This is a genomic window from Mycobacterium sp. NPDC003323 (assembly GCF_053589535.1).
The window spans coordinates 336,021-392,536 of sequence record NZ_JBSFSB010000003.1 but is presented as its reverse complement, the minus strand read 5'-3'; the positions used below and the strand labels follow the sequence as shown (position 1 = coordinate 392,536).

Annotated in this window: 53 protein-coding genes and 2 tRNA genes (2 of these 55 cut by a window edge); 26 read left to right on the top strand and 29 right to left on the bottom strand. The window is 69.5% G+C overall.

Features of this window, described 5'->3' with window-relative positions; genetic code table 11:
- Window positions 1-329 carry the final stretch of a stage II sporulation protein M gene (locus ACWDUN_RS11510; protein WP_449928553.1) on the top strand. The gene continues 664 nt to the left of window position 1, outside the view, so 329 of the gene's 993 nt are visible here — the last part of the coding sequence; its start codon lies off the left edge, out of view; its stop codon occupies window positions 327-329.
- On the opposite strand, the gene ACWDUN_RS11505 is transcribed toward ACWDUN_RS11510, so the two are convergent.
- The 11 genes from ACWDUN_RS11505 to ponA2 all read right to left on the bottom strand — a co-directional run bounded on the left by ACWDUN_RS11505 (window position 326) and on the right by ponA2 (window position 11,420).
- Window positions 326-1,648 (bottom strand): DUF58 domain-containing protein, encoded by a 1,323-nt coding sequence (locus ACWDUN_RS11505; protein ID WP_449928551.1) that lies wholly within the window; start codon window positions 1,646-1,648, stop codon window positions 326-328. The two genes, ACWDUN_RS11510 and ACWDUN_RS11505, sit on opposite strands and share 4 nt — an antisense overlap.
- Complete coding sequence (locus ACWDUN_RS11500) at window positions 1,648-2,601, bottom strand: AAA family ATPase (RefSeq protein WP_449928549.1); 954 nt, start codon at window positions 2,599-2,601, stop codon at window positions 1,648-1,650. The genes ACWDUN_RS11505 and ACWDUN_RS11500 overlap by 1 nt, the downstream gene beginning before the upstream one ends.
- Window positions 2,598-3,710 (bottom strand): DUF4350 domain-containing protein, encoded by a 1,113-nt coding sequence (locus ACWDUN_RS11495; protein WP_449928547.1) that lies wholly within the window; start codon window positions 3,708-3,710, stop codon window positions 2,598-2,600. Before ACWDUN_RS11495 ends, ACWDUN_RS11500 begins: the two co-directional genes overlap by 4 nt.
- Complete coding sequence (locus tag ACWDUN_RS11490; protein ID WP_449928545.1) at window positions 3,707-4,306, bottom strand: DUF4129 domain-containing protein; 600 nt, start codon at window positions 4,304-4,306, stop codon at window positions 3,707-3,709. The genes ACWDUN_RS11495 and ACWDUN_RS11490 overlap by 4 nt, the downstream gene beginning before the upstream one ends.
- A 1-nt stretch (window position 4,307) precedes the next feature.
- Window positions 4,308-5,372 (bottom strand): hypothetical protein, encoded by a 1,065-nt coding sequence (locus ACWDUN_RS11485; protein ID WP_449928543.1) that lies wholly within the window; start codon window positions 5,370-5,372, stop codon window positions 4,308-4,310.
- A gap of 61 nt (window positions 5,373-5,433) precedes the next feature.
- Window positions 5,434-5,640, bottom strand: coding sequence for a three-helix bundle dimerization domain-containing protein (locus tag ACWDUN_RS11480; protein WP_449928541.1), 207 nt, complete (start codon window positions 5,638-5,640; stop codon window positions 5,434-5,436).
- Between the two features lie 58 nt (window positions 5,641-5,698).
- On the bottom strand, window positions 5,699-6,484 hold the full coding sequence (locus tag ACWDUN_RS11475; protein WP_449928539.1) for an acyl-CoA thioesterase: 786 nt from the start codon (window positions 6,482-6,484) through the stop codon (window positions 5,699-5,701).
- A gap of 131 nt (window positions 6,485-6,615) precedes the next feature.
- Window positions 6,616-6,689 (bottom strand) — tRNA-Pro (locus ACWDUN_RS11470).
- Window positions 6,690-6,934: 245 nt separating this feature from the next.
- Window positions 6,935-8,011 carry a PLP-dependent cysteine synthase family protein gene (locus ACWDUN_RS11465; RefSeq protein WP_449928537.1) on the bottom strand — a complete coding sequence of 359 codons (1,077 nt, stop codon included), beginning with the start codon at window positions 8,009-8,011 and terminating at the stop codon, window positions 6,935-6,937.
- Complete coding sequence (locus tag ACWDUN_RS11460; RefSeq protein WP_449928535.1) at window positions 8,008-8,955, bottom strand: metallophosphoesterase; 948 nt, start codon at window positions 8,953-8,955, stop codon at window positions 8,008-8,010. The genes ACWDUN_RS11465 and ACWDUN_RS11460 overlap by 4 nt, the downstream gene beginning before the upstream one ends.
- A 20-nt stretch (window positions 8,956-8,975) precedes the next feature.
- Window positions 8,976-11,420, bottom strand: a complete 2,445-nt coding sequence (gene ponA2 / locus ACWDUN_RS11455) for a transglycosylase/D,D-transpeptidase PonA2 (protein ID WP_449928533.1) — start codon at window positions 11,418-11,420, stop codon at window positions 8,976-8,978.
- Window positions 11,421-11,641: 221 nt separating this feature from the next.
- Between ponA2 and ACWDUN_RS11450 the strand changes: the two genes are divergently transcribed.
- Window positions 11,642-12,001, top strand: coding sequence for a WhiB family transcriptional regulator (locus tag ACWDUN_RS11450; protein ID WP_449928531.1), 360 nt, complete (start codon window positions 11,642-11,644; stop codon window positions 11,999-12,001).
- Window positions 12,002-12,014: 13 nt separating this feature from the next.
- Here the strand turns inward: ACWDUN_RS11450 and ACWDUN_RS11445 are convergent, their stop codons facing one another.
- Together ACWDUN_RS11445 and ACWDUN_RS11440 are read right to left on the bottom strand one after the other, a co-directional pair.
- Window positions 12,015-13,148, bottom strand: a complete 1,134-nt coding sequence (locus tag ACWDUN_RS11445; RefSeq protein ID WP_449928529.1) for an ArsA family ATPase — start codon at window positions 13,146-13,148, stop codon at window positions 12,015-12,017.
- Window positions 13,148-14,176 carry an ArsA-related P-loop ATPase gene (locus tag ACWDUN_RS11440; protein WP_449928527.1) on the bottom strand — a complete coding sequence of 343 codons (1,029 nt, stop codon included), beginning with the start codon at window positions 14,174-14,176 and terminating at the stop codon, window positions 13,148-13,150. The genes ACWDUN_RS11445 and ACWDUN_RS11440 overlap by 1 nt, the downstream gene beginning before the upstream one ends.
- Window positions 14,177-14,224: 48 nt before the next feature.
- On the opposite strand from ACWDUN_RS11440, the gene ACWDUN_RS11435 reads away from it, so the two are divergent.
- The 3 genes from ACWDUN_RS11435 to ACWDUN_RS11425 are packed head-to-tail and all read left to right on the top strand — an operon-like array spanning window position 14,225 to window position 15,634.
- Window positions 14,225-14,386 carry a hypothetical protein gene (locus ACWDUN_RS11435; protein WP_449928525.1) on the top strand — a complete coding sequence of 54 codons (162 nt, stop codon included), beginning with the start codon at window positions 14,225-14,227 and terminating at the stop codon, window positions 14,384-14,386.
- Window positions 14,383-14,838, top strand: a complete 456-nt coding sequence (locus ACWDUN_RS11430) for a RidA family protein (protein ID WP_449928524.1) — start codon at window positions 14,383-14,385, stop codon at window positions 14,836-14,838. Before ACWDUN_RS11435 ends, ACWDUN_RS11430 begins: the two co-directional genes overlap by 4 nt.
- Window positions 14,839-14,860: 22 nt before the next feature.
- The gene (locus ACWDUN_RS11425; RefSeq protein ID WP_449928522.1) at window positions 14,861-15,634 is read left to right on the top strand and encodes an MBL fold metallo-hydrolase; all 774 of its coding nucleotides are present in this window, start codon (window positions 14,861-14,863) and stop codon (window positions 15,632-15,634) included.
- Between the two features lie 53 nt (window positions 15,635-15,687).
- Here the strand turns inward: ACWDUN_RS11425 and crp are convergent, their stop codons facing one another.
- Together crp and ACWDUN_RS11415 are read right to left on the bottom strand one after the other, a co-directional pair.
- A complete protein-coding gene (gene crp, locus ACWDUN_RS11420; RefSeq protein WP_019510750.1) occupies window positions 15,688-16,362 on the bottom strand; it encodes a cAMP-activated global transcriptional regulator CRP in 675 nt (224 codons plus the stop codon).
- 103 nt (window positions 16,363-16,465) lie between these two features.
- On the bottom strand, window positions 16,466-16,741 hold the full coding sequence (locus tag ACWDUN_RS11415; protein WP_449928518.1) for a hypothetical protein: 276 nt from the start codon (window positions 16,739-16,741) through the stop codon (window positions 16,466-16,468).
- A 154-nt stretch (window positions 16,742-16,895) separates the two neighbouring features.
- Here ACWDUN_RS11415 and nth point away from each other — a divergent pair, with 154 nt between their 5' ends.
- The 4 genes from nth to marP are packed head-to-tail and all read left to right on the top strand — an operon-like array spanning window position 16,896 to window position 20,176.
- Complete coding sequence (gene nth, locus ACWDUN_RS11410) at window positions 16,896-17,576, top strand: endonuclease III (protein WP_449928833.1); 681 nt, start codon at window positions 16,896-16,898, stop codon at window positions 17,574-17,576.
- A complete protein-coding gene (locus ACWDUN_RS11405) occupies window positions 17,573-18,232 on the top strand; it encodes a TlpA family protein disulfide reductase (RefSeq protein WP_449928516.1) in 660 nt (219 codons plus the stop codon). Before nth ends, ACWDUN_RS11405 begins: the two co-directional genes overlap by 4 nt.
- Entirely contained in the window at window positions 18,225-18,989 is a 765-nt protein-coding gene (locus tag ACWDUN_RS11400; protein WP_449928514.1) for an NUDIX hydrolase, read from the top strand. Before ACWDUN_RS11405 ends, ACWDUN_RS11400 begins: the two co-directional genes overlap by 8 nt.
- Complete coding sequence (gene marP / locus ACWDUN_RS11395; RefSeq protein WP_449928512.1) at window positions 18,986-20,176, top strand: acid resistance serine protease MarP; 1,191 nt, start codon at window positions 18,986-18,988, stop codon at window positions 20,174-20,176. Before ACWDUN_RS11400 ends, marP begins: the two co-directional genes overlap by 4 nt.
- Here marP and ACWDUN_RS11390 read toward each other — a convergent pair.
- Both ACWDUN_RS11390 and ACWDUN_RS11385 read right to left on the bottom strand, forming a co-directional pair.
- A complete protein-coding gene (locus tag ACWDUN_RS11390; protein ID WP_449928510.1) occupies window positions 20,164-21,165 on the bottom strand; it encodes an alpha/beta fold hydrolase in 1,002 nt (333 codons plus the stop codon). The genes marP and ACWDUN_RS11390 overlap by 13 nt on opposite strands.
- Window positions 21,166-21,176: 11 nt before the next feature.
- Window positions 21,177-21,677, bottom strand: coding sequence for a phage holin family protein (locus ACWDUN_RS11385; RefSeq protein ID WP_449928508.1), 501 nt, complete (start codon window positions 21,675-21,677; stop codon window positions 21,177-21,179).
- Between the two features lie 102 nt (window positions 21,678-21,779).
- Between ACWDUN_RS11385 and ACWDUN_RS11380 the strand changes: the two genes are divergently transcribed.
- Window positions 21,780-22,457 carry a S1 family peptidase gene (locus ACWDUN_RS11380; protein WP_449928831.1) on the top strand — a complete coding sequence of 226 codons (678 nt, stop codon included), beginning with the start codon at window positions 21,780-21,782 and terminating at the stop codon, window positions 22,455-22,457.
- A 13-nt stretch (window positions 22,458-22,470) separates the two neighbouring features.
- Here ACWDUN_RS11380 and acs read toward each other — a convergent pair whose 3' ends face one another.
- Window positions 22,471-24,444, bottom strand: a complete 1,974-nt coding sequence (gene acs, locus ACWDUN_RS11375; protein WP_449928506.1) for an acetate--CoA ligase — start codon at window positions 24,442-24,444, stop codon at window positions 22,471-22,473.
- A 124-nt stretch (window positions 24,445-24,568) separates the two neighbouring features.
- On the opposite strand from acs, the gene ACWDUN_RS11370 reads away from it, so the two are divergent.
- On the top strand, window positions 24,569-25,321 hold the full coding sequence (locus ACWDUN_RS11370; protein WP_449928504.1) for an oxidoreductase: 753 nt from the start codon (window positions 24,569-24,571) through the stop codon (window positions 25,319-25,321).
- Window positions 25,322-25,711: 390 nt separating this feature from the next.
- Here the strand turns inward: ACWDUN_RS11370 and ACWDUN_RS11365 are convergent, their stop codons facing one another.
- Window positions 25,712-26,587, bottom strand: a complete 876-nt coding sequence (locus ACWDUN_RS11365) for an HAD-IB family hydrolase (RefSeq protein ID WP_449928829.1) — start codon at window positions 26,585-26,587, stop codon at window positions 25,712-25,714.
- A 409-nt stretch (window positions 26,588-26,996) separates the two neighbouring features.
- Here ACWDUN_RS11365 and ssd point away from each other — a divergent pair, with 409 nt between their 5' ends.
- The 7 genes from ssd to ACWDUN_RS11330 are packed head-to-tail and all read left to right on the top strand — an operon-like array spanning window position 26,997 to window position 31,452.
- Entirely contained in the window at window positions 26,997-28,052 is a 1,056-nt protein-coding gene (ssd, locus tag ACWDUN_RS11360; RefSeq protein WP_449928502.1) for a septum site-determining protein Ssd, read from the top strand.
- A 24-nt stretch (window positions 28,053-28,076) separates the two neighbouring features.
- On the top strand, window positions 28,077-29,237 hold the full coding sequence (locus ACWDUN_RS11355; RefSeq protein ID WP_449928500.1) for a TadA family conjugal transfer-associated ATPase: 1,161 nt from the start codon (window positions 28,077-28,079) through the stop codon (window positions 29,235-29,237).
- On the top strand, window positions 29,234-30,013 hold the full coding sequence (locus ACWDUN_RS11350) for a type II secretion system F family protein (protein WP_449928498.1): 780 nt from the start codon (window positions 29,234-29,236) through the stop codon (window positions 30,011-30,013). The genes ACWDUN_RS11355 and ACWDUN_RS11350 overlap by 4 nt, the downstream gene beginning before the upstream one ends.
- On the top strand, window positions 30,010-30,570 hold the full coding sequence (locus ACWDUN_RS11345) for a type II secretion system F family protein (protein WP_449928496.1): 561 nt from the start codon (window positions 30,010-30,012) through the stop codon (window positions 30,568-30,570). Before ACWDUN_RS11350 ends, ACWDUN_RS11345 begins: the two co-directional genes overlap by 4 nt.
- Before the next feature lie 9 nt (window positions 30,571-30,579).
- Complete coding sequence (locus ACWDUN_RS11340) at window positions 30,580-30,786, top strand: DUF4244 domain-containing protein (protein WP_449928494.1); 207 nt, start codon at window positions 30,580-30,582, stop codon at window positions 30,784-30,786.
- Window positions 30,783-31,106, top strand: a complete 324-nt coding sequence (locus ACWDUN_RS11335) for a TadE family type IV pilus minor pilin (protein ID WP_449928827.1) — start codon at window positions 30,783-30,785, stop codon at window positions 31,104-31,106. The genes ACWDUN_RS11340 and ACWDUN_RS11335 overlap by 4 nt, the downstream gene beginning before the upstream one ends.
- 19 nt (window positions 31,107-31,125) lie before the next feature.
- Window positions 31,126-31,452: an Rv3654c family TadE-like protein gene (locus ACWDUN_RS11330; RefSeq protein ID WP_449928825.1), complete on the top strand. Its 327-nt coding sequence runs from the start codon at window positions 31,126-31,128 to the stop codon at window positions 31,450-31,452.
- On the opposite strand, the gene ACWDUN_RS11325 is transcribed toward ACWDUN_RS11330, so the two are convergent.
- Window positions 31,432-32,535, bottom strand: coding sequence for a PAS domain-containing protein (locus tag ACWDUN_RS11325; RefSeq protein WP_449928492.1), 1,104 nt, complete (start codon window positions 32,533-32,535; stop codon window positions 31,432-31,434). The two genes, ACWDUN_RS11330 and ACWDUN_RS11325, sit on opposite strands and share 21 nt — an antisense overlap.
- Before the next feature lie 304 nt (window positions 32,536-32,839).
- A complete protein-coding gene (locus ACWDUN_RS11320) occupies window positions 32,840-35,176 on the bottom strand; it encodes a DEAD/DEAH box helicase (protein ID WP_449928490.1) in 2,337 nt (778 codons plus the stop codon).
- 283 nt (window positions 35,177-35,459) lie between these two features.
- On the opposite strand from ACWDUN_RS11320, the gene ACWDUN_RS11315 reads away from it, so the two are divergent.
- From ACWDUN_RS11315 to topA, 3 genes are all read left to right on the top strand, one after another.
- Entirely contained in the window at window positions 35,460-35,663 is a 204-nt protein-coding gene (locus ACWDUN_RS11315; protein ID WP_006243848.1) for a cold-shock protein, read from the top strand.
- 73 nt (window positions 35,664-35,736) lie between these two features.
- Complete coding sequence (locus ACWDUN_RS11310; protein ID WP_449928462.1) at window positions 35,737-36,315, top strand: hypothetical protein; 579 nt, start codon at window positions 35,737-35,739, stop codon at window positions 36,313-36,315.
- Between the two features lie 109 nt (window positions 36,316-36,424).
- A complete protein-coding gene (gene topA, locus ACWDUN_RS11305) occupies window positions 36,425-39,250 on the top strand; it encodes a type I DNA topoisomerase (protein WP_449928460.1) in 2,826 nt (941 codons plus the stop codon).
- Here topA and ACWDUN_RS11300 read toward each other — a convergent pair.
- Window positions 39,247-40,905, bottom strand: coding sequence for an adenylate/guanylate cyclase domain-containing protein (locus ACWDUN_RS11300; protein ID WP_449928823.1), 1,659 nt, complete (start codon window positions 40,903-40,905; stop codon window positions 39,247-39,249). The genes topA and ACWDUN_RS11300 overlap by 4 nt on opposite strands.
- 2 nt (window positions 40,906-40,907) lie before the next feature.
- Here ACWDUN_RS11300 and ACWDUN_RS11295 point away from each other — a divergent pair, with 2 nt between their 5' ends.
- Both ACWDUN_RS11295 and ACWDUN_RS11290 read left to right on the top strand, forming a co-directional pair.
- Window positions 40,908-42,119 carry a DNA polymerase III subunit delta' gene (locus ACWDUN_RS11295; RefSeq protein WP_449928458.1) on the top strand — a complete coding sequence of 404 codons (1,212 nt, stop codon included), beginning with the start codon at window positions 40,908-40,910 and terminating at the stop codon, window positions 42,117-42,119.
- A 53-nt stretch (window positions 42,120-42,172) separates the two neighbouring features.
- A tRNA-Thr gene (locus ACWDUN_RS11290) sits at window positions 42,173-42,245 on the top strand.
- Window positions 42,246-42,252: 7 nt separating this feature from the next.
- On the opposite strand, the gene ACWDUN_RS11285 is transcribed toward ACWDUN_RS11290, so the two are convergent.
- The 3 genes from ACWDUN_RS11285 to galE are packed head-to-tail and all read right to left on the bottom strand — an operon-like array spanning window position 42,253 to window position 45,434.
- Window positions 42,253-42,621 carry a hypothetical protein gene (locus ACWDUN_RS11285; RefSeq protein WP_449928456.1) on the bottom strand — a complete coding sequence of 123 codons (369 nt, stop codon included), beginning with the start codon at window positions 42,619-42,621 and terminating at the stop codon, window positions 42,253-42,255.
- Window positions 42,622-42,672: 51 nt separating this feature from the next.
- Entirely contained in the window at window positions 42,673-44,427 is a 1,755-nt protein-coding gene (locus ACWDUN_RS11280; protein WP_449928455.1) for a hypothetical protein, read from the bottom strand.
- Window positions 44,428-44,450: 23 nt separating this feature from the next.
- A complete protein-coding gene (galE, locus tag ACWDUN_RS11275; protein WP_449928453.1) occupies window positions 44,451-45,434 on the bottom strand; it encodes a UDP-glucose 4-epimerase GalE in 984 nt (327 codons plus the stop codon).
- Window positions 45,435-45,545: 111 nt separating this feature from the next.
- On the opposite strand from galE, the gene ACWDUN_RS11270 reads away from it, so the two are divergent.
- Window positions 45,546-47,351: an N-acyl-D-amino-acid deacylase family protein gene (locus ACWDUN_RS11270; RefSeq protein ID WP_449928451.1), complete on the top strand. Its 1,806-nt coding sequence runs from the start codon at window positions 45,546-45,548 to the stop codon at window positions 47,349-47,351.
- Window position 47,352: 1 nt separating this feature from the next.
- Window positions 47,353-47,937 (top strand): TetR/AcrR family transcriptional regulator, encoded by a 585-nt coding sequence (locus ACWDUN_RS11265; protein WP_449928449.1) that lies wholly within the window; start codon window positions 47,353-47,355, stop codon window positions 47,935-47,937.
- On the opposite strand, the gene ACWDUN_RS11260 is transcribed toward ACWDUN_RS11265, so the two are convergent.
- From ACWDUN_RS11260 to ACWDUN_RS11250, 3 genes are read right to left on the bottom strand one after another with little or no spacing between them, the layout of a single operon-like run.
- On the bottom strand, window positions 47,931-49,184 hold the full coding sequence (locus ACWDUN_RS11260; RefSeq protein ID WP_449928448.1) for a hypothetical protein: 1,254 nt from the start codon (window positions 49,182-49,184) through the stop codon (window positions 47,931-47,933). The genes ACWDUN_RS11265 and ACWDUN_RS11260 overlap by 7 nt on opposite strands.
- On the bottom strand, window positions 49,181-50,521 hold the full coding sequence (locus ACWDUN_RS11255) for a M1 family metallopeptidase (protein ID WP_449928447.1): 1,341 nt from the start codon (window positions 50,519-50,521) through the stop codon (window positions 49,181-49,183). Before ACWDUN_RS11255 ends, ACWDUN_RS11260 begins: the two co-directional genes overlap by 4 nt.
- Entirely contained in the window at window positions 50,518-54,402 is a 3,885-nt protein-coding gene (locus tag ACWDUN_RS11250; protein ID WP_449928445.1) for a Pls/PosA family non-ribosomal peptide synthetase, read from the bottom strand. The genes ACWDUN_RS11255 and ACWDUN_RS11250 overlap by 4 nt, the downstream gene beginning before the upstream one ends.
- 123 nt (window positions 54,403-54,525) lie before the next feature.
- On the opposite strand from ACWDUN_RS11250, the gene ACWDUN_RS11245 reads away from it, so the two are divergent.
- Window positions 54,526-54,909 (top strand): hypothetical protein, encoded by a 384-nt coding sequence (locus ACWDUN_RS11245; protein ID WP_449928443.1) that lies wholly within the window; start codon window positions 54,526-54,528, stop codon window positions 54,907-54,909.
- A gap of 8 nt (window positions 54,910-54,917) precedes the next feature.
- Here ACWDUN_RS11245 and ACWDUN_RS11240 read toward each other — a convergent pair whose 3' ends face one another.
- Window positions 54,918-56,516 carry the 3' portion of an ATP-binding protein gene (locus ACWDUN_RS11240; RefSeq protein WP_449928441.1) on the bottom strand. The gene runs 1,419 nt beyond the window's last position, so 1,599 of the gene's 3,018 nt are visible here — the last part of the coding sequence; its start codon lies beyond the right edge, outside the window; its stop codon occupies window positions 54,918-54,920.

Below are 56,516 nucleotides of genomic sequence, written 5' to 3'. Positions count from 1 at the left end.
TCACCGCGGTGTTCCTGGCCGCGGCCGCGGGCATGCGGCTGGGCTGGTCGGTGATCGCTCCGGGCGATCGTCCTCGTGGACAGGTCCTCGCCGAACGCGGCCGGGCGGTCGTCTCGGTGGCCGGCGGCCTGGTGGTGGTGCTGGGGATCTCCGGTCTGATCGAGGCGCTGGTGACACCGTCGCCGTTGCCGACGTGGGCGCGTATCAGCATCGGCGTCACCGCCGAAATCGCCTTTCTGGCATACGTATTGCACTACGGGCGCAAGGCGTCACGAGCCGGTGAGACCGGTGACGTCGAGGACGCGCCGGATGTCGTCCCGACGAGCTAGAGCCGCCCGGCCGCCTTCATGGCCAGGTACCGGTCGGCCACGGCGGGAGCAAGGTCGTGCGGTGCGGCGTCGATGACGTCGACGCCGTGCCCGCGCAGCCGCGCCGCGATGTCGCGGCGGTCATTGCGCGCGCGTTCGGCGGCCGCGGCGTCATAGACGGCGGCCGCGTCGGTGCGCCCGGACGCCATCGTGTCGACCCGCGGATCGGACACCGCGGCCACCAGAACCTGATGGCGGGCCGTCAGTTGCGGCAGCACCGCCATGAGTCCTTCGTCGAGTGCGGAGGCGTTCAGATCGGTGAGCAGCACCACCAGAGCGCGTCGGCGCACTCGGCGCTGTATCGCGGCGACCATCGCCGAGGCGTCGGATTCCAGCAGTGCGGGCTGCAGCGGCGCCATCACCGACACCAGCTGCGCCAGCAGTTCCCGGCGCGCGGCGTTGAACAGGCCGGCGCGGGTGACCCGGTCGTGGGCAAGGAAATCCACGTGATCACCGGCGCGGGCAGCCAGCGCCGCCAGTAGCAGCGCGGCGTCCATGGACCAGTCCAGCCGGGGCCACCCCGAGGGATCCGACGCCGTCGGATCCACCCCGATGCGGCCCGCCGACGTCCGTCCGGTGTCCAGCACGATGACCACCCGGCGGTCCCGCTCCGGTCGCCACGTGCGGACCACCACATCGGCGCGACGTGCGGTGGCCCGCCAGTCGATGGAGCGCACGTCGTCGCCGGCCACGTACTCGCGCAGCGAGTCGAATTCGGTGCCCTGACCGCGGATCAGCACCGGCACCATGCCGTCGAGCTCGCGCAGTTTGGCCAACCGCGACGGCAGGTGCTTGCGGGACAGGAACGGCGGCAGGATCCGGACCTGCCAGTCGGCACGGTGGGATCGCTGCCTGCCGGCCAGCCCCAGCGGGCCGACGGATCTGACGGTGACTTGCGCGGCGGCCTGATCGCCGCGCCGCACGGGCGTCAGTTCGGTGGTGAGGTGGACCCGGCCGGCCGCCGGAACGTCCAACGCGCGGCTGCGTGGCAGCGCCCGGGCGCTCGGTGCCCAGGCATCCCGGATGTGGCCGCGCAGTCGTCGCCGGCCGGTGCTGTGCACCTCGAGCCCGACCCGGACGCTCTGGCCCAGCCGGGCGGTGCTGTCCCCACTGCGGCGTAGTTCGACGGCATCCGGATCGGCGGCCAGCGCGGCATCGGCGATCAGCACGGCGGCGATCGCCACCACGATGATGACGAACGTCGTTGCCGGCCAAGGGGAGACGATGATCGGCAGGGTGCCGATCAGGGCCAGTAGGCCGGCTCGGCCGGTGAGCACCACTAGCGCGGCACCGGCACCGACGCCAGGATGCCGTCGAGCACGCCATCGGGATCGGCACCCTCGAGCTCCGCCTCGGGACGCAGCGCCACCCGGTGCCGGAGCGTCGGTCGGGCCATCGCCTTGACATCGTCGGGGGTGACGTAATTGCGCCCGGACAGCCACGCCCACGACCGTGCGGTGGACAACAGAGCGGTGGCGCCGCGTGGTGATACCCCGAGCTGCAGTGCCGGGGAATGTCGTGTCGCACCGACGATGTCGACGATATAGCCGAGGAGCTCCGGTGCCACGATGACCTGGCGTACCGCCTCGCGCCCGGCGGTCAGCTCGGCGGGACCGGCCACCGCCGACAGTCCGGACAGATTGCGCGGATCGAATCCCGTCGCGTGCCGGTGCAGGATGGCGATCTCCTGATCCCGTGGTGGCAGCGGCACATTGAGCTTGAGCAGGAATCTGTCCAGCTGTGCCTCGGGCAGCTGGTAGGTGCCCTCGTATTCGATCGGGTTCTGGGTGGCGGCCACGATGAACGGGTCGGGCAACGGCCGCGGCTGTCCGTCGACGGTGACCTGACGTTCCTCCATGGCTTCCAGCAATGCAGCCTGCGTCTTCGGCGGCGTGCGGTTGATCTCGTCGGCCAGCAGCAGATTCGTGAACACCGGACCGGTGCGGAACTCGAATTCGGCGGTGCGCGCGTCATACACCAGCGACCCGGTGACGTCACCGGGCATCAGATCCGGGGTGAACTGCACGCGCTTGAAATCCAGCTGCAAGGTGGCGGCGAGACTGCGGACCAGAAGTGTCTTGGCCACCCCTGGCACACCTTCGAGCAGCACGTGGCCGCGGCACAGCAGTGCGATCACCAACCCGCTGACCACCGCGTCCTGGCCCACGACGGCCTTGGAGATCTCGTTGCGCAGGGCGAGCAGGGCCTCCCGTGCAGCATCCGGATGTGTCACGACTGTGCGACCTGCCTTTCGATGTCGTCGAGCTGATGGGCCAGGGCGTACAATTGATCGTCGGTGTCCGGGGGCGGGCCGAACAGACTGTGTGACAGCGTGTTCGGATCCCCGTGGAGCCGTTGCGCGACCGCCTGGGTGATCGCGGCCGGTGCAGCCCGGGGACCCAGGCCGAGCCGCGGCCGCAGCCGGGCGAGCGTCGCGGTGCGCAGCGCGGCAGCGGCGCGGTCGCGGGCCCGCCGGGACCGGTACAGCCTGGCGCGGCCCTCGACCGTCTCCGAAGCCCGCACCACGACGGGCAGGTTCTCGGCGACCAGCGGCCCCAACCGGCGCGCGCGCCACCAGGCCACCAGCGCCACGGCGACGCCCACCTGCAGCACCGCCCAGCCGACCTGCGGCGGCATCAGGTCGAACAGCGACCGGCCGCCGGTCGATTCGCCCTCGATGCGTTGCGGCGCATACCAGATGACGCGGTCGTGGGTTCCGGCCAGATTCATCGCCAGGGCGGCGGCACCGTCGCCGAGCAGTCCGCCATTGGTCATGAACTCGGCGCTGCCGACGACGGTCACGGTGCGTCCGTCGTCGACGTAGCGCAGCAGCGCGCCGTCATAGCAGCGGGTGGCCGGGCCGTCACCGGCGCGGGTGTAGCCGTCGCTGACCCCGAACTGGACATTGCCCGCGGACACGGCTTCGCGGAGTTCGCAGTCGGGACGTCCACCGAACTGGACGGCATCATCGAGTTCGAGGTCGGGCGCCAGCCGTTCGCGGGTTGCCCCGGACGGGGCGATGAGCAGGCGGTCACCGGGCAGTTCGGCCAACCGGTCGAGGCCGTCCTCGTCGAGCAGGAAGAACGTCTGGGCGACCGCGATGAGGGTGTCGGGGCGCGCCGCGGCGGCCACCGCGCCGAGATCCTCGGCGACCACCACGTCGATCCCACGATCCTCCAGCAGGGTTATCAGGGCGTGCGCGCCGTCGGGTGCGGTGGAATCGGCCTCCAGTAGACCGCCGGTTCGCGGTGCGGTGAGATAGGCACTCAGCGCGGACACGGCCACGATCAGCGCGAGTGCCATCCCGACCATGCGCGCGGTGCGCCACCGCTGCTCGGTCATCGGGCAGGCACCCCGCGCAGATGACCGTCCAGCTCGGTGATCTCGCGGTAGCCGGCCTCGGTGCCCGGCTGGGCGCCGTAGGTCACACCGTTGAATATGTCTGCGCAGGAACTGAACTGTGAGCGCAGAGCGGGCAGGACGGCCCCGGCGGAACGAGCCAGCTCACTGGCGGTGCGGCCCGGTACCGGGTCCAGTGTGCCGGTCTCCTCCAGGTGGCGCGCCACCGCCCGCAGCCGGTGCCGGATGGCGTGCGCCCAATCGCCGTGAGCAGCCGCTCTTTCCGCTGCGGCACGGTGGTCGGCGGCGCTACGGGTCCGGTCACCCAGCAGAACTTTTTCGCCATCGCGGCGGGTACGCATCGTCCGCCGGGCTACCCGCACCGCGATCACGACGGCGGCGACGAGGATGAGACCGAACAGCGCCACGGTGATCCAGCCGCCGGGCAGCCGATCACCGTTGGTGAACACCTTGTACAGCAACTCGTCGAGTAGGGCTGTCAGACGTTCGGTCAGTGACGGTTTGGGATAGATGGGTTTGGTGAGCTCGCGTTGCGCGGCGTCATGTGCGGCGTCGCCGTCGATGTTCAGGCCGGTCACGTCAGGGGTGGCGGGTCAGCCAGAGGTGGTCGGTGGAATCATCCGGGGCGGCCGGGGCGAAGCCGGCGCCGGTCTGCAGCACCAGGTCGAACGCCTCGGCCCGGATCCGTCGGTCGGTGTACTGCAGTACGACGACCCCGGCGGTGAACGGTGCGGTGAGGATCTGTCCGATCGCGGCGCCGACGGTCGCCAGCACCAGGCCGAACACGGTGGCACCCGCGGACCCGGCGGCGATGACGACGAACTGACCGCCGAGTGTGAACGGGACCGACACCGCGCCGGCGATCATGCCGGCGACCACCATGGCCAGCAGACGGATGCCGAAAACCCGCCAGAAGTCGTGGCGGACCAGGGCGAACGACCGCTCGACGGCGGCGATGATCGGAAGCCGTTCCAGCACAACGAGGGTTGGCGCGAAACTCAACTTGGTGGACACGAATGCCAGCACGGCGATCGCCGCAAGCACCAGCGGCGCACCCAGCAGGAACGCTGCCCAGCCGTTGAGGGCGACGGCCACCACCACGATGACGGCGGCGACCGCGCCCAGCAACAGAACCGCGCCCAGGGTTTCCAGCGCCGTGACGCCCAGCAGCGGGAGCAGCCGGGGCCGCAACCGCTGCCAGGCTTCGCCCGCGCTGATGCCGGAACCGAAGATGGCGCGGCCGACGATGACGGTCAGCAGTCCGCTCAGCAGGATCGAGGAGATCCAGGTGGCCGCACCGCCGGCGAGGCCGCCGAGTGCTGAGCCGAGTAGACCGTCGAGGCTCGCATCCAACTCGGCGGCGGTCGGATTGTCCGAAAGTGGGTCGAGCGCACCCGCAGCGGCCATCGGGCCGAGCTGTAGCAGCAGCGCCACCAACTGAGAGAGCAGCACCACGATCGTGGTCAGACCCAGTGTGGTCTTGGGATTGGCGCGGATATAGGAGAACGCCCCGTTGAAGATGTCGGACAACGACAGCGGGCGCAGCGGGATGATCCCGGGCTTGAGCGGCGGTGGTGTGTAACCGGGCGGCGGGTAGTAGGGCTGCGGTGGGTACTGGTGGTACCAGCCGGTGTCGCCCGTCATGCGTCCATCCTGTCGAGCGCCGACGAAATTGACAACGTGGCGCTCCGGCCGTGCCGGGGCGTCAGGGCGTCGAGGCGACCGACTGCAACGCGGCGTTGGCGCGCCGCTCGACGAGCAGGGCGATGTAGTCGCGAACGGTGCTCTCGATGAAGTGTTGGTGCGCGGCGGCCACGGTCGTCTTCACTTCGTGGGCGGGCAGATCGTTAAAACGTTTCACCAGTCGATCCTCGACGGCCGCGATCTGTTCACTTTCAGGCAACTTCAACACGCCGACGATCCTCGTTGACCATTGACGCGCGGGTCAAGTTTGCTGCACGAGTCGTCGATCACAGCCGCCACAGGGCCTGCTGGCTGGTGTTCGCGATCAGCAATCCGTCGACATCGTAGAACCCGCCGACCACCAATCCCCGTGAGTGGCTGTTGCCCAGAGAGTCCACCTCGTAGCGGTGCCAGCGGTCGGGGACGAAGGGCCGGTGAAACCACACCGAATGATCGAGGCTGGCCGCAAAGCCGACACCCGCGGCCACCGGGGTGCCCGGCGGCCGCGCCGCCGGCACCGGCCCCAGGTCGGATATGTAGGTCAACGCGCAGGCCCTGACCAGCGGGTCGTCCTCGATCGCATCGCGGGTGCGGATCCAAAACGGTGGTAGCACGAACGGCGAGTCGTCCTCGGGATTGCAGCGGACCTCGAACCGGTCGGCGGAGTCCAGTTCCGGGCTCTTGGGGATGGCATCGTCGAGTCGGACGCCGGGTGCGCGCGGCGGATGCCAGTCCGCGCCGTCCTCGTCGATCTGGAAGGACGCGATCATCTCCAGGATGACCTTGCCGTGCTGGCGCGCGGTCACCCGCCGGGTGTCGAAGGACCGGCCGTCGCGGGTTCGCTCGACCCGCAGTTCGACGTCGACTCCGTACTGACCGCCGCGGACGAAATAGACGTGCAGGGACTGCGGATGCTTGTCGGGGTGGACGGTGGCCCCCGCCGCGCCGAGCGCCTGCGCGGCGATCAGTCCGCCGAACAGGCGGCCGCCGGGCGCGCTCCATTGCGGGGCGATGAAATCATCGCCGTCGCGGTCGAAGTCCAGGATCCCGGCGATCCAACTTTTGTCGGTCATCCCCGGACCGTATCAACTGGTTGGTTGGGCCCTGTCGTCGAGTCGCCTCGGCGGTGGGCCGCCGCTGGTATGGCCCAGCCCGAACGAAAAGGCCCTGACCGAAATCCCGGTCAGGGCCTTGCTTCTGCGAGTCGGGGTGGCGGGATTCGAACCCACGACCTCTTCGTCCCGAACGAAGCGCGCTACCAAGCTGCGCCACACCCCGCGTGAAGCCACGACAGCGTATCGCACCGGGGTACCGCGAAGCCAAACGGCTGCTCAGAGGCGCATTGGGGGGTACCTGGAACCGCTGCTGCGCACCGGGAAGCATCCGGGTTGTCGGTGACGTTGTAGATACTGACCGCATCACAGACGAAACGAGGCAGACATGACTGGGTTGGGGGCAGCGCTCTACATCGGGTTCTTCACCCTGGCGGCGCTGTGGCTGTTTCTGTCGGGCCGCCGTGAGGATCAGGCCCAGCGGCCCGAGGATTCGAACTCGGCCAGCACCGTGGCGCAGGCCGACGGGTTCAGCCCCTGGCTGGCCAGCCACTCGTTGTCGAAGTAGGTATCGGTGTAACGGTCACCGCTGTCGGCGAGCAGCGTGACCACCGACCCGCTGCGCCCGGCGGCCGTCATCTCGGCGAGTAGGCCGAACGCACCCCAGACGTTGGTGCCGGTCGAGGGGCCCACCCGCCGCCCGAGCACCCGGCTGACATGCGCGGCCGCGGCCACCGAGGCCGAATCTTCCACCGTGATCATCCGGTCCACCACCCCGGGCATGAACGACGGCTCGACCCGTGGGCGGCCGATGCCCTCGATACGTGACGACATCCCCGTCTCCACATCCAGCCGGCCCTGTTCGTAGGCCGGGAAGAACGCCGAATTCTCCGGATCGACCACGCACAGCCGGGTCGGGTAGCGCCGGTAACGCAGATAGCGGCCGATGGTGGCACTGGTCCCACCGGTGCCCGCGCCCACCACGATCCAGTCGGGAACCGGATGGGACTCCTGCTCCATCTGCACGAAGATCGACTCGGCGATGTTGTTGTTCCCGCGCCAGTCGGTGGCCCGTTCGGCGTTGGTGAACTGGTCCAGATAGTGTCCGCCGGTCTCGGCCGCCAGCCGTTCGGCCTCGGCGTAGACCTCGGCCGAGCGCTGCACGAAATGGCAACGCCCGCCCTGGGACTCGATCAGGGCGACCTTCGCTGCACTGGTGGAGTGCGGCATCACGGCGATGAACGGCAAACCCAGCATCGCGGCGAAGTACGCCTCCGAGACCGCGGTGGACCCCGAGGACGCCTCGATCACCGTGGTGCCCTCGCCGATCCAGCCGTTGCACAGCGCGTAGAGGAACAGTGAGCGCGCCAGCCGGTGCTTCAGGCTGCCGGTGATGTGGGTGGTCTCGTCCTTGAGGTACAGGGCGACATCGAATCGGTCCGCCCACGCCGTGGGCAGCGGATACCGCAGCAGATGGGTGTCGGCGCTACGGCGCGCGTCGGCCTCGATCAACCGGACCGCGTTGTCGACCCAGGCGCGGCTGCTCACCGGGCCGATACGGTCGGATGTGCCTGTCCGGCACGGCTTCCCGATTTCGGGCCCTTGGTCGGCGCCGCGACCAGGGTCAGCAGCGTGGCCTCCGGACGGCAGCAGAACCGCACCGGGGCGTACGGCGAGGTGCCGATGCCCGCCGACACGTGCAGCTTCATGTCCGCGCCCCACTGCGACGGGCCCTTGACCCGCGAGCGGTCCAGGTCGCAGTTGGTGGCCAGCGCGCCGTAGAACGGCAGACACAGCTGCCCGCCGTGGGTGTGCCCGGCCATCACCAGCTGATAGCCGTCGGCGGCGAAACGGTCCAGCACCCACGGCTCCGGTGAGTGCGTGACGCCCAGTGTCAGGTTCGCCGTCGGGCTGGCCGGGCCCGCGATGGTGTCGTACCGATCGCGCTTGAGATGCGGGTCGTCGACACCGGCGGCCGCGATACGCAGCCCGGCGACGTCGAATTCGCGCCGCACATGCGTCATGTCCAGCCAGCCGCGCTCGGTGAACGCCGCGCGCAGATCCTGCCAGGGCAGCGGGTCACCGTGGATGCGGCGCTTCTTGTTGAACAGGTAGTTCGTCGGGTTCTTCGGTTTCGGCGCGAAGTAGTCGTTGCTGCCGAAGACGAACACTCCCGGCACCGAGAGCAGGTCCCCGAGCGCCTGCACGACCGCGGGCACGGCCTTCTGGTGCGACAGATTGTCACCGGTGTTGACCACGAAGTCCGGTTGCAGCGACGCCAGTTCCCGCAGCCATGCCTGCTTGCGGCGCTGCCGGGGCAGCATGTGCAGATCGGACAGGTGCAGCACCCGCAGCGGCGTCGATCCCGGTGTGAGCACCGGCATGGTCAACTCCCGAAGCGCGAACGCGTTGCGCTCGATCAGCGACGCGTAGCCGATGCCGGCCGCGAGCGTGCCCGCGGCGATGGCGGCGGTGTTCTTCAGGTGCGACATGACCGCAGTTTACTGCCGAATCACGGCGGTGGCGGAGGTGCCGGGGGAGGAGGCGGCCCGAGCACCGGCACGGTGATCGGGGGCAGGCCCGGAATCTGCACCACCGTCGAGCCGACCATCGGCGGCAAGCCGGGGATGCCGACCGGAGGTGGCGGCGGGGCCGGCGGCACACCGTTGCTGACCTGGATGGTGATGATCGAACCCGGGATGGTCTGCCCGGTCGGCGAGGTGCCCACCACGGAGCCCCGTCGCGAGCCGCTGTTCACCTCGGTGGTCTGGTCGGCGACCTGGAAGCCGGCGGCGCGCAGTCGTTCGCGGGCGGTGTCGACGTCCATTCCCGCCACGCTGGGCACCCGCGATCCGGGTCCGCCCTCGACATAGCGCGGATCGGTCGGCGGCAGCACCACGGTGTCGGGGGTGAGCGGCTTCATCGCGGTGAACCAGGTGCGGGCGGGCTCGTTACCGCCGAACAGGTTGCCGTACCCACACTGGCGCAGCGGGAACGAGCACAGCTCGCTGGGCTGGGTGGAATCGTCGTAGATGTAGTTGGCGGCGGCGAACTCGCTGGTGAAGCCCAGGAATGCCGAGGAGCGGTTGGATTCGGTGGTGCCGGTCTTGCCCGACATCGGCAGGTTCCAGCCGACCGATCCCGCGGCGGCGGCGGCCGTGCCTGCGCCGGTGTCGTCCTTGCTCAGCGCGTTGGCCAGGGTGTTGGCCAGACCCTCGGGTACCACCTGCTCGCAGGTTTCGACGGTCACCGCGACTTCCTCGCCGTGGCGGTCGAAGACCTTGTCGATCGGGTTCGGCGGGCACCACACGCCGCCCGAGGCAATGGTCGCCGCGACGTTCGACAGCTCCAGACCGTTGACCTCGATCGGGCCCAGGGTGAACGATCCGATGTTCTGCCGCTTGACGAAGTCGGCCAGGCTCTCGTTGCTCTCCGGGTCGTAGTCGCGGGCGGTGCCCGGCAGCGCGTAGGAGCGCAGACCCAGCCGCACCGACATGTCGACGGCACGCGGCACACCCACCTGCGAGATGAGTTTGGCGAACGCGGTGTTCGGTGAGGTGGCCAGCGCATCGGTGACATTCATCGAGCCGCGGTAGCCGCCGGCGTTGCGCACGCACCACGTCGCCGGCGGGCAGCCGGGGGTGCTGCTGCTACCCAGGCCCTTGGCCTGGAAGGCGGGCGGTACCGGCAACTCGCTGTTGATGCCCATGCCCATCTCCATCGCCGCGGCGACGGTGAAGATCTTGAACACCGATCCGGCACCGTTGCCCGCCAGCGAGAAGGGCTGTGGCTGCATGGTCTCGCCGGCCTCGGTGTTCAGGCCGTAGGTCCGGTTGCTGGCCATCGCCACCACCGGATGAGCCTCCTTGCCCGGGCGCACGACGCTCATCACGCTGGCCACCCCGGGCACGTCGGCCGGGGCGAACTCGTTGACGGCGTTCTTGACGGTGGCCTGCACGTTGGGATCCAGCGTCGTCCGGATCAGGTAGCCGCCCTTGGCGACCTGTTCCTTGCTCAACCCGGCCCGCGCCAGATACTCCAGCGCGTAGTCGCAGAAGAAGGCGCGGTCCCCGGCGGCGATGCAGCCGCGCGGCAGTTCCTTGGGCTGCGGCAGCACCCCCAGTGGCTGCTGGCGGGCCGCGCGCAGCGCCTCGGCCTCGGCGGGCACGTTTTCGATCATGGTGTCCAGCACCACGTTCCGGCGGGCCAGCGCCCCCTCGGGATTGGTGTACGGATTGAGCACGCTGGTCGACTGGACCATGCCGGCCAACAGGGCTGCCTGCTGCCAGTTCAGCTCGGAGGCGTTGATGCCGAAGTAGGTCTGGGCGGCGTCCTGCACGCCGAAGGCGCCGTTGCCGAAGGACACCAGGTTCAGGTACCGGGTCAGGATCTCGGGCTTGGTGAGCGTCTTGTCCAGGGTCAGCGCCATCCGGATCTCGCGCAGCTTACGAGCCGGGGTGGTCTCGATGGCCGCGCGCTTCTCGGCGTCGGTCTGCGCGACCACCAGCAGTTGATAGTTCTTGACGTACTGCTGCTCGATGGTGGAGCCGCCGCGGGTGTCCAGGTTGCCCGACAGATAGCCGGACAGACCGGTCAGGGTGCCCTGCCAGTCCACCCCGTTGTGCTCGGCGAAGCGCTTGTCCTCGATGGAGACGATGGCCAGCTTCATGGTGTTGGCGATCTGCTCGCTGGGCACCTCGAAACGGCGCTGCGTGTAGAGCCAGGCGATCGGGTTGCCCTGCACGTCGGTCATGGTCGATACCGCGGGGATGTCGCCCTCGACCAATTGGGCCGAGCCGTTGGCAACCACATCGGAGGCACGGTTCGACATCAGGCCGATGCCGCCGACGACCGGGAACATCAGCCCGGCGGCGATGACTGCGGCCAGCAGGCAGCACCACATCAGTTTGATGACCGTCACCGCGATCGGCGGCCGGTGCTGGGGCTGGTCGGACATGAGTTACAGAGTAGCCAGCGGGTCCAATCGGGGCCTGCGGGCTGCCGTTTCGGGCCTCCGGACGGCCGGACTGCACGGTCGTCCCAAAAAAGTGTGATCTGACTGTTGCGTAAAAGCCCCTCTACCACCTAGCTTGAACACACAATGCGATTCAGGTAACACTCCTGACGCAATGTGGCGCAGATTACACAGGCTTAACAGGGGATCCGGAGCGAAGGGGAATGCTGGTGTCAGTTACGTCGTCTGCCACGCACAGGAGCGTAGGAACGCACGCCCCGTCGGCCCTTCCGGGAGCCGAGGCCGAGGCCCGGATCGCCTGGGTCTCGCAAGCCCGCTGCCGTCAGACGGACCCGGACGAACTGTTCGTGCGCGGCGCCGCTCAGCGAAAGGCAGCGGTGATCTGCCGGCACTGCCCCGTCATCGCCGAATGCGGTGCCGATGCGCTGGACAACCGCGTCGAGTTCGGCGTCTGGGGCGGCATGACCGAACGTCAGCGTCGCGCCCTGCTCAAGCAGCACCCCGAGGTCGTCTCGTGGGCCGACTTCTTCGCCGCGCAGCGCAAGCACCGCAGCGCCGTCTAGATCGAGGCGCCGGTCAGGCGCTCTCGGCCGTCCCGGTGAGCTGATCGCCGATCGCGCGCAGCGCCTCGAGATCGGACACATCGAACGGCAGCGAGGGCACGCCCACGATCGCCACGTGCGGATTTGCACCGGTGAACCGGGACAGCAGCCGCACCTCACGCTTGGCCGTCGCCGCCCGCGCGGCGTGGATCCGCAGCACCGCGGCGGTCAGGCCGCCCTCACCCTGGCCGGCATCCAATTGCTCGGCGGCCTGCTCGGCCGCCTCGGCCGACAGATTGCACAGCGTGGGATGGGTCCGGTTGAGGATCAAGCCGGCCAGCGGCATGTTCTCACTGGACAGCCGGTCGACGAAGAACGACGCCTCGCGCAGGGCATCCGGTTCGGCCGCCGAGACCACCACGAACTGGGTCCCGCGCCGCTTGAGCAGCTCATAGGTGCGGTCTGCCTTCTCGCGGAATCCGCCGAACGTCGCGTCCAGCGACTGCACGAAACCGGCCGCGTCGGAGAGCATCTGGGACCCCAGCACGGTCGACATGCCCTTCATGGCCAACCCGACAGCACCGGTGACGATGCGCCCGATACCGCGGCCGGGTGCCAGCAGCATCCGCCACAACCGGCTGTCCATGAAGCTGCCCAACCGTTTGGGCGCGTCCAGGAAGTCCAGCGCGTTGCGGGACGGCGGGGTGTCGACCACCACCAGATCCCACTTGTCCTCGGCCAGCAGCTGGCCGAGTTTCTCCATGGCCATGTACTCCTGCGTGCCGGCCAGCGAGGTCGCCACGGTTTGGTAGAACTGGTTCTCCAGGATCGAGTCGGCCACGCCGGGTCCGGAGTACTGCAGCACCATCTCGTCGAAGGTGCGGCGCATGTCCAGCATCATCGCGTGCAGTTCACCGCTGACCTCGGGTGTCAGCGGGACGCGCTGGGGATTGTTGCCCAGGCTCTCGATGCCCAGCGCCTGCGCCAGCCGTTTGGCCGGGTCGATGGTCAACACCACGACCGTGCGTCCGAGTTCGGCCGCACGCAGCGCCATCGCGGCTGCGGTGGTGGTCTTGCCGACACCGCCGGCGCCGCAGCAGACGATCACCCGGTTGCTGGTATCGGACAGGATGACGCCCAGATCGAGCGTTTGCGGTGCGGCACTCATCATCGGACTCCTTGGGCGGCAAGGGCTTCGGCCAGCTCGTAGAGGCTGCCCAGGTCGACTCCGTCGGTGATGGCCGGCAGCGCCAGCCGGGCGACGTCGAGGTCGTCGAGCATGTCGGCGCTCTCGGCGCGCGCCGCGATCCGGGTCGCGTGCTGGATGGCCTCGGTCAACAAACCGGCGAAATCACTGTCCGACAACGTGACTCCGGCGGCTGTGAGACCGGCGCGGACGGTATCGGCATCGATGTCGCCCTGGGCGGCCTTGGTGAGGTCGGCCTCGGGCAGATAGGTCGGGATGTTGCGGTTGACGATGACGCTGCCGATCGGCAGGTCCAGCTCACGCAGTTCGTTGATGGCCTCGATGGTCTCCTGGATGGGCAGTGCCTCCAGCAGCGTCACCAGATGGATGGCGGTGAGATCGGAGTGCAGGATCTTCACCACGCCCTCGGCCTGGGAGTGCACCGGGCCGCCCTTGGCCAGTTCGGACACCGCCTTGGTGACATCGAGGAATCGGGAGATGCGTCCGGTCGGGGGCGCGTCGACGACGATGGCGTCATAGGCGGTCTGGCCGCCCTTGCTCGGTTTGTCGTTGCGGACGACGATTTCCTTGATCTTGCCGGTCAGCAGCACGTCTCTCAGGCCCGGGGCGATCGTGGTGGCGAATTCGACGGCGCCGATGCGCCGCATGGCCCGGCCGGCGATGCCCAGGTTGTAGAACATGTCGAGGTACTCCAGGAACGCGGCCTCGGTGTCGATGGCCAGCGCGTTGACCTGCCCGCCGCCATCGGCGGTCGCGATCTTGACCTCCTTGTAGGGAAGCGGCGGGACATCGAAGAGCTGGGCGATGCCCTGCCGGCCCTCGACTTCGACCAGCAGCACCTTGCGACCACCTGCGGCCAGGGTCAGCGCCAGCGCGGCGGCGATGGTCGACTTGCCGGTGCCACCCTTGCCGGTGACGAAATGCAGTCGCGCCTTCGTCAGGCGGGACGGCCAGCCGACCGACTTGTGGTCGTTGGATGCTTGTTCCACGTCTGCATGCTATCCATGCCGCCGCTGTCGGCGGATAAGCTCGGGCGCATGACTGATGTGAGCCGTTGGGAGTACGCCACCGTCCCGTTGCTGACCCATGCCACCAAGCAGATTCTCGATCAGTGGGGATCCGACGGTTGGGAGCTGGTCTCGGTGCTACCCGGCCCGACCGGTGAGCAGCACGTCGCCTACCTGAAGCGGCCGAAGTGACGGTCTCGCAGCGGCTCGCCGAACTCGGTATCGAGCTGCCCGAGGTGGTCGCACCGCTGGCGGCGTACGTGCCCGCGGTGCGCACCGGCAACCTGGTCTACACGGCTGGGCAGCTGCCGATCCGCGACGGCGAGCTGCTGGCCACCGGCAAGGTCGGCGCCGAGGTGACCCCGGACGAGGCCAAGGAGCTGGCCCGGGTCTGCGGGCTGAACGCGTTGGCCGCGGTGCATTCGCTGGTCGGCATCGATGCCGTGGTGCGGGTGGTCAAGGCCGTCGGCTTCGTCGCGTCGGCGAAGGATTTCGACGGGCAGCCCGGCGTGATCAACGGGGCCTCGGAACTGTTCGGTGAGGTGTTCGGGGACAACGGTGCACACGCCCGTTCGGCGGTCGGGGTGTCCGAACTGCCGCGCAATGCCCCGGTCGAGGTGGAAATCATCGTCGAGGTCGCGTGAGCGACGATCGGGCGGAGGTCGCGTGACCCATCCCGCGTACGGCGAACTGAGGCCGGTCACCGAGACCGCCTCGGTGCTGCTGTGCAACAACCCCGGGATGATGACGCTCGACGGCACCAACACGTGGGTGCTGCGCGGGCCGGGCAGTGACGAGATGGTCATCGTCGACCCGGGCCCCGACGATGCCGAGCATATCGACCGGATCGCCGCGCTCGGCACGATCAGCCTGGTGCTGATCAGCCACAAACACGGCGACCACACCGACGGCATCGACAAGCTCGTCGACCACACCGGCGCGGTGGTGCGCGCGGTGGGCAGCGGTTTCCTGCGCGGGCTGGGTGGTCCGCTGGTCGATGGTGAGGTGATCGACGCCGCCGGGGTGCGTATCGAGGTGATGGCCACGCCGGGGCACACCAGCGACTCGTTGTCGTTCGTGGTCGATGATTCGGCCGTGTTGACGGCCGACACCGTGCTGGGCCGGGGCACCACCGTCATCGACGACGAAGACGGCAGCCTGGCGGCCTACCTGGATTCGTTGCGCCGGCTGCGCGGGCTGGGCAACCGTATGGTGCTGCCCGGTCACGGACCGGATCTGCACGATCTGGAAGCGGTGTGCGATCAGTACCTGGCTCACCGCGAGGAACGACTCGACCAGGTGCGTGCCGCGTTGCGCGAGTTGGGCGAGGACGCGACCGCCAGGCAGGTCGTCGAGCATGTCTACACCGACGTGGACCAGAAGCTGTGGCCGGTGGCCGAGAAGTCGACCCAGGCCCAGCTGGACTACCTCAGACAGTGATTTCGGTGAGGAAACATGCGGCCACCGCACGTATCCTCACCGAAATCGCAGAGTCAGCGGGCGCGGCGGGCCAGCCGCTCGGAATCGCTGATCAGCACGCTCTTGCCCTCCAGCCGGATCCAGCCGCGGTGGGCGAAATCGGCCAGCGCCTTGTTCACGGTTTCGCGGGAGGCACCGACCAGCTGGGCGATCTCCTCCTGGGTCAGGTCGTGGGTGACGCGCAGCGCGCCGCCTTCCTGGGTGCCGAACCGCTGGGCCAGCTGCAGCAGCTGCTTGGCGACGCGACCGGGCACGTCGGTGAAGATCAGGTCGGCGAGGTTGTTGTTGGTGCGGCGCAGGCGACGGGCCAGCACGCGCAGCAGCTGCTCGGCGATCTCCGGGCGGTCGGCGATCCAGGCGCGCAGTGCCTCACGGTCCATCGACACCGCACGCACCTCGGTGATGGTGGTGGCGCTGGAGGTACGCGGTCCGGGATCGAAGATCGACAGCTCGCCGAACATGTCCGACGGTCCCATGATGGTCAGCAGGTTCTCCCGGCCGTCGGGAGAACGCCGGCCGATCTTCACCTTGCCGGACGTGATGATGTACAGCCGGTCACCGGGCTCGCCCTCGGCGAACACCGTGTGTCCGCGCGGGAAGTCGACGGGCTGCAGCTGTTTGGTCAGTGCAGCGACCGCGGTGGGTTCTACTCCTTGGAAGATTCCGGCCCTGGCCAGGATCTCGTCCACGTTGCCCCTCTTAAGCTCATCCAGTGATATGACACGCGCAGGCCAACCGCCGAACTGGTTGGCGAAATCAGTCTAGTGGCTGGCTGCCGACGACGAGCCAACGCTACACACGATCGGCCTGGCGGGTCGCCGGAAACTGCGGATTGATCCGCTGCGGCGTTGCTGGGCGGGTCGGCGCCCCGGCGTACTCCAACGGTGCCTGCCGGATGGGTTGCGTGCGGTCCAGCAAATCCGTGCCCCGCGTGGTGCGCGGGCTGGCCCGGACGTCGGGCCGGCGTGGCGCCGCGTTGTCCCGCTCAAGACCGGCTTCCAGGCGCTCGAGCCCGAAGGTCGCCAACATGAGCAACCCGGGGATGAAGGCGACCAGCAACCACGACACACAGGTGAGTAAACACGCCGAACATCTCAGCGCGATCACGGTTTGTGCCCACCTCAGTACGCTGATTCGGGTGACCGCCAGCAGCACCCGGAGCAAATCGTCGGCCGCCTGGGATCGCGAGACCCCGTTGGGCCGGGTCCGTCGTGCGCGCCGGATGAACCGGACGCTGGCCATCGCGTTCCCGCACGTCTACTGCGAGCTGGACTTCACCAACGCGCTGGAGCTGACGGTCGCCACCATCCTGTCGGCCCAGTGCACCGACAAACGGGTCAACCTCACCACCCCCGCACTGTTCGCGCGGTACCGCAGCGCGCTGGATTACGCCCAGGCCGACCGCACGGAGCTGGAGGAGATGATCCGGCCCACCGGCTTCTACCGGAACAAGGCCAACTCGCTGATCAACCTGGGCACCGAACTGGAGGCCCGCTTCGACGGCGAGGTCCCCGCCAAGCTGGAAGACCTGGTGACGCTGCCCGGGATCGGGCGCAAGACCGCCAACGTGGTGCTCGGCAACGCCTTCGGGGTCCCGGGCATCACGGTGGACACCCATTTCGGCCGACTGGTGCGCCGCTGGCGGTGGACCGACGAAGAGGACCCGGTGAAGGTCGAGCACGCCGTCGGCGAGCTCATCGAACGCCGCGAGTGGACCCTGCTCAGCCACCGGGTGATCTTTCACGGCCGACGCGTCTGTCACGCCCGTCGGCCCGCGTGCGGGGTGTGCGTGCTGGCCAAGGACTGCCCGTCGTTCGGGGCAGGCCCGACCGACAAGGCGACCGCCGCCGCGTTGGTGAAGGGACCCGAGACCGAGCATCTGCTGGCACTGGCCGGCTTGTGACCCGCGCGGCCCGGTGGACCGTCGCGGTCCTCATCGTCTTCGTCGCATTGGGGTATGCGCTGTGGCGCGAACTCGGCACCGAACCCGCCGAGACCCCCGAGTCCAGCGCCGCGGGCGCGCCGTCGCCCCGTGACCGCCGCGATGCCGACACCCCGGAGGCATTGGCGGGCCCGCGGGCGCGCGCCGAGCTGCCGCCGTGTCCGAGTCCGGATGCCGGTCCGGGACCGCAGTCGCTACGGGGGATCACCCTGGAATGCGCCGGAGACGGCGCACCCGTCGACGTCGCCGCGGCGGTCGCGGGTCGTCCGGTGGTGCTCAACCTGTGGGCCTATTGGTGCGGTCCGTGCGCCGACGAACTGCCCGCACTGGCCGAATACCAGCGGCGGATGGGGCCTGCGGTGACGGTGCTGACGGTGCACCAGGACGAGAACGAAACCGCCGGGCTGCTGCGGCTCGCCGAACTGGGCGTGCGGCTGCCGACGCTGCAGGACGGGCGACGGCTGGTCGCCGCGGCGCTGAAGGTGCCCAACGTGATGCCTGCGACGGTGGTGCTGGCCGCGGACGGTAGCGTGGCCGAGGTCCTGCCGCGACCGTTCACCGACGCCGATGAGATCGCCGCGGCGGTGAATCCTTCGATAGGAGTGCCGGTTGGCTGAGCTGTCCCCGGATGCCGCGCCGCGCTGGTTGCGCCCGCTGGTCGACAACGTCACCGCGATACCGAACGCCTACCGCCGCCGGGTGCCCGCCGACGTGCTGGCCGTCATCAGCGCCGCGAACGCCACCGCCACGCGGGCCGGCACCAAACGCGATGCCGCCGTGCTGGTGCTGTTCTCCGGCCCACCCGATGCGCCGTCCTCCGGCCCGCCGCCGGAAACCGACCTGCTGGTCACGGTCCGGGCGTCCTCGCTGCGCAACCACTCCGGCCAGGCCGCGTTCCCGGGCGGGGTGTCCGACCCCGAGGATGACGGCCCGGTGGCGACGGCGCTGCGCGAGGCGCGCGAGGAGACCGGTCTGGACACCGATCGGGTCACACCGCTGGCGGTGCTCGACCGGATGTTCATCCCGCCGACCGGGTTTCACGTCGTCCCGGTGCTGGCCTATTCGCCGGATCCCGGGCCGGTGCGCGTCGTCGATCTCGCCGAGGCGGCCATCGTGGCGCGGGTTCCGCTGCGCGCCTTCATCAATCCGGAGAACCGCCTGATGGTGTACCGGCAGGCCAACACCAGCCGTTTCGCGGGGCCGGCCTTTCTGCTCAACCAGATGCTGGTGTGGGGGTTCACCGGCCAGGTCATCTCGGCACTGCTGGACGTCGCGGGCTGGGCCCAACCGTGGGACACCGACGACGTGCGCGAACTGGAGGAGGCAATGGCGCTGGTCGGGGCTTCCAGCCAGTACGGTGAAGCGCAACGATGACTCCCTCACAGTGGCTCGATCTCGCGATCCTCGCCGTCGCCTTCGTGGCCGCGGTCTCCGGTTGGCGCTCCGGCGCGCTCGGCTCACTGCTGTCGTTCATCGGGGTGGTGTTGGGTGCGGTCGCCGGCGTGCTGCTGGCCCCACACCTGGTCGGCAACATCGACGGCCCGCGGACCAAGCTGTTCGTCACCTTGTTCCTGATCCTGGCGCTGGTGGTGATCGGTGAGATCGCCGGTGTGGTGTTGGGGCGTGCGGTGCGCGGTGCGCTGCGCAACCCGGTACTGCGATTCGTCGACTCGATCATCGGTTCGGGCCTGCAACTGCTGACCGTGCTGATCGCGGCGTGGCTGTTGGCCTCACCGCTGACCAGCCAGCCCACCCTGGCCGGGGCCGTCCGCGGCTCCAAGGTGCTCAGCGAGGTCGACAATCTGGCCCCGGAGTGGCTCAAGGCGGTCCCGGCGCGGCTGGCCGGGCTGCTGGACACCTCCGGGCTGCCGGCCGTGCTGGAGCCGTTCAGTCGCACCCCCGTCGTCGCCGTCGACGCGCCCGATGCCGCGCTGGCGGCCTCCCCGGTGGTGGAGGCCACCCGCGGCAGTGTCGTGAAGATTCGCGGTGTGGCACCGAGTTGCCAGAAGGTCTTGGAGGGCAGCGGATTCGTCATCGCGCCCAACCGGGTGATGTCCAACGCGCACGTGGTCGCCGGGGCCGAGACCGTCACCGTCGAGGTCAACGGCGAGTCCTTCGACGCCACCGTGGTGTCCTACGACCCGAACCAGGACATCTCGATCCTGGCCGTGCCGGACCTGCCGTCGGTGCCGCTGGTGTTCGACGATTCCGAGGCCGAACCGACCACCGATGCCATCGTGATGGGCTATCCCGGGGGCGGCGACTTCACCGCCACCCCGGCGCGGGTGCGCGAGACGATCGAACTCAACGGGCCCGACATCTACAACTCGACCACCGTCAACCGCACCGTCTACACCATCAGAGGCACTGTCAAACAAGGTAATTCCGGTGGGCCGATGATCGACAAGGACGGCCGGGTGCTCGGCGTGGTGTTCGGCGCCGCGGTCGACGACGCCGACACCGGTTTCGTGCTGACGGCCCAGCAGGTGATGCCGCAGCGCATGCAGGTCGGCAACACCGCGCCGGTGCCCACCGGCGTCTGCATCGGTCAACCCGGATAGACCTGCGCCAGGAAGTCCTGCAGGACGGCATTGACCGGTCCCGGCGCCTCTTCGTGTGCGTAATGCCCTGCCCCGGCGACGGATTCGTATCTGCCGTCGGGTGCATACGGCAGCGACCGGGCGACCGGGTCCGACAGCACATAGGGGTCGGCCGTGCCGCGCAAATGCAGCAGCGGGACGCCGACGGGGCGGGCCATCGAGTGCATGAACCGTCGGCCCTCGGCGCGCAGTTGGCTGCGCACCGCCCAACGCTGGTACTCCAGCGTCGAATGCGCCGCGCCCGGGATCTGGATGGCCTGGCGCAGATGCCGCACGGTCTGCGCGAAGTCCTCTGAGGCCGGCCAGGCGTCACCGGCGCGCTCGCGGACCACCCGTTCGAGTTCGGCGGCGTTGTGCCGGGTCAGCTTCCGTTCGGGCCACCGCGGGACCTGATAGCGCAGCAGCCAGGGCAGCAGGGCCCGGCGTTGTGCGGAGTGCGCCAGCACCGAGGCGCGCAGGGCGACAGGGTGCGGGGAACTGACCAGCGCGACGGCGTCGACGGCGCGCGGATGCAGCAGCGAGGTCGCCCAGCAGACCAGGCCGCCGTCGGCGTGGCCGACCAGCGTTGCCGAGGTGTGGCCCAGCGCGCGGACCAATCCGGCGGTGTCACCGGCCAGCGTCCAACCGTCGTAGCCGCGGGGTGGTTTGTCACTGTCGCCGTAGCCGCGCAGGTCGACGGCGACCACCCGGGCCCCGGTGCCTTTCCCCGTCGCTGCGCTCGCCGCGGTGCCTTTCCCCGTCGCTGCGCTCGCCGCGGTGCCCAGCCCGCGCAGCTGATGCCGCCAGGACCACCAGAACGACCCGAAACCGTGCAGCAGGATGACCAGCGGCCCGGTCGGCACGCTGGATTCGGCCTCGACGACGTGGAATCGGATGCCGTTGGCGTGGACCTGCAGATGTCGCCACGGCCCCTCGATGCGTACCACCGACGGGTCCGGCCGTGGCTGCATGTGTGTGCGGGTTACCAGCCGGACGGGTCGGTGGCTGCCGGTCGCGGTACCTCCGGCGTCCGGTCGTGGCCCGGTGTCAGGGCCTCCTTGGTCTCCTTGACCGATTCGATGGTCGCCCGTGGTCCCCGGATCCGGCGCACCTTGAGATACCCCAGCAGCGCCAGCGCGACGGTGACCAGCACCATGATGCCGAACACGATGAGGAAGGCGGCCCAGCGCCACAGCCAGGTGTCCAGCAGCTCGGCGATGAAGAAGAACAGGAAGAACGTCGAGTAGAACAGCACCACCAGCGCCGCGATGAAGAAGACGCTGCCGGTCAGGCCCTTCTTGACGTCGCGGGTGATCTCGGCCTTGGCCAGCTCGACCTCGGCCCGCACCAGCGTCGACACCTGCGCGGTGGCGTCCTTGACCAGGTCTCCGATGGACGGGTCGGCCTTGGGCGCGTGCGGGTCGACGAGCGGAATCGACGTCACAGTGGCCGGCACGCCGTTCTTGCGGTCGCTGGTGCTCATGCTCGCTATGTTGCCATGTCGAGACCGGGGGCGGCCGTCTGGCCGACATAGAATGGCCGCATCCAATTGAATGGGGTGACATTGAGATACCGCTGGCAGTCCATGGCGCGAATCGTCTCGCTGGCGGTCCTGGCCCCGCTGGCTGTGCTGATGGCTCCGGTGGCCCATGCCGACGGTCCCGTCCCGCTGGGCGGCGGGTCGGGCATCGTGATCGACGGTCACGCGTTCTGCACCCTGACCGCCATCGGCCATGATTCGGCAGGCAAGCTGATCGGCTTCACCTCGGCACACTGCGGCGGGCCCGGCGCGGTGGTCGCCGCCGAGGGGGTGCCGACCGCGGGGACGCTGGGGGTGATGGTCGCCGGAAACGATGGTCTGGACTATGCGGTCATCGAATTCGATCCGCAGAAGGTCCGCCCGGTGAACACCGTCGACGGGTTTTCGATCTTCGGGCTCGGCCCGGACCCGTCGTTCGGCGAGATTGCCTGCAAGCTGGGCCGGACCACCGGCTACTCGTGCGGCGTCACCTGGGGGCCCGGCGAGGACCCGGGCACCATCCTGAATCAGGTGTGCGGTCAGCCCGGGGACTCGGGGGCGCCGGTCACCGTCAACAACCGGCTGGTCGGCATGATCCACGGCGCCTTCACCGAGGAACTGCCGACCTGCGTGGTGCAGTACATCCCGTTGCACACCCCGGCGGTCACGGTGTCGATGAACACGGTGCTGACCGATATCGCCAACAAGAATCGGCCAGGCGCCGGCTTCGTGCCGATCGCCTGACCGATTGCTGTTGCTACTTGCTGGCGCGGATCGCCTCGAACACGCTGGGGTCGACCAGGGTCGAGGTATCGCCCAGTTCGCGGCCCTCGGCCACATCGCGCAGCAGCCGTCGCATGATCTTGCCGCTGCGGGTCTTCGGCAGCTCCGGAACCACATGGATCTCACGGGGTTTGGCGATCGGTGAGATCTCCTTGGACACCTCGGCGCGCAGCTCGTCGACCATCTGGTCGTGGCTCATCTCGGCGGCGTGGCTCTTGAGGATGACGAAGGCGCAGATGCCCTGGCCGGTCTGCTCGTCGGTGGCGCCCACGACGGCGGCCTCGGCCACCCCGGCGTGCCCGACGAGCGCGGATTCCACCTCGGCGGTCGAGATGCGGTGCCCCGACACGTTCATGACATCGTCGATGCGGCCCAACACCCAGATCTCACCGTCGCTGCCGTAGCGCGCGCCGTCACCGGCGAAGTACCAACCCTGCTCGGCGAAGCGGGACCAGTAGGTTTCCTTGAACCGCTCGTCATCGCCCCAGATGCCGCGCAGCATCGACGGCCACGGCTTGTCCAGCACCAGGTAACCCGTTGTCTGCTCGCCATGTTCGGTCGCCGGCGCGAGTTCGTTGCCGTCGTCGTCGACGATCTTGGCCGAGATTCCGGGCAGCGGCGTCATCGCCGACCCGGGCTTGCAGTCGGTCACGCCGGGCAGCGGGGAGATCATGATCGCGCCGGTCTCGGTCTGCCACCAGGTGTCCACGATCGGCGTCTTGTCGCCGCCGAACACCAGCCGGTACCAGCGCCACGCCTCAGGGTTGATGGGCTCGCCCACCGAACCGAGCAGCCGGATCCTGGACAGGTCGTGCTCGAAGGCCAGTTCGCGACCCCACTTCATGAAGGTCCGCACCACCGTCGGGGCGGTGTAATAGATGGACACACCGTACTTTTCGATCACCTGGAAGTGCCGGTGCTCATCGGGTGAGGCGGGGGTGCCCTCGTAGACCACCTGGGTGGCGCCGTTGGACAGCGGCCCGTAGACGATGTAGGTGTGCCCGGTGACCCAGCCGATATCCGCTGTGCACCAATAAACATCCGTCTCGGGCTTGAGGTCGAAGACGACCGAGTGGGTGTAGGACGCCTGGGTCAGGTAGCCGCCCGAGGTGTGCACGATGCCCTTGGGCTTACCGGTGGTGCCGGAGGTGTACAGCAGGAACAGCGGCTGCTCGCTATCGAAGGCCTGCGGGGCATGGTCGACCGACGCCTTGGGCACGGTCTCGTCCCACCACAGATCGCGACCCTGCGTCCAGGGCACGTCAATTCCGGTGCGGCGCACCACCAGAACGTGCTCGACCGGGCTCGTGTCGCCCAGCCCGTCCAGTGCCTCGTCGACACCGGCCTTGAGCGGGGCGGCCTTGCCGCGGCGGTACTGACCGTCGGAGGTGATGACCAGCTTGGCCTGGGCGTCCTCGATGCGGGCCTTGAGAGCCGAGGCGGAGAAGCCGGCGAAGACGACCGAGTGCATGGCGCCCAGGCGCGCGCAGGCCAGCATCGCGATGATCGCCTCGGGCACCATCGGCATGTAGATGGCGACGCGGTCGCCGGCGCTCAACCCGAGTTCGGTCAGGGTGTTGGCGGCCTGGTTCACCTCGTCCTGCAACTGGGCGTAGGTGATGGTGCGGGCGTCGCCGACGGGCTCGCCCTCCCAGTGGATGGCCACCCGGTCGCCATTGCCGGCCTCCACATGGCGGTCCACGCAGTTGTAGGCGACATTGAGCTTGCCGCCGACGAACCACTTCGCGAACGGAGCGTCCGACCAGTCCAGCACCTCGTCGAACGGCGTCGCCCAGGACAGCCGGTTGGCCTGGGTGGCCCAGAAGGAGAGCCGGTCGGCCTCGGCCTCGTCATAGAGGGCGGCGGTGGCGTTGGCATTGGCCGCGAACTCGGCGGGCGGGGGATAGGCTGATGGCACGCCGGTCTGCGTCGCTGTGGTGTCGCTCATGGGTGTGAGCCTAGTCACCAAAGGTTGCAGTGGCGTTGGAGCGTCACAAGATGCGCTGCGGGCGGTTCGCGAACTGCGCTGAACGTCGATTATCGCAAGCCCAGCGGTCGGTTAGCGTATTCGGATGACCGATCCGCTCGCCCCGCTGTTGTCCCTGGAAGGTGTTGTCGCCGCCGGTGACGAAGCGCGTGACGCCCTGGGGCGCGCGCACCGGCATCGCACCAATCTGCGGGGCTGGCCGGCCACCGCCGCGGAGGCTGCGCTGCGGGCGGCGCGCGCAAGTTCGGTGCTCGACGGCGGTTCGTTGAGTCTGACCGAGGCCGGTGAACCCGACCCGGTGCTCGCCGGCGCGTTGCGGGTCGCCGAGGCGTTGGAGGGCGGCGCCACCGCGCTGACCGGGGTGTGGCAGCGCGCACCGCTGCAGGCGTTGGCCAAGCTGCACTCGCTGGCCGCCGCCGATCTGGTCGACGATGACCGGTTGGGGAGACCGCGGTCGGCTCCCGAGGTGGGCCCGCGACTGGAGATGCTGACCGAGTTGGTGACCGGCGGAACCTCGGTGCCTGCGTATGTGCTCGCGGCCGTCGCGCACGGGGAGTTGCTCACGCTGGAGCCGTTCGGCTCGGCCGACGGTGTCGTCGCGCGGGCGGTGTCCCGTTTGATCACCATGTCCAGCGGACTGGATCCGCACGGTTTGGGTGTGCCGGAGATGTTCTGGATGAAACAGTCCGGCAACTACCGGGCGGCGGCGCGCGGGTTCGTGTCCGGAACTCCGAACGGTCTGGGCGCCTGGTTGGTACTCAGCAGCCAGGCGTTGCATGCCGGTGCGCGTGAGGCGCTGGCCATCGCGGAGGCCGCCCGGGAACAATCCAGCAAATGAAGCGGGCGACGATCCGTGGCCAGACTTGCGTCTGGAACGGCTCGCCGCCCGCTAGCACGGATTCCGGTTACCAAGCGTGCTGAGGTGGGTTGTGTGGGTGGCCTCGGCGTTCTCCCGATGCGCTACGAGCGCAACCCCACCCAAGGAGTTGTCGACATCGTCCGCTTTTCGGAATTCCGCAGGCCCACAACGCTTCTGCCTTTATCGCGGCTTGAGCTCCGCGTGGGTTCCGGTGATCCGTGCTAGGAGTCCCGACTCGGGAGATCACATCTTCTCTTCCGATGTGGCCTTGGCCTCGTCGAGCTTCCGTGCCTCCTTTGTACTACGTGACCACGGTCACATCAAGTACCAAATGGGCCTGAATCCGGATCGTTACGGCCTGCCGGCCAGCTACCGACGAGTAGTGGTGCGCGGCAGCACCTTACGCAGCAGCGAGTAGGTCAGTGCGCCACCGGCGAGCGCGCTGAGTCCCACCGCGAGGGTGGTGGCGACGGCCGCTCCCGAGGGGGCCGGCAGGCGGTCGCGCAGCGAGACCGGGCGGTTGAACGCCAGCACCGGCCAGTCGCGCAGGTTGGCCTCCTTGCGCAGTGCACGGTCGGGATTGACGACGCTCGGATGGCCGACCGTCTCCAGCATCGGCAGATCGGTGATGGAATCCGAGTAGGCGTAGCAGTGCTCCAAGGCGTACCCCTCGCGCGCGGCGAGTTCGCGGATCGCGTCGACCTTTCCTTCGCCGAAACAGTAGAAGGCGACCTCGCCGGTGTACTTGCCGTCCTCGACGACCATGCGCGTGGCCATCGCGTGCGTCGCCCCGAGAGCGGCGGCGATGGGAGCGACGATCTCTTCGCCCGAGGCCGACACCACGACGACATCACGGCCGCACAACTTGTGGTCGGCGATCAGGTCGGCGGCCTCGGCGAACACCAGCGGATCGACGATCTCGTGCAACGTCTCGCCCACCACGGAGCGCACCTGCTCGACGTCCCACCCGGTGCACATGTCGGTCAGGTAGGTGCGCATCCGGTCCATCTGATCGTGATCGGCACCCGACATCAGGAACAGGAACTGAGCGTAGGAGGATTTCAGAACGGTGCGTCGATTGAGCAGCCCTTGATCGAAGAAGGGTTTGCTGAAAGCGAGCGTGCTGGACTTTGCGATGACCGTCTTGTCCAGATCGAAGAAGGCCGCCGTGCGCACCGGCTGTCCACTTTGTACTGCGGGATCGGGTGTCGTGGCAGCGCTGGCGGGCCCGTCGGATACCGTCACGGTGCCCAGCATAGGTGTAGCCACGGGGAAGACCTTCCCAACGCTGGGAAAGTGACAGCTCAAGACACGTGTCGCAAACTGCACAAATTTGGGCCCTGCCTGCGAAATCGGTCGTCTGCTACTTGCGCCGCATGGTGAATCCGTGTGTATAGTGGCAGTCACTCGGCCTTAGCCGAGTGTGGATCAGCCCGACCCCCCGGGGCTGATACACGACGACCTCCGCCTCCTCCCCCCCTGGCGGGGGTCGTCCCTTTTTGTGGGTCTTTTTATTTCGGGCGTCAATTCTTTGCGTCATCGGCAAGATTGCGGAACGCCGTTTTCACGGCCGGTCCATCCACAATCACCGGTTCATCCACAGATCCGTTCCACCCTCTGGTGCACGGTCGGTGCCCGCCCGCACGCTGGACTCATGACGACAACCACGGCGGTGCTGGCGCTGGTCGATGACCCGTCCTTGCGTGAAGACGTCGACCGGGTGGCGGCGGCGGCCGGATTGCGCGTGGTCCACACCGAGCGGCCCGCCGGGCGTACCGCCTGGCTCGGCGCCGTGGCGGTGGTGCTGGATGTCGGCGCGGCGGACCGCTGCGCACTGCACGGCCTGCCACGCCGCGATCGGGTGCTCATGGTCGGTCGGGCCGAACCCGGTGCCGCGGAATGGCGTGCCGCGGCTTGTGTTGGTGCGCAACACTTCTACCGGCTACCCGAACAGGACGAGCAGCTGGTCGAGGTGGTCTCCGAGGCCGCCGACCACGGTGCGGGCGGCCGTGCCGGCGCGGTGTTGGCCGTGCTCGGTGGGTGCGGTGGGGCGGGAGCGTCCCTGTTCGCGACGGCGCTGGCGCAGTCCGCGGAGGCGGCCCTGTTGATCGACGCCGACCCATGGAGCGGTGGGATCGACCTGGCGATGGGCACCGAAACCATCTCGGGCCTGCGCTGGCCGGACCTGACGCTGCGTGACGGCCGGCTCGGATTCGACGCGCTGCGCGCCGCGCTGCCGACCCGGCGGGCGGTCACGGTGCTCTCCGGTGGCCGCGATGCCGGCGAGATTGCCGCGGGTCCGCTCGCAGCGGTCATCGACGCGGGTCGGCGCGCCGGTGTCACGGTCGTCTGCGACACGCCGCGGCGCACCGGCCCCACGACCGAGACGGCACTGGAATCCGCCGATCTGGTCGTGTTGATCGCACCTGCCGACGTGCGAGCGGCCGCGGCCGCCGGTGCCCTCGCGGGCTGGGTTCGCTCGGTGAACCCCAATATCGGCCTGGTGGTGCGTGGTCCGTCGCCCGGCGGATTACGAGCCGAGGACCTGGCCGCCGGTACGGGGCTCCCGTTGCTGGCGGCCATGCGACCGCAACCCGGGCTGGCGGGTGCGCTGGAACGCGGAGGGCTGCGACTCGGTGCCCGGTCGCCGCTGGCGACCGCCGCGGCGCAGGTGTTGAAGGTGCTGCACCGTCAGCCGGTGGCGGCATGAGCGACGCTTGCGGAGCGGATTGTCATGACTGACGCGCTGATCGAGCGGGTGCGGGAGCGGCTGGCCGCCGAAACCTCACCCCTGCGGCCGGCGGTGGTCGCCGACGCCATCCGCGCCGAGTCCGGCGGGCTGCTCGGCGACACCGAGGTGCTCAGCAGCATGCGCACGCTGCAGACCGAACTCACCGGCGCCGGCATCCTCGACCCGTTGCTGCGCGCCGCCGAGACGACCGACGTCCTGGTCACCGGACCGGACGAGGTGTGGGTCGATGACGGTAAAGGGCTGCGGCGCAGCGGTATCCGATTCAGCGGCGAGGATGCGGTGCGTCGGCTCGCGCAGCGGCTGGCGCTGGCGGCGGGGCGCCGTCTCGATGACAGCCAGCCGTGGGTGGACGGACATCTGAGCGGGCTGGGCGCCGATCCGGTGCGGTTGCACGCGATACTGCCGCCGGTCGCCGCGGGCGGCACGTGCATCTCGCTGCGGGTGCTGCGACCCGCCCGCCAGGATCTCGCGGCACTCATCGCCGCGGGTGCGATCGCCGAACCGGCCGCCGAACTGCTGGCCCGGATCATCGCCGCCCGGCTGGCGTTCTTGATCTGCGGTGGCACCGGTGCGGGCAAGACGACACTGCTGTCGGCGGCGCTGGGATCGGTCGCGGCGCACGAACGGATCATTTGCGTCGAGGATGCCGCCGAACTCGCACCGCGGCACCCGCATGTGGTCAAACTCGTTGCCCGTGGCGCGAATATTGAAGGAGTCGGCGAGGTGACGATGCGCGACCTGGTGCGGCAGGCGTTGCGCATGCGCCCCGATCGCATCGTGGTGGGTGAGGTACGCGGCAGCGAAGTGGTGGATCTGCTCATCGCACTCAACACCGGGCATGACGGCGGGGCGGGCACGGTTCACGCCAACAGTCCTGCCGAGGTTCCCGCCCGGCTGGAGGCTTTGGCAGGTCTTGGCGGCCTGGACCGGCCGGCGCTGCACAGCCAGCTGGCGGCCGCGGTCCAGGTGGTGCTGCACGTCGGACGGAACCGCAACGGTGATCGGCGAATGACCGAGATCGCCGTGCTGACCCGCGGCCCCGGTGGGCTCGTGACGGCGCGGACCGGCTGGCATGTCGACCGCGGATTCGACAGTGGATTCGACGATCTGAGCAGGTTGCTAGCAGAGCGGGGACAGCCGTGACCGCCGCGTCGCTGCTGCTGGCACTGGCCCTGCTGGTGATACCGGGCCCGGCGCGGCATCGGTTCGGCAGGTCCGGCCGTACCCGGGCTCGGTTCCGATTGCCCGGGTGGGCGGCGCTTCCCGTGCTGCTGCCCGCATTCCTGGTGTGGGAGCCGACGGTGGTGGTGGCGGCCGTCATCGTGGTGGCGACGGTGGTGACACGCCGCCGCGCGGTCATCCGCGCACGGCAGCGCAGTACCGAGGCGGCGCAGCTTCGTGACGCTCTGGAGATCCTGGTGAGCGAGTTACGCGTGGGTGCACACCCGGTGACGGCGCTGACGACCGCGGCCGCTGAGGTCGGCGGGCAGGTGGGCGGGCGGTTGCAGACCGTCGCCGCCCGCGCAGGGCTCGGCGCCGATATCGCCACCGGATTCCGATGCGTGGCGGCACTGTCGGCGGCTCCGGCGCAGTGGCACCGGATGGCGGTGTGCTGGCAGTTGGCGCAGACGCACGGTCTGGCCATTGCAACTTTGATGCGCACCGCCCAGCACGACATCGTCGAGCGGGAGAGGTTCCGGGCCCGCCTCGATGCCGCGCTGGCCGGCCCCCGAACGACCGCCGCGGTGCTGGCCGGTATGCCTGTCCTCGGTATCGCAATGGGGCAGCTGATCGGTGCGAAGCCGGTCGGGTTCCTGCTCGCCGGCGGCACCGGAGGAGCGATCCTGGTCATCGGGGTAACGCTGTCGTGCGTGGGCCTGTACTGGTCGGATCGCATCATCGCCGGAGTGACGACATGATCTGGGCCGCGATACTTTTGGCCGCCGCGCTGTTGGTGGGCGCCGGGCCGGCGCGCGGCAGGGCCGTACCTGCCCGCGACAGCGCCCACCCGACCGGGAACGCCGACCCGCTGGCGTCCGCCTCTTGCCTGGACGTGCTCGCCGCGTGCCTGTCCGCGGGCATGGCGACCGCGATCGCGACCGCCGCAGCGGCCCCGCTCGCACCACCGCTGCTGGCCGATCAGTTGACCCGGGCCGCCCACCTGCTCGCCCTCGGGGCCGGATCCGACCGCGCCTGGGCCGATCCGGGATCGGGTGGGGACGGACACGGCGCCGCGTTGGCCCGACTGGCCCGGCGGTCGGCGGTATCGGGTGCCGCGCTGGCCGGCGGCATCGCCGCACTCGCCGAGCAGGCGCGCTCGGATGCCGGTTCGGCGGCCGATGCGGCTGCCGAACGCGCCGCGGTGTTGATCGCCGGTCCGCTCGGGCTGTGCTATCTGCCCGCCTTCGTCTGTCTGGGAATCGTCCCGGTGATCGCCGGACTGGCCGGCGATCTGATGTGGCCGGGCGTCACGTGAAAGGAAGAAATGATGTTGCAGAACATGATTCGTTCGGCGCAGGCGCGGTTGCTGATGGCCGTCGCCGACGAATCCGGGATGAGCACTGTCGAATACGCCATCGGCACCATCGCGGCGGCGGCGTTCGGGGCGATCCTGTACACGGTGGTCACCGGCGACTCCATCGTCACCGCGTTGTCGAACATCATCACCCGCGCCCTGAACACCGATGTCTGAGCGGTGAGTCCGGTGCGGTCACAGTCGAGGCGGCCTTCGCGATCGCGGCGCTGGCGACGGTTCTGGTGCTGTGCCTGGCCGGGATCAACGCCACCGTCCTGCAGATCCGGTGCGTCGATGCCGCGCGCGAGGCGGCGCGCCTGGTGGCCCGCGGTGACGACGGGGTGGCCGCGGCGCGTCGGGTGGCGCCGGCCGGAGCGCAGGTGTCGGTGCAGCTCGACGGCACCTACGTGGTGGCCCGGGTCAGTGCGACGTCGGCGCTGCTGCCCGGCATCACGATCGCCGCCGGCGCCGTCGCGGCGGCCGAGCAGGGACGCTGAGGACGGCGGGTCGGCAAGCCTGCTCGCGGTCGGACTGATCGCGCTGCTGCTGACGGTGACGGTCGCCGTGACGGCGCTGGGTTCGGCGGTGATCGCGCGGCACCGTGCGCAGTCCGCGGCCGACCTGGCTGCGCTGGCCGCTGCCGCCACGGTCGGGTCCGGGACGCAGCAGGCGTGCGCGGCCGCGACGTCGGTGGCCGCCGCGGTGTCGACGCGACTGCTCGAGTGTGCGGTGCACGACCTGGACGTGGTGGTGACCGTCGCGGCCGACACCGGCCTGCGCGGTTGGCGCGCGCAGGCCCGGGCGCGGGCCGGACCCACGACCTCAGTCGTCGGTATCGGCTGACTTCCCCAGCCGCAGCATCGATTTCAATGTCGCCCTGGTGCCCGTTTCGGCGCCGTCGACCACGGTGGCGCCGTGCTCGGCCGCGGCGATCTCCTCCTCGGTCGGCAGCCGCATCGCCAGCAGTGCGGCGTAGGTGTCGTCGTCGAGTTCCACCCGGTTGACCGTGATGTGGATCGGGGTGAAACCGCCGCCGTGGGCCGGCAATCGCAGCACGCGCGCGGTGGGGCCGTCCACGAATTCCTTGGCCATCGCCAGCACATGGTGCTCGTCACCGGGGTGCAGCACGTTCTCCCCGCGCTCCCCGGCGCGCCAGTCGTAGAACGGGCAGGGTCTGTCGAGCCATTTGAGCAGCCGCCAGTGGTTGACGTCGACCAGCGCGCGATAGACACCCGGCGCGGCCAGCCCGTTGAGGATCCGTTGCGCCAGATCGTCGGGGCGCACCACCGGCCCCTCGAGGACACTGCGCCAGTTCATCGCCCGGCAGATCAACCGCTCGGTGCCGTCGTCCTGCTCCTCGGCCACCGCGCGCGCCACGAACCCGACGGTGATGGGCTGCCCGCGATAATCGGTGACATTCCAGGTGCTACACAGGAAGTTGCCCGGCTTGGCCCGGATGACCATCGAGAGCACCTTGGATTCGTTGGGATTGAGATCCCGGGTCGGCAGGTCCTCGGCGAAGGCGCGGCCATGGGTGGCCTCGACGTTGACATCGCGCCCGGAATTGGCCAGCGATTCGCGCGTATCGGTGGCCACACCGGTGGTGAGGTCCCATTTCAGCGGGCCCGGGATCGGACGCTCGGGCGGGTCGGCGCCGGGCGCGCCGATCCACAGGTGGACCCCGTGGATCACGCCGTCGGACATGCGCACCACCTCGGTGCGGATCACGCGGTCGTGCTTGGGAGTGATGCTGCTGAGCGCGTGGCCTGCGCGCACCGTCTCGCCGATCGCGGACTGGATGGCCATCAGATGCGGATTGCGGCGCAGGAAAGTGCTGATCGGGACCAGGTTCTTGGTCCGTGAGCCCTGCGCGACGACGGCAGGCTCGTCTCCGAGTGTCTCCACGAGCAGCCAGTCGTGGTCCATACCGTGGAGTTTAGCCGTCGGCACCTCCGGTACCGGGCGTTTGCTCGTGCTACGAAATCAGTCGGATGACGGTGCTGGCGGCCGCTCACCGGCGCGCAACCGAGAGTGGCTGCCCGCGAATCGAGTTGCAGCCGACCCGGTGAAAAGGTACTTTCCGTCTGCGCCCGGCCTGCCGGGACTGGAAACGGATCGCGTTGTCCGACCGTTTTGCTGTGGTGAGAGTGTGCTCGGCGCTGCTGGTGTGGCGCGTCGCGGACGAGACGGTCGACGAGGGGTGGACCTTCCTGTCGGGGGCAGCGCGGCGTCAGTGCCGGGCCAGCTCGCCGAGCACCAACCGCAGCACCCGCACCGCACCGGCCTTGTCCAGCGGATCGTTGCCGTTGCCGCATTTCGGGGACTGCACACACGACGGGCACCCCGCCGGGCATTCGCAGGCCTCGATCGCCGCCGCGGTGGCCTCCCACCACAGCCCGAGCTGGCGGTAGCCGCGGTCGGCGAAACCGGCCCCGCCGGGATAACCGTCGTAGACGAAGATCGTCGGCAACCCGTCCTCCGGACCGATCGCGGTGGACACCCCGCCGATGTCGCCGCGATCGCAACTGGCCACCAGCGGCAGCAGGCCGATCGCGGCGTGCTCGGCCGCGTGCAGTGAACCGGGAACCGACAGTGCATCGATACCGCTGTCGGACAGTGCTTCCGGGGTGATGGTGCACATCACGGCGACGGTGTCCAAAGTGCGGGTCGGCATCTCCAGGTCGACGAAATCGATGACCTCACCGTCCAGGCGCCGGCGCAGATAGCCGGTGACCGTGTTGGACACCGACACCGGCACCACACCGATGGTCACCGGGCCCAGCGTGCGGCGCTCGCCCTCGCCGGTCACCGCGATATCGGTGACCTCACGCGCGGCGGTGGTGTAGCCGGGGTCCTGCGCGCGCACCAGGGCGATACCGTCCTCGAAATCCAGGCTGTCGACGACGTAGGTCTCGCCCTGGTGCAGATACACCGCGCCCGGATGCACCGAGGCCGGTGCCTGCCCGGTACCGGTCGTGCCCAGCATGCGGCCGGTGCCGGATTCCAGGATCGCGATCTGTCCCCCGGCGGATCCGCGGATGTCGACGGCCGGGTGCGGATCCAGGCCCGGCGCGGGAAACCAGCCGCCGGGGCGGCGGCGCAGCAGCCCGTCGTCGACCAGTTCGGCGGCCACCGCCTCGGCGTCCCAGGACCGCACCTCGGCATCGGTCAGCGGTAGTTCGGTGGCCGCGCACAACAGCTGCGGACCCAGCACATAGGGATTGCCCGGGTCGATGACCACCTTCTCGATCGGTTTGGCCAGCAGCGCCTGCGGGTGATGCACCAGATAGGTGTCCAGCGGATCGTCGCGGGCCACCAGCACGATCAGCGCGCTCTGCCCGCGCCGGCCCGACCGGCCGGCCTGCTGCCAGAAGGAGGTGACGGTGCCCGGGAACCCGGCGAGCACCACCGCGTCCAGGCCCGCGATGTCCACGCCGAGTTCCAACGCGTTGGTGGTCGCCAGGCCGCGCAACGCACCCTCGGACAGGTCGTGCTCGAGGCTGCGGCGATCCTCGGCCAGATAGCCGGCGCGGTACGACGCCACCTGCTCGGCGAGTTCGGGGGCCACATCGGCCAGCCGGTCGCGGGCGGCCAACGCGGTCAGTTCGGCGCCGCGCCGGGAACGCACGAAGGTGAGGGTCCGCGCGCCCTCGGCGATCAGGTCGGCCATCACCCGCGCGGATTCCGCACCGGCCGAGCGCCGCACCGGAGCGCCGTTCTCGCCGACGAGATCGGGCAGCAGGGCGGGCTCCCACAACGCCACCGTGCGTCCGCCGTGCGGTGATCCGTCCTCGGTGACCTCGGTGACGGTCTGGCCGATCAGGCGCGAGGCGGTCTCGGCCGGTGCCGCGGTGGTGGCGCTGGCGAAGATCACCGTCGGCGTCCCCGAGTACCGTTCGCACAGCCGCAGCAGCCGCCGCAGCACCAACGCCACATTGGACCCGAAAATGCCTCGGTAGTAATGGCATTCGTCGACCACGACGTACTTCAGATTGCGCAGGAACACCGCCCAGCGGGCATGGTTGCGCAGCAGCGACAGGTGGATCATGTCCGGGTTGGAGAAGATCCACCGCGACCGCTCCCTGGCGAAGCGCCGCAGGTCGGTCCCGGCGTCACCGTCATAGGCGCACGGCGCGACATCCCGCAGTGCGGGTGCGGCCTCGGTCAGCGCGTGCGCGGCGCGCAGCTGATCGTGGCCGAGCGCCTTGGTGGGGGACAGGTACAGCGCGCGGGCGCGCGGATCGACGGCCAGCGCGGTCAGGATCGGCAGTTGATAGGCCAGCGATTTACCCGACGCGGTGCCGGTGGACAGCACCACGTGCCGGCCCGCGTGGGCCAGCTCGGCGGCGGCCACCTGGTGCGACCACGGTGTGCTCACACCGCGGTCGGCGAACGCGGCCACAACCTGAGCGTCGGCCCAGTCCGGCCAGTGCCGGCTGTCGCTGCGCCGCGGTGGCAGGTCCTCGACGTGCCGGATCGGATGCTCGTCGGACGGGGTGCCCGCGACGGCGTAGGACAGCAGGTCCCGGCCGAAATTCGACCCGCTCTCGGTCCCCGACGCAGACACGACGCTCCTTTCGAGTTCACCAGCATGTATCCCCAGGTGAATTGTTAACTACTTGATCGTGCCGAGACTGTCGCTGGGGCCTTGAACATGGTTGACTGAAGGCGGTCGCAGCTTCTGTGAACGTGTATTTGCACCCGCAGGATCGACGTTGCGATCGCGGTTCCTGCGAGGGTTGTAGGTCGGGTCGAGTTCCGACGACACACGCGTTGGTAAGCGGTCGGAACGGGCCCGGTACACCGGACGTCGGTGGACCGCACCCGGTAAGAGAAGGAAAGTACGAAAGATGCCACAGGGAACTGTGAAGTGGTTCAACGCGGAGAAGGGCTTCGGCTTCATCGCCCCCGAGGACGGCTCCGCTGACGTGTTTGTCCACTACACGGAGATCCAGGGGTCGGGCTTCCGCACCCTGGAGGAGAACCAGAAGGTCGAGTTCGAGGTCGGCCAGAGCCCCAAGGGGCCGCAGGCGACCGGCGTCCGCGCCGTCTGAGCCATCGCAACACCGAAACACCCCCGGCCGAGCCGGGGGTGTTTTCGTATCTGACGCCGATAGTGTCGTGCGTGTGAGCCAGCTGTCCTTCTTCTCGGCGGAGTCGGTGCCCCCGGCCATCGCCGATCTGACCGGGCTGCTGGCCGCTCAGGGACAGGTGGTGATCGCCGCCGGCCAGGCCCGGCTGTCGGTGGTGGTCGACAAGCCGTGGCGCGCCGCGGGCCTGGCGGAGATGATCGGCGAGGCGGGCCTGGCCGCCGAGATCGGGCAGACCGACGAGCGCACCCCGCTGGTGCGCACCACGATGGACGCCCGGCTGGTGGAGGTCGCCGGTGCGTGGACACGCGGTGCGGTCAAGACGGTGCCGGCCCAGTGGGTGCCCGGCCCGCGGGCGCTGCGCGCCTGGGCGTTGGCCGCCGGCACCCCGGAGGCGGACCGCTATTTGCTCGGTCTGGATCCGCATGCGCCCGACACGCACGCGGCGTTGGCATCGGCGCTGATGCGGGCCGGAATCGCGCCCACCCTGATCGGCACCCGAGGATCGCGTCCGGCGTTGCGGATCAGTGGTAGAAGACGGCTATCACGGCTGGTGGAGAACGTCGGGGAACCACCCGGGGACCCCGAGGCGTTCGCACAATGGCCGCGAATATGACGGCCCGCGGCGGGCGAGCCAGTTTGCACATGCCCGCCCTGGATGCGAAATTGTCAGTTGCCAGGACCACAGAACACCCTGGCAGCACAGAAGTGGAGAGTAGAAGAAGGTGGCTGACGACGACCGGAGCCGGGCAGGCGCCGGTAACGTTCGGCGGCTCGTGATTGTCGAGTCGCCGACCAAAGCGCGCAAGATCGCAGGCTACCTGGGCTCCAATTACATCGTCGAATCGTCGCGCGGGCACATTCGTGACCTGCCGCGAGCGGCCGCCGATGTGCCGGCGAAGTACAAGTCGGAGCCCTGGGCACGCCTCGGTGTGAACGTCGACGCCGACTTCGAACCGCTCTACATCGTCAGCCCGGACAAGAAGGGCACCGTTTCGGAACTCAAGGACCTCCTCAAGGGGGTTGACGAGCTCTACCTGGCCACGGACGGTGACCGCGAGGGTGAGGCCATCGCCTGGCACCTGCTGGAGACGCTGAAGCCGCGCGTCCCGGTCAAGCGGATGGTGTTCCACGAGATCACCGAGCCCGCCATCCGGGCCGCCGCCGAGAGCCCGCGCGATCTGGACATCGACCTGGTCGACGCGCAGGAGACCCGCCGCATCCTGGACCGCCTCTACGGCTACGAGGTGTCCCCGGTGCTGTGGAAGAAGGTGGCCCCGAAGCTGTCGGCCGGCCGCGTGCAGTCGGTCGCAACCCGAATCATCGTGCAGCGCGAACGCGAACGGATGGCGTTCCGCAGCGCCGGGTACTGGGATGTCACCGCCGAACTGGACGCCAGCGTGTCCGACCCGCAGGCCAGCCCGCCCCGGTTCACCGCCCGGCTGAACACCGTCGACGGTCGCCGGGTGGCCGCCGGCCGTGACTTCGACTCCCTGGGTGCGGTCAAGAAGCCCGATGAGGTGCTGGTCCTCGACGAGGCGGCGGCCACCGGCCTGGCCAATGGGTTGCGCGGCGCCCAGCTCGCGGTCTCCTCGGTGGAGCAGAAGCCCTACACCCGCAAGCCCTATGCGCCGTTCATGACGTCGACGCTGCAGCAGGAGGCGGGCCGCAAGCTGCGCTTCTCCTCCGAGCGGACCATGAGCATCGCGCAGCGGTTGTACGAGAACGGCTACATCACCTACATGCGTACCGACTCGACCACGCTGTCGGAGTCGGCCATCAACGCCGCCCGCAACCAGGCCCGCGATCTCTACGGCGCGGAGTACGTGCACCCGACGCCGCGCCAGTACACCCGCAAGGTGAAGAACGCCCAGGAGGCCCACGAGGCCATCCGCCCGTCCGGCGATGTGTTCCAGACCCCCGGTCAATTGCACAGCGCGCTGGAGGCCGACGAGTTCCGCCTCTATGAGCTGATCTGGCAGCGCACCGTCGCCTCGCAGATGGCCGATGCGCGGGGAACCACACTGTCGCTTCGCATTTCGGGCAACGCCAGCACCGGCGAGCAGGTGGTGTTCAACGCCTCGGGTCGCACCATCACCTTCCCCGGCTTCCTGAAGGCCTATGTCGAGAGCATCGACGAGCAGGCCGGCGGGGAATCCGATGATGCCGAGAGCCGGCTGCCCAACCTGACCCAGGGCCAGCGCGTCGACGCCGCGGACCTGACCGCCGACGGTCACACCACCTCGCCCCCGGCGCGGTACACCGAGGCCTCGCTGATCAAGGCGCTCGAGGAACTCGGCATCGGCCGACCCTCGACGTACTCCTCGATCATCAAGACGATCCAGGATCGCGGCTACGTCCACAAGAAGGGCAGCGCGCTGGTGCCGTCCTGGGTGGCCTTCGCCGTGATCGGGCTGCTGGAACAGCATTTCGGCCGGCTGGTCGACTATGACTTCACCGCGGCCATGGAGGACGAGCTCGACGCCATCGCCGCCGGAAACGAGCGACGCAGCAACTGGCTCAACAACTTCTACTTCGGCGGCGAGCACGGCGTCGAGGGGTCGATCGCGCGGGCCGGTGGTCTCAAGCAGCTGGTCGGCGGCAACCTCGAAGAGATCGACGCGCGACTGGTCAACTCCATCAAGCTGTTCGACGATGAGCAGGGTCGCGCGATCAACGTCCGCGTCGGACGCAACGGGCCGTACCTGGAGCGGATGATCGAGGACCCGGACAATCCGGGTGAGCTCAAACCGCAACGCGCCAACCTCAAGGACGAGCTGACCCCCGATGAGCTGACCCTCGAGCTCGCCGAAAAGGCTTTCGCCACACCGCAGGAGGGTCGCTCCCTCGGTGTCGACCCGGAGACCGGGCACGAGATCGTGGCCAAGGACGGACGATTCGGGCCGTATGTCACCGAGGTGTTGCCCGAACCTCCCGAGGATCCCGATGCGGGCGTGGGGGCCAAGAAGGGCAAGAAGCCGACCGGTCCCAAGCCGCGCACCGGATCGCTGCTGCGCTCCATGGACCTGGAGACCGTCACGCTGGACGACGCGCTCAAGCTGCTGTCGCTGCCCCGTGTCGTGGGTGTCGACCCGGCCAACGGCGAGGAGATCACCGCCCAGAACGGCCGCTACGGTCCATACCTCAAGCGCGGCACCGACTCTCGGTCGCTGGCCACCGAGGAACAGATCTTCACCGTCACCCTGGATGAGGCCCTGAAGATCTACGCCGAACCCAAGCGGCGCGGCCGTCAGGGCGCGGCCACCCCGCCGCTGCGCGAGCTCGGCAACGATGCGGCCTCCGGCAAGCCGATGGTCATCAAGGACGGCCGCTTCGGCCCCTACGTCACCGACGGTGAGACCAACGCGAGCCTGCGCAAGGGTGATGACGTGCTGTCGATCACCGACGAGCGGGCCTCGGAGTTGCTCGCCGATCGCCGGGCCCGCGGGCCGGTGAAGAAGGCCGCCAAGAAGGCCCCCGCGAAGAAGGCTGCGGCCAAGAAGGCTCCGGCGAAGAAGGCCGCCGCCAAGAAGGCGGCGAAGAAGGCCTAGCTGGTCTTCTCCGGCGCGGGCGCGATCGCGCGGGCGGCCGGGCGAGCCAGCTGGGTCGGTGCGGAACGGCCTCGCAGCTCGACGATCTCGCCGACGTTCCAGGCCAGCGCCTCGGCGTCGACCGCGCCGCTGACCGCGATCGCCGAGGCCAGCACGTGGCCCTCCTCCAGCTTGGCCAGCTCGGTCAACCGTGCCGCCTCGTTCACCGGGTCGCCGATCACGGTGTACTCGAAGCGCGCCTGCGCGCCGATGTGGCCCGCGATGGCCCGGCCGGCCGACACACCGATACCGAACTCCGTCTGCCCCAGAACGTTCACCAGTTCGTCGTGCAGTTCGCGGGAGGCCGCCAGTGCCGCCCCGGACGCGTCGGGGTGCTCGATCGGCGCGCCGAAGATCGCCAGCGCGGCGTCACCCTGGAACTTGTTGACGAAACCACCGTGCTTGTTGACGGTGTCGACGATGACGCGGAAGAACTCGTTGAGCAGGTTGACGACCTCGGCGGCCGGGATGGTGGAGGCCAGCTGGGTCGAGCCGACCAGGTCGACGAACAGCACCGCGACATCGCGCTCCTGGCCGCCCAATTCGGTGCCGCGCTCCAGTGCCCGGCGGGCCACGTCCTCACCCACATAGCGGCCGAACAGGTCGCGAAGGCGCTGCCGCTCGGCCAGATCACGCACCATGTCGTTGAAGCCGGCCTGCAGCAATCCGAGCTCGCTGGCGTCATAGATCTGCATGTGCGCGTTGTAGTTTCCGCGCTGCACCTCGCCGAGCGCCCAGCGCAACTGGCGCAGTGGATCGGCGATCGACATGGACACCAGCACGGTGCCGACCAGTCCGATGAGCAGCGCCGCGATGGCCAGCAGCAGGATCGGGGTGGCCAGTTTGTCCGCCGGCGCCTTGAGGATCTCGAACTTGCTGGCCACCACCGCCAGCACGATGGCCAGGATGGGCACACCCGTGGACAGCACCCAGGTGAGCACCTGGCGCAGGATGACACCCGGTGCGCGGAAGTTCTCCGGCACGCCGGTGCGCAGCGCGGCCACCGCGACCGGGCGCAGCACCCGTTCGGACTGCAGATAGCCGATGATGGCCACCGCCGTGGCGCCCAGCGCGGTCGCCACGGCGACCACCGGGGCGGACTTGCTGGCCACCGGCCAGCTCGCGACGATGAAGACGACCGAGCCCATGAACCAGTTGGTGACGTTGATGACCGAGCGGTAGTACGGCATCTTCAGCGCCCGTGCCCGGGCCACCTCGCTGATGGTGGCGGCATCGCCGAGCAGGGTGTCGTGGCGCTGCCAGCGGATCACCGGCAGCAGCAGCCGTAGCGTCACGTAGGCGGCGATGCTGAACGAGACGAACAGGAAGCCCAGGAACACCGCCAGGTTGAAGGTGGGCAGCTCCTGGAGCTGGATGCGGTCCTCGGGCGGCAGGGCGTAGCGTAGGAAGCCCAGGACCAGCAGCGCACCGATGATGTCGGCCTGCACCATGCCCAGCAGGAACACCGGCCACGGTGTGCGGGCCACCCATCGGACGAACGCACTGATGCGCCCGATCGGTATCACCTCCGCAGTCACCCGTTCACCGTATCGGGCGGCTGGGACGTCTCGCGCCGCTGAGGCCGTGTCGTGTCCGTGCGTGCCACTAGGGTGCAGGGGTGCGCAGCGGTGTTTTTTCCTCTCTGGTGGGCCAACACCATGTGGAGGAGGAGCTGGTCGCGGCCGCGCTGGCCGCCCGCGGTGAAACGGCTCACAGCGGGCTGACGGCCGGTGGGATGACACATGCCTGGCTGATCACCGGGCCGCCCGGATCGGGCCGCTCGGTGGCCGCCGTGTGCTTCGCGGCGGCGTTGCAGTGCACGTCGGAGGGCACGCCGGGATGCGGACAGTGCCGCGCGTGCACGACGACGATGGCCGGGACCCACGCCGATGTGCGACGGATCATCCCGGAGGGCCTGTCGATCGCGGTCAGGGAGATGCGCGAGATCGTGCAGATCGCGTCGCGCCGTCCCGGCACCGGCCGTTGGCAGATCGTGGTGGTCGAGGACGCCGACCGACTCACCGAGGGTGCGGCGAACGCGCTGCTGAAGGTCGTCGAGGAGCCGCCACCGTCGACCGTGTTCCTGTTGTGCGCACCGTCGGTGGACCCCGAGGACATCGCGGTGACGCTGCGCTCGCGCTGCCGGCACGTCGCGTTGGTGACGCCCCCGACCGCCGCCATCGCCGAGGTGCTCACCGAGCGCGACAGCATTGCCGAGGATGTGGCCGCGTGGGCGGCCTCGGTCAGCGGCGGACATGTCGGCCGGGCGCGCCGGCTGGCGACCGACCCGGAATCGCGGACGCGCCGCGAACGGGCCCTGGGCCTGGCCCGCGATGCCGCGACACCGTCACGGGCATACGCCGCCGCCGAGGAGCTGGTGAGCACCGCCGAGGCGGAGGCCAAGGCCTCGACGGTGGACCGCAACGAGACCGAGACCGAGGAACTGCGCACCGCACTCGGCGCGGGCGGCACGGGCAAGGGCACCGCAGGCACCATGCGCGGCGCGGCCGGGGCGATGAAGCAGCTCGAACAGCGACAGAAATCGCGCCAGACCCGCGCCTCGCGCGATGCGCTGGATCGCGCGCTGATGGACCTGGCCACCTATTTCCGGGATGCGCTGGTGGTCTCGGCCGGTGCCGGGGCGGTGACGGCCAATCATCCCGATATGGCCGAGAAGGTCGGCGCGATGGCCGAGCACGTGCCGCCGGACCGGCTGCTGCGCTGCATCGAGGCGGTGCTGGACTGCCGCGAGGCGCTGGCGGTGAACGTGAAGCCGAAGTTCGCCGTCGATGCCATGGTCGCCACCGTCGGGCAGGCACTGCGGAGCTGATTAGTGCCGCGGGCGGGGCCTGCCGTAGACTCATGCCGCTCTGAAAAGAGCGCGCCACCCTAGCTCAGTCGGTAGAGCAATTCACTCGTAATGAATAGGTCAGGGGTTCGATTCCCCTGGGTGGCTCAAAGCTTCACCCGGCGCGGCGCTGCGCCTCCCGGCGTTCGGCCAGCCGCCCGAACAAATCGTCCAGGTCGATCTCGTTGGCCTGCCGCGGCCGGCGCTGATGGAAGCGCGAGTCGTCATGACTGCTCGGGCACTCGAACCGGTGCAGGTGCAGGCACGTGTTGGGCCAGCGGCCCTCGTACACATCGTCGAGGTCGACCACCTGGCGCGACCGGCGCCGGATCGCGAACCGGTTACCCGCGGCGCTGTCCTCGGTGGGGTGTTCGACGGCGTCGAACAGTTGCCAGCCGCCGTACACGGTCTGCAGCCAGACGGTTTCGGTACCGCAGTGCCGACACGGCGCGACGGTCGAGGGGCGCGAGTCCGACCAGATCATCGCTTCACCGTAGAACCCGGCACCGACAATTCCGCCGCGCACACGCCGGGCCTACCGCGGTGCGACGAAGCCCACCGGACCCGAGGCGATGCACACCGAGAGCGCGGCGGTGTTGGCGCTGACCTTTATCGCGTCACCGGCACCCGAAAGCCGCACGAACACACGGTTCAGACCGGGGTGCGTCGGCACCTTCACCGGGGTGCCCTCCGACAGCGACATGGTCAGTGAGCCCTCGCTGTTGGCCAGGTAGTTGATCTCGGCCGTCCAGTCCGCCGGAAGCAACGGACCGTCCAGCGGCAGGGTCACGTCGGCGTCGGTCTGCACCAGATACCCGCAGTTGGGGACCGGGCCGGGTGCGATGGAACGCACCCACGTGACCAGCGCGTCACGTAGCCGCCCGGAACTGTCCAGAACACGCAGTTCCGTTGTCGTGTCCGCGAACTCGGGTCGGTCGGGCAGCACCGCGAACATGTGACTGGCCAGGTTCTCCGGGGCCGCCACCCGCTGCATGATCAGCGGGTCCACCTCCTGGTCCAGCAGCGGGGTGCCCCGGGGCGCGGACGCGAGTCCGGAGCGCACGTTGTGCAGATACTGCGGCACGGGACTGTCGCGCCACACCGGCAGGAAGGTCGCCGTCGAGTACAGGCTGCTGCCGACGAATGCCGCGGCCAGCACGCACCCCACCGCGGAACGGGCCGGGGAGGCGTCCAGCCACTCGGAGCCGGGACGGTTGGGTGCCCGCAACGCCACCGCGGCCAGGATTGCCAGCACCACCACCAGATCGGGCAGATAGCGCAGTGCCTGCGCCAATTCCAGCGCCGTGAACTGCGATGAGCGCATCAGGTAGATCGGCACCTGACATGCCAGTGCGTACCCGAGCGCGGCCAGCCATACCGGGACGATCCGTTCCTTGCGTGCCAGCGACACCGCCACCACGGTGGCCAGCACCAGCCAACCCAGCACCATCACCGTCACCGGAGGCGTCGCCCACGGCGATGCCGGCGCCCAGCGCTGCCAGTCCCAGGGCCCGCCCGCCAGACCCGGCACGATGCCGTGGGTGACCGAACGCCACCACAGCTCGGCCGTCATCCCCACATCGAGTGTCCAGCGCTTCTGGTCGACGACCAGCAGGTACACCCCGATCCATCCGGCGGTGACCCCCAGCAGGCCCAGCCACAGTCCACGTCCGCGATGCCACACCGCGGTAACCGACTTGCGGCCCACCCACGCCAGCAGCGCCGCGACCGTGAACGCGACGAACGGGATCACCGCGGACTTCTCGAAGAACAGCAGCGCGCCGGAATACACCAGCACGGCGGTCACCGCGTAGCGACGATTACCGGTGCGCAGCAACAGAATCGCGTCACCGCACACCCAGGCCAGCGCGGCCAGCATGGGCAGCGAGTTCAGCCCGGCGGCCCACCATGCGAAGGCCGGCACCGTCAGCGGTGTGAACAGGGCGAACGTCAGTGGCGCCAGCAGAACCGGGCGCCACCCGAGGATCAGGTACAGCACGCGCAGCAACGCCAGCGAGGCCAGCAGCTGCAGCACGATCAGGCTCAGCGCCGGGCCCGCCCACTCCAGCGGGGCCAGTCGGGTGATCACCCCGGCCAGCAGGAACGCCCCGGGCATGACGTGACCGTCGTGATCGTCGAACAGGTACTCCGGCGACAGCAGGCCGTGCGTCCCGGCGCGGCCCACCAGGATGAGGTCATCCCAGTAGAAGTAGCCGCCGAACGCCAGCACCGACCGGATCGCCAGCTGCACCGCGATCAGAGCGGCGGCAACGCGGGGGACCCATCTCATCGCCCACGACTGTACGGAGGCCGTCAGCCGGCGCTCGGATAGTCCTGCCCGACGGCTTGGCGGGCCGCCCACGCCGAGGCGACCATATCGGTCAGCGTGTGCCGCATCCGCCAGTCCAGATCGCGGGCCGCCAGTTCGCCGGCCGCCACGATGCGGGCCGGGTCACCCGGGCGTCGCGGCGTGACCGCGGGATCGAAGTCGATACCGGTGACATCGCGGATGGCCGTCATGATCTCGCGCACCGAGGTGCCCGAACCGCTGCCGAGGTTGTACACCGGTTCCACCGGTTGGCCGGCCTCGAGCCGGCGGGCGGCCGCGACATGGGCCAGGGCCAGATCAGACACGTGCACGTAATCGCGCACGCAGGTGCCGTCGGGGGTGGCGTAGTCCCCACCGTTGATCTGCGGAACCCGGCCACCGAACAGCATGTCGAGCACCTTGGGGAACAGGTTGTGCGGGCTGCGGTCATACAGATCCGGGGAACCGGAGCCGACCACGTTGAAGTACCGCAGGCTGGTATGCCGCAGGTCGCGGGACCGGGCCACATCGCGCAGCAGCCATTCCCCGATGAGCTTGCTCTCGCCGTAGGGCGATTCCGGCGATGTCGGGGTCTGCTCGTCGACGATCTCGACATCGGGGGTGCCGTAGGTGGCGGCGCTGCTGGAGAACACGATCGCCTCGATACCGGCATCGCCCATCGCCTCCAGCAGGGTGGCCATGGCCGTCACGTTCTGCCGGTAGGTGTGCAGCGGGTGCTTCACCGATTCTCCGGCGTACTTGTACCCCGCGACGTGGATCACCCCGGTCACCCGATGCGCGGTCAACGTCGCGGCCACGGTGTCGTGGTCCAGCAGGTTCGCCGTGACGAGTTCGACGCCGTCGGGCACGAAGTCTGCGATACCGGTCGACAGGTCGTCGATCACGACGACATCGGTACCGGACGCGGTCAACGCGCGCACGACGTGCGCGCCGATGTAGCCCGCGCCGCCGGTGACTAGCCAGGACATAGCTCTCCTCAGTGTGGTGGCAAGCAGAAGTCATGCTGTCATGGATCGCGCGGCGGGCAAGATTCGGCGAAACAGATCGCGAGTGCTCGCTATCGGACTTAGGCTCCGGCCATGCCCTACGACGTGATCATCCGCGACGGTCTGTGGTTCGACGGCACCGGACGGCCACCGCTGAGGCGCTCTCTCGGTATCCGCGACGGCATCGTCGCCGACGTGTCGGCGGTGCCTCTGGACGAGGCGGGCTGCCCCGAGGTGATCGACGCGGCGGGCAAATGGGTGATCCCGGGATTCATCGACGTGCACACCCACTACGACGCCGAGGTGCTGCTCGACCCCGGCCTGCGCGAGTCGGTGCGCCACGGCGTCACGACCGTGCTGCTCGGCATGTGCTCGCTGTCCACGGTGTACGCCGACACCGAGGACGCCGCCGACCTGTTCAGCCGGGTGGAGGCGGTGCCGCGCGAGTACGTGCTCGGGGCGCTGCAGGCGCACAAGACCTGGACCGATCCGGCGGCATACGTGGCGGCCATCGACGCGCTGCCGCTGGGCCCCAATATCGCCTCGCTGCTGGGACATTCGGACCTGCGGGCCTCGGTGCTGGGGCTGGATCGCGCCACCACCCGAGGCGTCACCCCGACCGATGCCGAACTCGAGACGATGGCGCAGCGTCTCGATGCCGCACTGGCGGCGGGCATGCTCGGCATGTCCGGGATGGACGCGGCCATCGACAAACTCGACGGTGACCGCTTCCGCTCCCGCGCGCTGCCGTCCACCTTCGCCACCTGGCGCGAACGTCGCAGGCTGATCGACGTGCTGCGCAGGCGGGGCCGCATCCTGCAGAGCGCACCGAATGTCGCCAAGGTGGCCGAGGCGCTGAACTTCTTCCTGGCGAGCAGCGACTGGTTCGGCAGGCGCCGCGGTGTGAAGATGAGCCTGCTGGTCTCTGCCGACGCGAAGTCCTCACCCGGGGCGGTGCACGTGCTGGGCCCGGGGGTGCGGCTGCTGAACCGGATCCTGAACGCGAAGGTGCGTTTCCAGCATCTACCCGTACCGTTCGAATTGTATTCCGACGGAATCGATCTCCCGGTGTTCGAGGAGTTCGGTGCGGGTACGGCGGCGCTGCACCTGCAAGATCAGCTGGCGCGCAACACGCTGCTCGCCGACCCCGAATACCGCCGCCGGTTCCGCAGGTCCTTCGATCGTCGCAAACTCGGACCGGCCCTGTGGCACCGCGACTTCCACGACGCGAAAATCGTGGAATGCCCCGATGAGACGCTGATCGGCAAGAGCTTCGGGCAGATCGCCGATGAGCGCGGTATCCATCCGCTGGACGCCTTCCTCGACGTGCTGGTCGACAACGGCGAGCGCAACGTGCGGTGGACCACGATCGTGGCCAACCACCGTCCCGAGCAGCTCGACAAGCTTGCCAAAGAGCCGTCGGTGCACATGGGGTTCTCGGATGCCGGTGCCCACCTTCGCAATATGGCGTTCTACAACTACGGGCTGCGGCTGCTCAAACGGGTCAACGACGCCGCGGCGGCGGGCCGGCCGTTCCTCACCCCGCAGCGCGCGGTGCACCGGCTCACCGCCGAGGTGGCCGACTGGTTCGGGTTGGACGCCGGCACGCTGCGTCGCGGTGACCGTGCCGACTTCGTGGTGATAGATCCGGCTGCGCTGGATGATTCGGTGAATGCCTACCACGAGGCGACGGTGCCGTTCTACGGTGGCCTGAGCCGGATGGTGAACCGCAACGATGACACCGTCATCGCCACCGGTGTCGGCGGCCGGGTGGTGTTCGCCCGCGGTGAGTTCCGCGAGGGTTACGGCAGCACACTGCGTTCGGGGCGCTATCTGCGCGCGGGTGCCGACGTGTCCGATTCCCCGTCGCTGCGCTCGCCCGGCCCGGCCGCCGTCTGAGATGGGCCGTACCCAGCAGCAACGGCGGGCCGAGACCACAGCGCGGTTGCTCGATGCCGGCATCGAGACGATCATCGAGATCGGTTACGCCCGGGCGTCTGCGGCGGTCATCGCCAAACGCGCCGGGCTGTCGGTGGGTGCGCTGTTCCGCCACTATCCGACCATGGGCGATTTCATGGCGGCCACTGCGCGCGAGGTCCTGCGGCGCCAGCTCGACGCGTTCGGCAAGCGGGTCGCGGAGATCCCGGCGGCCGAACCCGCGTTGCCCGCTGTGCTGGTGGCGCTGCGCGATATCACGGCCGGTGACACCAACGCGGTGCTGTACGAGTTGATGATCGCCGCCCGGACCGACGAAAAGCTCTGCGCCACATTGCGTGACGCGCTGACCGATTACCGGGCGAAGATCGTCGAGGCCGCCGGTTCGGTACCGCCGACGGCGGAATTGCCTGGCGACACCCGCGCGGCGCTGACGGCGTTGCTGACCAACACGTTCGACGGCGCGGCCATCCTGCGGCCGGTGCTGCCGGATCAGCGGTTCGAGGACCGCAAACTCGCCGTGCTGACGCAGCTGCTGCAACGCTACTGACGCGAGCCGGCCGCCAGCGCGCGCAGATGCACGACGATGCCGACCAGCGGCCCGCACAACAATGCCACGACGGTCCGGGTCTCCAGGTCCAACGGCAACAGCAGCAGCGCCGCCGCGGCGACGGTGGCGCCGATCCAACCCGTCGCGTAGGCGCGGTGCAGCGCGGCCGCGACCGCGGCGGCGCCGGTGATGGTCAACAGGGCGATCGCCACCGCCGCCGCGGTGAGCCAGGCCAGCAGCGCACCACCGGCCTGGTACTCCGGCCCGAACGCGGTGGAAAGCAGCCACGGCCCGGCGAGCCCGGCAGCGATCACCCCGAGTCCGCCGACCACGGTGACGGTCACCGCCGGTGCCACCAGCGCGCGTAACCGGCGGCCGCGCTGATCAACGAAATGCGCGATCAGGTTGCCCTGCATGGCGGTCAGCGGTACCAGCAGCGGCGCCCGGGTCAAGGTCACCGCGAGGATGACGACGCCGCCGGCGGCCCCCAATTCGGAACTGGTGGCCTGCAGCAGCACCGGGAAACCCATCACCAGTATCGCGCTGGCACCGGCCGCGGCGACCGAGTGTGAGGCGCCCGTCAAAAAGGTCCGGGCGGTGCCCGGGGTGGACAGCGCGGCCGCCGCCCGGACGGTCGGCGAACACAGCAGCATGGCCAGCCACGCCATGCAGCCGGCGACCGTGGCCCACAGGAATCCGGCCAGCCCCCAACCCAGGACGAAGGCTGCCAGCGCGACGGCCACCCGGGCCACGGCGTCGGTCACCATCAGCGAGCCGTACTGGGTCCACCGGTCGGTGCCGGCCAGCATCCCGAGAAGTGTTGCGTGCAGGCAGAACCCGCCGAGCCCGATGCTGAGCAGCGCCACGCTGAGCCACTGTGATTCGGTGAACACCCGGCCCGACCACAGCGGTGCCGACACCGCGATCAGACCGGCCGCACCGACGCCGACGCCCACGGCGACCCGCATCGGATGGGTCCGCGGCGCGTCGGGCGGGTCCGATCCGCGACCGGTGCGCACCTCGCGGGTGGCCTCCTGCAGCAGCCCGTTGGCGGCGCCGCTGACCAGTCCGAACGCTCCCCAGAACACCCCGAAGAGCGAGAACCCGGCCGGTTCCAGGCTGCGCGCGGCCAGATACAGCACGGCGTACCCGCACAGCGCCGTGCAGGCGGTGGCGATGCCCACCCGGGTGACACTGCTCCGCGTGGCCGGCCCGCGGGCCGGTAGCGCAGAGCTGCCGTCGGTCACAGCTCCGGGACGTCCGTGGAATACAGCCAGCGGTCCCACAACCCGCGCAGCGACACGTCGGCGTGGTTGGCGGCCAGCCCGGTGAAATCGTCGGTGACCGCGGTGCTGTGCCGGTATCGGGTGGTCCAGTCGCGCAGCAGCGCAAAGAAGCTGTCGTCCCCGATCACACCGCGCAGCGCGTGCAGGGTCAGTGCACCGCGCTTGTAGACGCGGTCGTCGAACATGTCGACCGGTCCGGGATCGGTCAGCAGCAGGTTCTGCGGGGAGTCGAGGAGGCGCCGGTGGTAGGTCCGGGCCCGTTCGTCGGCGCTGGGCCCGCCGGACTCCTCGGACCACAACCATTCGGCGTAGCAGGCGAAGCCTTCGTGCAGCCAGATGTCGCGCCAGCGCCGGGCGGTCACCGAGTTGCCGAACCACTGGTGCGCCAATTCGTGGGCGATCAGCCGTTCGGCGCTGCGCTTGCCGTCGCAGTGGTTGGCACCGAAGATGGAAAGTCCCTGTGCCTCAAGGGGGATTTCCAGATCGTCATCGGTGACGACGACGGTGTAGCCGGTGTCCAGCGGATACGGTCCGAACCGGCGGATGAACAGCTTCATCATCTGGGTCTGCCGGCCGAAATCGTAATCGAAGTTGCGCCGCAACCGATCCGGTAGCACCGCGTGCATGGGTACCGGACTTTTCTGCAGCCGATGGCGGGTGTACTCACCGATCTGCAGGGTGATCAGGTAGGTGGAGGTGGGTTCGGCCTGCTCGTAGGTCCAGGTGGTCAGGCTGGCGCGGGTCTGCTTGGACAACAGTTCCCCGTTGGCCAGCGCGTAGTACGGACTGTCGGTGCTGATCTTGATGTGGAAGCTGGCCTTGGCCGCGGGGTGGTCGTCACAGGGGAACCAGGAGGCCGCGCCGTTGGGTTGCCCGGCGACCAGCGCGCCGTTGGACAGTTCCTCGAAACCGACCTCGCCCCATACGGTGCGCAGTGGCCGCGGGGTGCCGCCGTAGCGCACCACGACCGTCATCGCCGCGCCGGCGGGCAGCGTCTCGCCCAGGGTGACGTGCAGTTTGCCGCTCGCGCAACGGAACTGGCCCGGGCGGCGGCCGTTGACGGTGACCTTCGACACCGACAGTGCGTCGGAGAGGTCCAGGGTGAAGGCGCGCAGCGCGGCCAGCGTCACCGCGGTGATGGTGACGGTGCCGCCGAGCCGGTTGATCGCCACCTTGTACTCGATGTCGAGTTCGTAACGCGACACCCGATAGCCGAAGTTGCCGTTGCGGGGCAGGTAGGGATCGATCACCGGGGGAGTGTGTGCCGCCTTCTTCGCGGCCTTTTTCAAACTCCTCATTCGGCTCGCTTCTTCTTCGACTTCGTCCACGGCGCAATCGGATTGCCCTGCCAGCGCGTCCACGGCGGCACCTCGTCACCGCGCATCACCAGCGACGCCGGACCGACGGTGGCGCCGGCGCCGATCCGCGAGGCCGGCAGCGCGACGCAGTGCGGCCCCAGCGTGGCGCCCTCGTCGAGCACGACGGTGTCCATCCGCATGATCCGGTCGTGGAACAGGTGGGTCTGCACCACGCAGCCGCGGTTGACCGTGCTGCCCGGACCCAGCGTGATGAGGTCGGCTTCGGGCAGCCAGTAGGTTTCACACCACACACCGCGGCCGATCTTGGCGCCCAGTCCGCGCAACCAGAGGTTCATCACCGGGGTACCGGTCGCGGCACGGGCGAACCACGGCGCGGCCACCGTCTCCACGAAGGTGTCCGAGACCTCGTTGCGCCACACGAACGACGACCAGAGCGGATGCTCGATGGCATCGATGCGGCCGATGACGACCCATTTGGCGGCCACCGCGATCCCGCCGGCGACCGCACCCGCGGCCAGCAGCACCAGCCCGCCGGCCAGTGCGGTGAATGCGTAGCCGATCGCATCGGCCAGGGTGTGCAGCGCGGCCAGCACCGCGACGCCGATTCCGAACGTGACGATGACCGGGATCAGTCGGCAGGTCTCGACCAGCGAGCGCATGATCTTGAGCTTGGTCGACGGGTGGAAGGTGCGCAGCACGTCGGCCGCCGTGGGTTGGCGGCGCAGGCGGATCGGTGGGCTGCCCAGCCAGGACGAGCCGGCCTTGGCCTTGTGGGGTGCGGCCGACAGCACCGCCACCAGCCCGTCGTCGGGCACCCGGCGACCGGGCTGGGTGATGCCGGAGTTGCCGAGGAAGGCACGCTTGCCGATGGTGGCCTTGGCGACGTGGATCCAGCCGCCGCCGAGTTCGTAGGAGGCCACCATGGTGTCGTCGGCCAGGAATGCGCCGTCGGCCACCTCGGTGAACTTCGGGGTCAGCAGTGCCGTCGAGATCTCGGTGCCCTTGCCGACCTTGGCGCCGAGCAACCGGAGCCACCACGGCGTCAGCAGGCTGGCGTACACCGGGAACAGGTAGTTGCGGGCGGCGTCCATCAGCCGCTCGGTGGCCCACAGCTGCCAGCCGACCCGGCTGCGCACGGGGTGATATCCCTCGGTCAGACCGACCGCCAACAGTCGCACGCCCAGCACCGTCAGCGCCGCGTACGTGCCGAAGGCGACCAGGGCGGCCACCGGCGTCCACACCAGGGCGGGCACCAGCGCGTCGACCGGGCTCGCGGTATCGCGGACGGCCCAGCCCAGCACCGCCAGGCCGGCGGCCAGCGCCGTCAGCGGCAACGCACCCAGCAGCACCGAGGTCACGCTGTACGCGCCGACCCACAGCGGGGCGCGGCCGGGTCGTTCATCGGGCCAGGGGTGACGGGCCTTGCCGGATTTCGCGGCGGGTGAGCCCTTCCAGTACTGGCCGTTCTTGACCTTGCCCACCACGCCGGAACCCGGTGCCACATCGGCGTTCTTACCGATCGCGGCGCCGGGGAACACGGTGGTGCGCGCCCCGATGGTGGCGTCGTTGCCGATGCTGATGGGGCCGACGTGGAAGAGGTCGCCGTCGATCCAGTGCCCGGTCAGGTCCACCTCCGGTTCCACCGAGGCGCGATGGCCGATGGTGAGCATGCCGGTGACCGGTGGCGCGGAATGCAGGTCGACGCCCTTGCCGATCGAATTGCCCAGCGCGCGTCCGTAATACACCAGCCACGGGGCGCCCGCCTGGTTCTCCGCACCGCTGGCCTCGGCGAGCCGCTCGGCGAACCACACCCGCAAATGCTCGGATCCGCCGCGGCGATAACTGCCCGGCTGCAGATTCGACAGCAGGGTCCGCGCGCCCAGCACGGCGATGCCCATCCGGCCGGGCGGGGTGATGAAGATCAAGAACCCGGCCAGGATCCACCACCAGTTCAGCGTCTCGGCCCACGGCACGAGATCGATGGCGGCGGCGACGTTGTTGAGGATGGCCAGCCAGATGACCCACTGCAGACCGGTCAGCGTGGCCAACGGCACCGACAGCGCGACCTGGGCAAGCTGAGTGGCGACCGGGGTCGGCCGCACATCGCGGCGCACCACCTCCGGCGGCGGGGCCAGCTCATCGAGGTACCCGGCCAGCGAACCGAGCCGCGGGTGGTCGTACAGGTCGGCGACGGTGACCTGCGGATAGCGGCCGCGCACCGCGGTGACCAGCTGCGCGGCCGACAGCGAGCCGCCGCCGAGGGCGAAGAAGTCGGCCTCGGGACCGTCGACGGCCGCGGCCAGCACATCGCGCCACAACCCGGCCAGCCAGCCCATGGTGCCGCCCAGATCGGGTTCGTCCTCTTGCGCGGCGCCGGGCGGGGGCCAGGGCAGCGCGTTGCGGTCGACCTTGCCCGAGGTGCGGGTGGGCAGGTCCTCAAGCAGCACCAGCCGCGGTATCAGCGCGGCGGGCAACGCCTCGGCCAGCGCCGCGCGGGCCGCACCCAGATCGAAGGAAGGATCGGCGGATGCGATGTATCCCACCAGCAATGGGGTACCGCTGGCGGTCTTGCGCACGGCCGCGGCCCCGCCGCTGACACCCGGCAGGTTGACCAGTGCGGCGTCGACCTCGCCGAGCTCGATCCGGCGCCCGCCGACCTTCACCTGATCGTCGGCGCGGCCCTGGAAGTACAGGCCGTCGGCCTCCAGCCGCACCAGGTCACCGCTGCGGTAGGCGCGCTGCCAGCCGAGGGTGTGCATGGGCGCGTACTTCTCGGCGTCCTTGTCGGGGTCCAGGTAGCGGGCCAGGCCCACGCCGCCGATGACCAGTTCACCGATCTCGCCGATGGCCACCGGGGTGCCGTCCTTGCCGACGACGGCCAGGTCCCAGCCGGCCAGCGGCAGCCCGATGCTCACTGCGGAGCGGCCGTCCAGTGGCGCGGCGCAGGCCACCACGGTCGCCTCGGTGGGGCCGTAGGTGTTCCACACCTCGCGGCCGTCGACGGCGAGGCGCTCGGCGAGCTCGGGCGGGCAGGCCTCGCCGCCGAAGATCAGCAGCCGCACGGCCTCCAGTGCCTCGGCCGGCCACAGCGCGGCCAGCGTGGGCACCGTCGAGACCACGGTGATATCGCGGCTGACCAGCCAGGGTCCGAGGTCCATGCCGCTGCGCACCAGCGAGCGCGGTGCCGGCACCAGGCAGGCACCGTTGCGCCAGGCCAGCCACATCTCCTCACACGATGCGTCGAAGGCGACCGACAGGCCGGCCAGCACCCGGTCACCGGGGCCGATGGGAGCGGACTGCAGGAACATCCGGGCCTCGGCGTCGACGAACGCCGCGGCATTGCGATGGGTGACGGCCACACCCTTGGGGGTGCCGGTGGATCCCGAGGTGAAGATGATCCAGGCGTCGTCGCGGGTCAGGGGAGCGGCCGCGCGCCAGCCGCGCGACGATCCCGGCCCACGGACCAGCCCCGCCTCGGTGATGATCGCGACCACCTGGGCCTCACCGAAGACCAGCGCGGCGCGTTCCTCGGGATCGTCGGCGTCCACCGGGACGTAGGCGGCGCCGGCGGCCAGGGTGGCCAGGATGGCGGTGTAGAGCGCGTAGCTGCCCGACGGCATCCGGATGCCGATGCGGTCGCCCCGGCCGATACCGCGGGCGGCCAGCCACTGCACGCTCTCCTCGATATCGCCGATCAACTCGGCATAGGTGAGCTGCACCTCGCCGTCGTCGATCGCCGGCGCGTCGGGGAAGCGGCGCGCCGTCTCATAGAGGATGTCGATCAGGGTCCGCGGGGCGGCAGCGGCTGACGAGAGTAGGTACTGGGGAGGGATGGCCAACCCGGGTTCCGCTGCTGTCACGGCTATAAAACTACTGAAGCCGTACGGGCGGCCCGCGCGCGGCGCGCGGCGTCCGGGTGTCGGGTTGCGGTCGCGCCGATCGCAATCATTGGCAGGTGTGAGGCGCATTCCTAACCTGCTGGGGTGCGGCTATTCGTGGTGGACGACTTCTGGCGGGAGCTGACCTCGGGACCGGAACCGGTGGTCAGGGTGGCGGCCGACGACCTGCAGCAGGCGCATCGTGCGCGCGCCCGGCTGCGCGATGCCGATGACGGGGTAGCGGTCATCCTCGATATCGAGGTGGCGGTCGCGCGGGACGTCCGCGCCGCGTGCGCGGCGCTGGGCGCGACGGGCGGCGTGCGCTACGCAGGTACTCTGCACGGGCTGGCCGGACTGCTCGCCGATATCCAGACCACCGGGGTCGCCGACGGGGTGACCCTGGTCGGTGCCGCTGCGCCGCAGGATCTCGCCGATCTGGGCCGCGCGGTGCTGACCCTGCTGCAGCGGCGCGACCGTGCCTGCGCCTGACCCGACGCTCAGGACGGTGCGGCCAGGTCGGCGATCGACAGTCGCGATCCCTGCGCGCGGGCGGCCTCGAAGGCCTCAGCCCCCAGCACCGCCCGCGCGGCGGCCGCCACCGCGGCGAGGTCGGCGTCGTACACCTTGAACCGCACGCCGCCCTGCTGAGCGCGGATGGCGTCGGCAGCGCCTCCCAGCCGCGCCGACTCGCGGTGCTCGCCGGCGGCCTCGGCGGCCTGCGCCAGGCAGTCCAGGACGTCGGGCAGCGCGCCGTGCGCACCGGTCTCCAGCGCCGCGGACAGCCCGCGCCGGGCATCCTCGGCGGCGCCGGTGTGGTCGCCGCTGCGCAGTCGGCGCCGGGCGCTGGTGGTCAGTGCGGTGGCCAGGTGCCAGCCCCGCACCGATGGCAGCAGGGCGGTCACCCACTGCTCGGCGGTCGCGAGATCACCGCGCGCGATGGCGATGTCACCCACCGGGTTCAGGTTCATCGACGCCACCTGCCGATATTCGGTGAGCAGATGTGCGGCCAGTCGGCTGCTCTCCCCGGCGGCGTCGAGTTCACCGTCGGCCAGATAGGTGACCGCCAGCGCGGCGTGCACCTGCCCCACCCACATGTCGCCGAGGCCGGCGGCCGCGGCCAGCGCCGCCTTCGCCGACTCGCGCGCGGCCCCGGTGTCACCCCTGCGGGCCAGCACGTGCGCACCGGTGATCAGCGCCTGCGCCTGGTGCAGCGGATCGCGCCCGGCCGCGGAATCGGCTGCGATGACGGAACACTCGGCCGCGGCGTGGACCAGATCGCCGGCCAAAAAGGACGCGCCCCCGTGACCCCAGCACCGGCAGGCCCGGGCCACATATCCCTCACCGATGGTGTCGGCGACGGCGAGACCCTCGGCGCCCGCGGTGCGTGCCGTCACGGGATCACCGGCACCGGCTATCGCGGCATAGGCGCGCCAGCTGAGCAGTTCGGCCAGATGCCAGTTGTCCCCGAGTTCGCGGGCCAGCGCGATCGCCTCGTCGAAGTAGCGGTCGGCGGTGGCCCTGGTGAACACCGAATTGCTGCAGCAGGCGATCAGCGCCCGCAACAACAGTTGTGGGTCGTCGAATTCGCGGGCCAGCAGCAGCGCGCTCTCGGCTTCCTCGAGCCCCTCGGCGGCCCGCACCGAGGCGTCCAGGAACATCTTGTCGGCGACCGCACGCGCATGGGAGGCGGCCAGTGCCGAGTCGGCGGGGGAGGCGTCCGCGGCGAGCGCGGCGGTGAACCAGGCGAGTCCTTCGTGGACGAGCCCGCGCGCCAGCCACAGCGGCGGCAGCGATGACGCCAATTCCAGTGCAAGGGCGTTGTCGCCGTTGGTGAGGCTCCATTCGAAGGCGGCGCGCAGGTTGTCGATCTCGTTGTCGGCCTGCTCGATGCGTCGTGTGCGGTCCGGGGTGCCGGGCGCGCTGATGCCCGCCGCCATCGCGGTGTAGTGGTCGCGATGCCGGCTTCGCACCCCGGCGACCTCGCCGCACTCGCCGAGTTTCTCCAGCGCGTACTGGCGGACGGTTTCGAGCATCCGGTAGCGCGTGGCGCCCTCGGTGGTGTCCACGCTGACCAACGACTTGTCGATGAGCAACGT

What these genes read in the sequence shown, in the direction of transcription:
- ACWDUN_RS11495 (WP_449928547.1), bottom strand. Translation starts at nt 3,710, where the DNA reads ATGACCGAGCAGCGGTGGCGCACCGCGCGCATGGTCGGGATGGCACTC.
- ACWDUN_RS11345 (WP_449928496.1), top strand. Translation starts at nt 30,010, where the DNA reads ATGATCTGGGCCGCGATACTTTTGGCCGCCGCGCTGTTGGTGGGCGCC.
- ACWDUN_RS11485 (WP_449928543.1), bottom strand. Translation starts at nt 5,372, where the DNA reads ATGACGGGCGACACCGGCTGGTACCACCAGTACCCACCGCAGCCCTAC.
- ACWDUN_RS11355 (WP_449928500.1), top strand. Translation starts at nt 28,077, where the DNA reads ATGACTGACGCGCTGATCGAGCGGGTGCGGGAGCGGCTGGCCGCCGAA.
- ponA2 (WP_449928533.1), bottom strand. Translation starts at nt 11,420, where the DNA reads ATGTCCGACCAGCCCCAGCACCGGCCGCCGATCGCGGTGACGGTCATC.
- ACWDUN_RS11390 (WP_449928510.1), bottom strand. Translation starts at nt 21,165, where the DNA reads ATGCAGCCACGGCCGGACCCGTCGGTGGTACGCATCGAGGGGCCGTGG.
- marP (WP_449928512.1), top strand. Translation starts at nt 18,986, where the DNA reads ATGACTCCCTCACAGTGGCTCGATCTCGCGATCCTCGCCGTCGCCTTC.
- ACWDUN_RS11325 (WP_449928492.1), bottom strand. Translation starts at nt 32,535, where the DNA reads ATGGACCACGACTGGCTGCTCGTGGAGACACTCGGAGACGAGCCTGCC.
- galE (WP_449928453.1), bottom strand. Translation starts at nt 45,434, where the DNA reads ATGTCCTGGCTAGTCACCGGCGGCGCGGGCTACATCGGCGCGCACGTC.
- ACWDUN_RS11280 (WP_449928455.1), bottom strand. Translation starts at nt 44,427, where the DNA reads ATGAGATGGGTCCCCCGCGTTGCCGCCGCTCTGATCGCGGTGCAGCTG.
- ACWDUN_RS11285 (WP_449928456.1), bottom strand. Translation starts at nt 42,621, where the DNA reads ATGATCTGGTCGGACTCGCGCCCCTCGACCGTCGCGCCGTGTCGGCAC.
- nth (WP_449928833.1), top strand. Translation starts at nt 16,896, where the DNA reads ATGAACCGGACGCTGGCCATCGCGTTCCCGCACGTCTACTGCGAGCTG.
- ACWDUN_RS11460 (WP_449928535.1), bottom strand. Translation starts at nt 8,955, where the DNA reads ATGTCGCACCTGAAGAACACCGCCGCCATCGCCGCGGGCACGCTCGCG.
- ACWDUN_RS11385 (WP_449928508.1), bottom strand. Translation starts at nt 21,677, where the DNA reads ATGAGCACCAGCGACCGCAAGAACGGCGTGCCGGCCACTGTGACGTCG.
- ssd (WP_449928502.1), top strand. Translation starts at nt 26,997, where the DNA reads ATGACGACAACCACGGCGGTGCTGGCGCTGGTCGATGACCCGTCCTTG.
- ACWDUN_RS11475 (WP_449928539.1), bottom strand. Translation starts at nt 6,484, where the DNA reads ATGACCGACAAAAGTTGGATCGCCGGGATCCTGGACTTCGACCGCGAC.
- ACWDUN_RS11270 (WP_449928451.1), top strand. Translation starts at nt 45,546, where the DNA reads ATGCCCTACGACGTGATCATCCGCGACGGTCTGTGGTTCGACGGCACC.
- ACWDUN_RS11315 (WP_006243848.1), top strand. Translation starts at nt 35,460, where the DNA reads ATGCCACAGGGAACTGTGAAGTGGTTCAACGCGGAGAAGGGCTTCGGC.
- ACWDUN_RS11370 (WP_449928504.1), top strand. Translation starts at nt 24,569, where the DNA reads ATGACCGATCCGCTCGCCCCGCTGTTGTCCCTGGAAGGTGTTGTCGCC.
- ACWDUN_RS11380 (WP_449928831.1), top strand. Translation starts at nt 21,780, where the DNA reads ATGGCGCGAATCGTCTCGCTGGCGGTCCTGGCCCCGCTGGCTGTGCTG.
- ACWDUN_RS11445 (WP_449928529.1), bottom strand. Translation starts at nt 13,148, where the DNA reads ATGAGTGCCGCACCGCAAACGCTCGATCTGGGCGTCATCCTGTCCGAT.
- acs (WP_449928506.1), bottom strand. Translation starts at nt 24,444, where the DNA reads ATGAGCGACACCACAGCGACGCAGACCGGCGTGCCATCAGCCTATCCC.
- ACWDUN_RS11265 (WP_449928449.1), top strand. Translation starts at nt 47,353, where the DNA reads ATGGGCCGTACCCAGCAGCAACGGCGGGCCGAGACCACAGCGCGGTTG.
- ACWDUN_RS11255 (WP_449928447.1), bottom strand. Translation starts at nt 50,521, where the DNA reads ATGAGGAGTTTGAAAAAGGCCGCGAAGAAGGCGGCACACACTCCCCCG.
- ACWDUN_RS11435 (WP_449928525.1), top strand. Translation starts at nt 14,225, where the DNA reads ATGACTGATGTGAGCCGTTGGGAGTACGCCACCGTCCCGTTGCTGACC.
- ACWDUN_RS11450 (WP_449928531.1), top strand. Translation starts at nt 11,642, where the DNA reads ATGCTGGTGTCAGTTACGTCGTCTGCCACGCACAGGAGCGTAGGAACG.
- ACWDUN_RS11340 (WP_449928494.1), top strand. Translation starts at nt 30,580, where the DNA reads ATGATGTTGCAGAACATGATTCGTTCGGCGCAGGCGCGGTTGCTGATG.